This window comes from Pseudomonas sp. ADAK13 (genome assembly GCF_012935715.1).
In the GTDB taxonomy this organism is placed as follows: domain Bacteria; phylum Pseudomonadota; class Gammaproteobacteria; order Pseudomonadales; family Pseudomonadaceae; genus Aquipseudomonas.
In genome coordinates, this window is the sequence record NZ_CP052860.1 from 6,667,857 (window position 1) to 6,724,096 (window position 56,240).

At 59.8% G+C, this 56,240-nt stretch carries 53 protein-coding genes, 2 pseudogenes and 1 riboswitch (1 of these 56 only partly in view); of the genes and pseudogenes, 24 read left to right on the top strand and 31 right to left on the bottom strand.

The features are described from left to right. The 4 genes in view from HKK54_RS30800 to lexA are tightly spaced (at most 7 nt apart) and all read right to left on the bottom strand, a layout consistent with a single transcriptional unit that may run on beyond the window. Positions 1–55, bottom strand: partial view of an error-prone DNA polymerase gene (locus tag HKK54_RS30800; protein WP_169388933.1) — the start only. Its footprint begins 3,014 nt before the window's first position; only the first 55 of its 3,069 coding nucleotides appear in the window; it begins with the start codon at positions 53–55; its stop codon lies off the left edge, out of view. Then, a complete protein-coding gene (locus tag HKK54_RS30805; protein ID WP_169388934.1) occupies positions 52–1,467 on the bottom strand; it encodes a Y-family DNA polymerase in 1,416 nt (471 codons plus the stop codon). The genes HKK54_RS30800 and HKK54_RS30805 overlap by 4 nt, the downstream gene beginning before the upstream one ends. A 7-nt stretch (positions 1,468–1,474) precedes the next feature. Beyond that, positions 1,475–2,086 carry a translesion DNA synthesis-associated protein ImuA gene (imuA, locus tag HKK54_RS30810; RefSeq protein ID WP_017475309.1) on the bottom strand — a complete coding sequence of 204 codons (612 nt, stop codon included), beginning with the start codon at positions 2,084–2,086 and terminating at the stop codon, positions 1,475–1,477. Continuing rightward, a complete protein-coding gene (gene lexA, locus HKK54_RS30815; RefSeq protein ID WP_169388935.1) occupies positions 2,086–2,703 on the bottom strand; it encodes a transcriptional repressor LexA in 618 nt (205 codons plus the stop codon). The genes imuA and lexA overlap by 1 nt, the downstream gene beginning before the upstream one ends. Before the next feature lie 101 nt (positions 2,704–2,804). Further along, a riboswitch (cobalamin riboswitch) is annotated at positions 2,805–3,011 on the top strand. A 94-nt stretch (positions 3,012–3,105) separates the two neighbouring features. Here lexA and HKK54_RS30820 point away from each other — a divergent pair. From HKK54_RS30820 to dkgB, 4 genes are all read left to right on the top strand, one after another. Continuing rightward, complete coding sequence (locus tag HKK54_RS30820) at positions 3,106–5,040, top strand: TonB-dependent receptor plug domain-containing protein (RefSeq protein ID WP_169388936.1); 1,935 nt, start codon at positions 3,106–3,108, stop codon at positions 5,038–5,040. Continuing rightward, positions 5,040–5,384, top strand: coding sequence for a (2Fe-2S) ferredoxin domain-containing protein (locus HKK54_RS30825; RefSeq protein ID WP_032881958.1), 345 nt, complete (start codon positions 5,040–5,042; stop codon positions 5,382–5,384). The genes HKK54_RS30820 and HKK54_RS30825 overlap by 1 nt, the downstream gene beginning before the upstream one ends. Then, entirely contained in the window at positions 5,381–6,307 is a 927-nt protein-coding gene (locus tag HKK54_RS30830; protein WP_169388937.1) for an ABC transporter substrate-binding protein, read from the top strand. The genes HKK54_RS30825 and HKK54_RS30830 overlap by 4 nt, the downstream gene beginning before the upstream one ends. A 216-nt stretch (positions 6,308–6,523) precedes the next feature. Further along, a complete protein-coding gene (dkgB, locus tag HKK54_RS30835; protein WP_010172196.1) occupies positions 6,524–7,327 on the top strand; it encodes a 2,5-didehydrogluconate reductase DkgB in 804 nt (267 codons plus the stop codon). On the opposite strand, the gene HKK54_RS30840 is transcribed toward dkgB, so the two are convergent. The 5 genes and pseudogenes from HKK54_RS30840 to HKK54_RS30860 all read right to left on the bottom strand — a co-directional run. Next, complete coding sequence (locus HKK54_RS30840) at positions 7,324–10,956, bottom strand: transporter substrate-binding domain-containing protein (RefSeq protein ID WP_169388938.1); 3,633 nt, start codon at positions 10,954–10,956, stop codon at positions 7,324–7,326. The genes dkgB and HKK54_RS30840 overlap by 4 nt on opposite strands. Before the next feature lies 1 nt (position 10,957). After that, on the bottom strand, positions 10,958–11,584 hold the full coding sequence (locus HKK54_RS30845) for a response regulator transcription factor (RefSeq protein WP_010172201.1): 627 nt from the start codon (positions 11,582–11,584) through the stop codon (positions 10,958–10,960). A gap of 291 nt (positions 11,585–11,875) precedes the next feature. Beyond that, a complete protein-coding gene (locus tag HKK54_RS30850) occupies positions 11,876–12,592 on the bottom strand; it encodes an MgtC/SapB family protein (protein ID WP_010172203.1) in 717 nt (238 codons plus the stop codon). A 561-nt stretch (positions 12,593–13,153) separates the two neighbouring features. Further along, positions 13,154–13,756, bottom strand: a complete 603-nt coding sequence (locus HKK54_RS30855) for a GNAT family N-acetyltransferase (protein WP_169388939.1) — start codon at positions 13,754–13,756, stop codon at positions 13,154–13,156. A 12-nt stretch (positions 13,757–13,768) separates the two neighbouring features. Then, positions 13,769–13,936, bottom strand: a pseudogene (locus HKK54_RS30860) (FKBP-type peptidyl-prolyl cis-trans isomerase); the annotation flags it as partial. Positions 13,937–13,992: 56 nt separating this feature from the next. On the opposite strand from HKK54_RS30860, the gene HKK54_RS30865 reads away from it, so the two are divergent. Then, positions 13,993–15,597, top strand: a complete 1,605-nt coding sequence (locus tag HKK54_RS30865) for a recombinase family protein (RefSeq protein ID WP_169388940.1) — start codon at positions 13,993–13,995, stop codon at positions 15,595–15,597. A 49-nt stretch (positions 15,598–15,646) separates the two neighbouring features. Then, positions 15,647–16,069, top strand: coding sequence for a hypothetical protein (locus HKK54_RS30870; RefSeq protein ID WP_169388941.1), 423 nt, complete (start codon positions 15,647–15,649; stop codon positions 16,067–16,069). A gap of 84 nt (positions 16,070–16,153) precedes the next feature. On the opposite strand, the gene HKK54_RS30875 is transcribed toward HKK54_RS30870, so the two are convergent. Next, entirely contained in the window at positions 16,154–16,768 is a 615-nt protein-coding gene (locus HKK54_RS30875; protein ID WP_169388942.1) for a hypothetical protein, read from the bottom strand. A gap of 458 nt (positions 16,769–17,226) precedes the next feature. Beyond that, on the bottom strand, positions 17,227–17,838 hold the full coding sequence (locus HKK54_RS30880; RefSeq protein WP_169388943.1) for a recombinase family protein: 612 nt from the start codon (positions 17,836–17,838) through the stop codon (positions 17,227–17,229). 200 nt (positions 17,839–18,038) lie between these two features. Between HKK54_RS30880 and HKK54_RS30885 the strand changes: the two genes are divergently transcribed. After that, entirely contained in the window at positions 18,039–18,236 is a 198-nt protein-coding gene (locus HKK54_RS30885) for a hypothetical protein (RefSeq protein ID WP_169388944.1), read from the top strand. Between the two features lie 274 nt (positions 18,237–18,510). Here HKK54_RS30885 and HKK54_RS30890 read toward each other — a convergent pair whose 3' ends face one another. The 7 genes and pseudogenes from HKK54_RS30890 to HKK54_RS30920 all read right to left on the bottom strand — a co-directional run. Further along, on the bottom strand, positions 18,511–19,665 hold the full coding sequence (locus HKK54_RS30890) for a hypothetical protein (RefSeq protein ID WP_169388945.1): 1,155 nt from the start codon (positions 19,663–19,665) through the stop codon (positions 18,511–18,513). A gap of 94 nt (positions 19,666–19,759) precedes the next feature. Beyond that, positions 19,760–20,992: a hypothetical protein gene (locus HKK54_RS30895; protein ID WP_169388946.1), complete on the bottom strand. Its 1,233-nt coding sequence runs from the start codon at positions 20,990–20,992 to the stop codon at positions 19,760–19,762. Between the two features lie 666 nt (positions 20,993–21,658). After that, positions 21,659–23,917, bottom strand: a complete 2,259-nt coding sequence (locus HKK54_RS30900) for a hypothetical protein (protein WP_169388947.1) — start codon at positions 23,915–23,917, stop codon at positions 21,659–21,661. Next, positions 23,914–24,294 (bottom strand): hypothetical protein, encoded by a 381-nt coding sequence (locus HKK54_RS30905; RefSeq protein ID WP_169388948.1) that lies wholly within the window; start codon positions 24,292–24,294, stop codon positions 23,914–23,916. Before HKK54_RS30905 ends, HKK54_RS30900 begins: the two co-directional genes overlap by 4 nt. Beyond that, positions 24,294–24,623, bottom strand: a complete 330-nt coding sequence (locus HKK54_RS30910; RefSeq protein ID WP_169388949.1) for a hypothetical protein — start codon at positions 24,621–24,623, stop codon at positions 24,294–24,296. Before HKK54_RS30910 ends, HKK54_RS30905 begins: the two co-directional genes overlap by 1 nt. After that, positions 24,620–25,177, bottom strand: a complete 558-nt coding sequence (locus HKK54_RS30915; RefSeq protein WP_169388950.1) for a hypothetical protein — start codon at positions 25,175–25,177, stop codon at positions 24,620–24,622. The genes HKK54_RS30910 and HKK54_RS30915 overlap by 4 nt, the downstream gene beginning before the upstream one ends. A gap of 724 nt (positions 25,178–25,901) precedes the next feature. Beyond that, positions 25,902–26,090: pseudogene (locus HKK54_RS30920) on the bottom strand (FKBP-type peptidyl-prolyl cis-trans isomerase); the annotation flags it as partial. A 213-nt stretch (positions 26,091–26,303) separates the two neighbouring features. On the opposite strand from HKK54_RS30920, the gene HKK54_RS30925 reads away from it, so the two are divergent. Together HKK54_RS30925 and HKK54_RS30930 are read left to right on the top strand one after the other, a co-directional pair. Continuing rightward, positions 26,304–27,191 carry a nitrilase family protein gene (locus HKK54_RS30925; protein ID WP_169389402.1) on the top strand — a complete coding sequence of 296 codons (888 nt, stop codon included), beginning with the start codon at positions 26,304–26,306 and terminating at the stop codon, positions 27,189–27,191. 14 nt (positions 27,192–27,205) lie between these two features. Continuing rightward, positions 27,206–28,369 (top strand): hypothetical protein, encoded by a 1,164-nt coding sequence (locus tag HKK54_RS30930; RefSeq protein ID WP_010172213.1) that lies wholly within the window; start codon positions 27,206–27,208, stop codon positions 28,367–28,369. 39 nt (positions 28,370–28,408) lie between these two features. Here the strand turns inward: HKK54_RS30930 and HKK54_RS30935 are convergent, their stop codons facing one another. The 8 genes from HKK54_RS30935 to HKK54_RS30970 form a co-directional block, all read right to left on the bottom strand. Next, positions 28,409–29,029: a transglycosylase SLT domain-containing protein gene (locus HKK54_RS30935; RefSeq protein ID WP_169388951.1), complete on the bottom strand. Its 621-nt coding sequence runs from the start codon at positions 29,027–29,029 to the stop codon at positions 28,409–28,411. Between the two features lie 234 nt (positions 29,030–29,263). After that, a complete protein-coding gene (locus HKK54_RS30940) occupies positions 29,264–29,716 on the bottom strand; it encodes a RidA family protein (protein ID WP_169388952.1) in 453 nt (150 codons plus the stop codon). Then, positions 29,713–30,597 (bottom strand): PhzF family phenazine biosynthesis protein, encoded by an 885-nt coding sequence (locus tag HKK54_RS30945; protein ID WP_169388953.1) that lies wholly within the window; start codon positions 30,595–30,597, stop codon positions 29,713–29,715. Before HKK54_RS30945 ends, HKK54_RS30940 begins: the two co-directional genes overlap by 4 nt. Then, positions 30,594–31,634: an ABC transporter substrate-binding protein gene (locus tag HKK54_RS30950; RefSeq protein ID WP_169388954.1), complete on the bottom strand. Its 1,041-nt coding sequence runs from the start codon at positions 31,632–31,634 to the stop codon at positions 30,594–30,596. The genes HKK54_RS30945 and HKK54_RS30950 overlap by 4 nt, the downstream gene beginning before the upstream one ends. Before the next feature lie 25 nt (positions 31,635–31,659). Continuing rightward, positions 31,660–32,424: an ABC transporter permease gene (locus HKK54_RS30955; RefSeq protein ID WP_010172223.1), complete on the bottom strand. Its 765-nt coding sequence runs from the start codon at positions 32,422–32,424 to the stop codon at positions 31,660–31,662. After that, positions 32,421–33,239: an ABC transporter ATP-binding protein gene (locus tag HKK54_RS30960; protein WP_169388955.1), complete on the bottom strand. Its 819-nt coding sequence runs from the start codon at positions 33,237–33,239 to the stop codon at positions 32,421–32,423. Before HKK54_RS30960 ends, HKK54_RS30955 begins: the two co-directional genes overlap by 4 nt. Positions 33,240–33,372: 133 nt before the next feature. After that, the gene (locus HKK54_RS30965; protein ID WP_169389403.1) at positions 33,373–34,176 is read right to left on the bottom strand and encodes an AraC family transcriptional regulator; all 804 of its coding nucleotides are present in this window, start codon (positions 34,174–34,176) and stop codon (positions 33,373–33,375) included. Positions 34,177–34,289: 113 nt separating this feature from the next. Next, a complete protein-coding gene (locus tag HKK54_RS30970; protein WP_169388956.1) occupies positions 34,290–35,258 on the bottom strand; it encodes a hypothetical protein in 969 nt (322 codons plus the stop codon). Between the two features lie 304 nt (positions 35,259–35,562). Here HKK54_RS30970 and HKK54_RS30975 point away from each other — a divergent pair, with 304 nt between their 5' ends. The 3 genes from HKK54_RS30975 (at position 35,563) to HKK54_RS30985 (ending at position 37,724) form a co-directional block, all read left to right on the top strand. Further along, on the top strand, positions 35,563–37,059 hold the full coding sequence (locus HKK54_RS30975) for a PAS domain S-box protein (protein ID WP_169388957.1): 1,497 nt from the start codon (positions 35,563–35,565) through the stop codon (positions 37,057–37,059). Positions 37,060–37,191: 132 nt separating this feature from the next. Then, positions 37,192–37,443 (top strand): CsbD family protein, encoded by a 252-nt coding sequence (locus HKK54_RS30980; RefSeq protein WP_010172234.1) that lies wholly within the window; start codon positions 37,192–37,194, stop codon positions 37,441–37,443. A gap of 11 nt (positions 37,444–37,454) precedes the next feature. After that, on the top strand, positions 37,455–37,724 hold the full coding sequence (locus HKK54_RS30985) for a DUF1652 domain-containing protein (protein WP_010172236.1): 270 nt from the start codon (positions 37,455–37,457) through the stop codon (positions 37,722–37,724). Positions 37,725–37,742: 18 nt separating this feature from the next. Here the strand turns inward: HKK54_RS30985 and HKK54_RS30990 are convergent, their stop codons facing one another. Together HKK54_RS30990 and HKK54_RS30995 are read right to left on the bottom strand one after the other, a co-directional pair. Continuing rightward, positions 37,743–38,933, bottom strand: a complete 1,191-nt coding sequence (locus HKK54_RS30990; RefSeq protein ID WP_169388958.1) for an MFS transporter — start codon at positions 38,931–38,933, stop codon at positions 37,743–37,745. A gap of 155 nt (positions 38,934–39,088) precedes the next feature. Beyond that, positions 39,089–39,397: an RcnB family protein gene (locus HKK54_RS30995; RefSeq protein WP_010172240.1), complete on the bottom strand. Its 309-nt coding sequence runs from the start codon at positions 39,395–39,397 to the stop codon at positions 39,089–39,091. Between the two features lie 160 nt (positions 39,398–39,557). On the opposite strand from HKK54_RS30995, the gene HKK54_RS31000 reads away from it, so the two are divergent. Then, complete coding sequence (locus HKK54_RS31000; protein WP_010172241.1) at positions 39,558–39,908, top strand: LemA family protein; 351 nt, start codon at positions 39,558–39,560, stop codon at positions 39,906–39,908. A 12-nt stretch (positions 39,909–39,920) separates the two neighbouring features. Here HKK54_RS31000 and HKK54_RS31005 read toward each other — a convergent pair whose 3' ends face one another. Further along, positions 39,921–40,313 carry a nuclear transport factor 2 family protein gene (locus HKK54_RS31005; protein ID WP_237151031.1) on the bottom strand — a complete coding sequence of 131 codons (393 nt, stop codon included), beginning with the start codon at positions 40,311–40,313 and terminating at the stop codon, positions 39,921–39,923. Between the two features lie 57 nt (positions 40,314–40,370). On the opposite strand from HKK54_RS31005, the gene HKK54_RS31010 reads away from it, so the two are divergent. The 4 genes from HKK54_RS31010 to HKK54_RS31025 all read left to right on the top strand — a co-directional run bounded on the left by HKK54_RS31010 (position 40,371) and on the right by HKK54_RS31025 (position 45,444). After that, complete coding sequence (locus HKK54_RS31010; protein WP_010172245.1) at positions 40,371–40,928, top strand: helix-turn-helix domain-containing protein; 558 nt, start codon at positions 40,371–40,373, stop codon at positions 40,926–40,928. An 11-nt stretch (positions 40,929–40,939) separates the two neighbouring features. Next, complete coding sequence (locus HKK54_RS31015) at positions 40,940–42,286, top strand: glutamine synthetase family protein (protein ID WP_169388959.1); 1,347 nt, start codon at positions 40,940–40,942, stop codon at positions 42,284–42,286. Positions 42,287–42,336: 50 nt separating this feature from the next. Then, entirely contained in the window at positions 42,337–43,434 is a 1,098-nt protein-coding gene (locus HKK54_RS31020) for a DNA alkylation repair protein (RefSeq protein WP_169388960.1), read from the top strand. A gap of 150 nt (positions 43,435–43,584) precedes the next feature. Then, positions 43,585–45,444, top strand: coding sequence for a DUF3857 domain-containing transglutaminase family protein (locus tag HKK54_RS31025; RefSeq protein WP_169388961.1), 1,860 nt, complete (start codon positions 43,585–43,587; stop codon positions 45,442–45,444). Here HKK54_RS31025 and HKK54_RS31030 read toward each other — a convergent pair. Continuing rightward, on the bottom strand, positions 45,441–46,331 hold the full coding sequence (locus tag HKK54_RS31030; protein ID WP_010172253.1) for a LysR family transcriptional regulator: 891 nt from the start codon (positions 46,329–46,331) through the stop codon (positions 45,441–45,443). The two genes, HKK54_RS31025 and HKK54_RS31030, sit on opposite strands and share 4 nt — an antisense overlap. Positions 46,332–46,461: 130 nt before the next feature. Here HKK54_RS31030 and HKK54_RS31035 point away from each other — a divergent pair, with 130 nt between their 5' ends. The 6 genes from HKK54_RS31035 to HKK54_RS31060 all read left to right on the top strand — a co-directional run bounded on the left by HKK54_RS31035 (position 46,462) and on the right by HKK54_RS31060 (position 54,411). Next, a complete protein-coding gene (locus HKK54_RS31035; protein ID WP_169388962.1) occupies positions 46,462–48,102 on the top strand; it encodes a GMC family oxidoreductase in 1,641 nt (546 codons plus the stop codon). Between the two features lie 157 nt (positions 48,103–48,259). Then, positions 48,260–49,882 (top strand): MFS transporter, encoded by a 1,623-nt coding sequence (locus HKK54_RS31040; RefSeq protein WP_010172258.1) that lies wholly within the window; start codon positions 48,260–48,262, stop codon positions 49,880–49,882. A 132-nt stretch (positions 49,883–50,014) separates the two neighbouring features. Next, a complete protein-coding gene (locus tag HKK54_RS31045; protein WP_169388963.1) occupies positions 50,015–51,964 on the top strand; it encodes a DNA topoisomerase III in 1,950 nt (649 codons plus the stop codon). Between the two features lie 134 nt (positions 51,965–52,098). After that, on the top strand, positions 52,099–52,539 hold the full coding sequence (locus HKK54_RS31050; protein ID WP_010172262.1) for a CBS domain-containing protein: 441 nt from the start codon (positions 52,099–52,101) through the stop codon (positions 52,537–52,539). A 14-nt stretch (positions 52,540–52,553) separates the two neighbouring features. Further along, positions 52,554–53,402, top strand: coding sequence for an NAD-dependent protein deacetylase (locus tag HKK54_RS31055; RefSeq protein WP_169388964.1), 849 nt, complete (start codon positions 52,554–52,556; stop codon positions 53,400–53,402). Positions 53,403–54,081: 679 nt separating this feature from the next. Continuing rightward, complete coding sequence (locus tag HKK54_RS31060) at positions 54,082–54,411, top strand: hypothetical protein (protein ID WP_003211618.1); 330 nt, start codon at positions 54,082–54,084, stop codon at positions 54,409–54,411. Positions 54,412–54,474: 63 nt separating this feature from the next. Here HKK54_RS31060 and HKK54_RS31065 read toward each other — a convergent pair whose 3' ends face one another. Further along, the gene (locus HKK54_RS31065; protein ID WP_169388965.1) at positions 54,475–55,383 is read right to left on the bottom strand and encodes a LysR family transcriptional regulator; all 909 of its coding nucleotides are present in this window, start codon (positions 55,381–55,383) and stop codon (positions 54,475–54,477) included. A 133-nt stretch (positions 55,384–55,516) separates the two neighbouring features. Here HKK54_RS31065 and HKK54_RS31070 point away from each other — a divergent pair, with 133 nt between their 5' ends. Then, positions 55,517–56,215 (top strand): CoA transferase subunit A, encoded by a 699-nt coding sequence (locus HKK54_RS31070; RefSeq protein ID WP_008435892.1) that lies wholly within the window; start codon positions 55,517–55,519, stop codon positions 56,213–56,215. Positions 56,216–56,240: the final 25 nt, after the last annotated feature.

Below are 56,240 nucleotides of genomic sequence, written 5' to 3' on the forward strand. Positions count from 1 at the left end.
AGGCGCCACGCTGGAAGCTGAAGTTGGACAGGCAATGCAGCTCCGCGTACTTCATGCAAACCAGCCTTGCAGCCACAGCGCGCCGCTTTCGCCCACAGCGCGATAAGCCCAGCCCTGCTGGCCCGCGCGGGTGCGCACCAGGTAGTAATCGCGGCGCACATCGGCGCCATCCCACCAGCCGGACTCGATGCGCTCCGGGCCCATCAAAATTTGCAGGCCCTGTTCGGCCAGGGGCGTCGGTTCAGGCAACAACCAGCCGGGGCGCTGCACAGTGTTTGAGGGCACGCACGGGCGCAGGTCAGCACCGGGTTGCCAGGCGCATTCGGGGCGGTGGTCGGCGTGAAAGCGCAGGCCTTGCACCGCCTCGTCCCCCAGCCGCGCCCGCAGGCGTTCACGCAGTTGTTCCCACGGCAGGGTTTGTTGCGGGCGCTCGTCGAACAGGTCCTGGCGCTGGGGCACAAACACCGGCAGGTCCTGGGCCACCAGGCGAAAGCCACGCACCGGCGAGGTGACTTGCACCTGCTCCAGGCGACCACGGGCCAGTTCGAACAGCATCGCCGCGTCGCGCTCGGCGCTGAGCAGGCCAACCTTGATGAGGGTGTCGGGTTCAGCGGCGTGTTCCAGGTGCAGGTCAAAGCGCTGCACGCCACTGTCGCGGCCACACAAAAAAGCCGACAGGTCGCCGGTCAAACGGCGCAACGGAAACAGCAAGGCCTGGTGGGACGACACATCAAAATTCAGCTCGATGCGCACATCGAAGCGGTCCGGCGGCTGGTAGAACGCCAGGGCCAGGGGCCGTTGCCCGCTCAGTGCATCGAGGTGCTTGAGCAGCGCCGCGTCAAAGCGCCGGGCCAGGGTATGCCGGGGCAACGCCTGCACCTGGGCCAGGGTGCGCAAGCCCATGCGTGATAACGCGGTGGCGGCGTGCGGGTCGAGGCCGGCGCGGTCGATGGGGATGGGTGCCAGGGCGTGTTGCAGGCATGGGTCATCGGCCACGGCCAGGCCGTCGTAGGCATTCGCCAATATCCGCGCCGCCGCCGGGTTCGGTGCGGCGACGATGCGGTGACGAAACCCCAGTTCGGTCAGTTCCTTGCGCAAGCGCGCCTCAAGCTGCGGCCACGGACCGAACAGGCCCAGGCTCGATTCGATTTCGAACAGCAACGCCCGTGGGTAATACACGCTGACCTGGGAACTGAAACGGTAGGCCCAGGCGGCCAGAAACTGCTGCCAGTATTCGATCTGCGCCGGGTCGTATTCGGCGCAGGCAAACGCCTTGGTCAAGGCATGGGCTGCCGTCAGGGATTGGCCGGGGCGCAGGCCGAGTTTGCGTGCGGCGTCATTGACGGTTTGCAGCACCCGCCGCTGCGGCGTGCCGGCCAGCAGGGCCAACGGCTGATCCGGCTCGGGGCGCGAACGCAGCACCCCGTCCAGCGCCAATTGCGGGAAGACAATACACACCCAGCGCATGCCAACCTCAGTGCCCAAGCGCAATGGGCGCGGGATGGGCCAGGCCGCCCCGGCACTTGAGCACCCGCACCTGTGCCGGGCTGGCCTCCACCGCCAGGCGCAAGGCGGCCGGTGACGGGTTGATGGCCTCGTTCAAGGAGCGCCAGGCGAAGGCCAGGGTCTGGCCGGTTTCCGCCGCCACCTGCAAGCGGCGCAAGGCCCGGTCATCGGCCTTGCGCGGCCAGCACAGCACCGCGCCACAACTGCCGGAACGCAGGCATTGCTCCACCGCCCACAAGGCGTCGCGCTCATCGGCCTGGATCACCGAAAGCTGGCGCACATCCACCCCGGCGTTTTGCCAGGCGTGGGGGTACGGCGTGTAAGGCGGCGCCACCAGCACGATGCGCTCGCCAGCCGCTGACAAGCGCGCCAGGGTCGGCCACACCAGTTGCAACTCACCCACGCCCTCCTTCGCCATCAGGATTTCGCTCAACGCCGCTTCCGGCCAGCCGCCGCTGGGCAGCACCGCATCCAGGGCCGCAAGCCCGGTGGGATGCACGCTGGCAGGCGGCGCGGCGGGCCGGCCTTTCCAGACCCGGCCGCCATTGAACAGCGAGTCCAGTGCAACGACGGCGCCCATCAGCCTTGCCTCACCAAACCGCAAAACACCCCTTCGATGGCAAGGTCCTGATCAGGCCGCACCACGATGGGTTGATAGGCGGGGTTGCGCGGCAGCAGGCGCACGCGCTCGCCCACGTGTTCGAAACGCTTGATGGTGACTTCACCGTCCAGGCGCGCCACCACGATCTGCCCGTTCAAGGCCTCGGCACTGCGGCGCACGCCCACCAGGTCGCCATCGAGGATGCCGTCTTCGATCATCGAATCGCCCTGCACCCGCAGCAGGTAATCCGGGGTTTTCGCGAACAGGGCCGGGTCGAGCAGCAGGCGATTGTGAACCTCGGCATCGGCGCCGATGGGCAGGCCGGCGGCCACCCGGCCAAGCACCGGGATGTCCAGCAGCTCAGGCCGCGCCGGCTGATTGAGCAGGCGAATGCCACGGGCCTGGTTCGGGTTGACCTCGATAAAGCCGCCCTCGGTCAGCGCCACCACATGCTTGCGCGCCACACTGCGGGAGGCAAAGCCGAACGCCTCGGCGATCTCGGCGAGGCTGGGGGACTGGCCTTGCTGCGCGATGCGGTCGCGGATAAAGGTCAGGATGGCGGTACGGCGGGGCGTTAAGTTCGTCATGGAGTACATTTGTACTCCTGTGGGAAATTTCCTGCAATATCCGTCAGTCGCTTCCCACTCCGCCACTGGAAAAGCCCGCGCCAAGTTGACGAACGGTCTTCCGAATGTTCAGATGCCGGCCTGTTTCAGGTGCCTCATGCCGCCGTGCATGGGGTGAAACGGGAAACCGGTGCCGCTCTTTCCGAGCCAGTCCGGTGCTGCCCCCGCAACGGTAGACGCGTGATCCCTTCGACACACCACTGTGGCCCGCGCGCCATGGGAAGGTGAAGGTGTCCATACGCGTGAGCCCGGAGACCGGCCTGGAATTCTGTTTGGCAAAATCCTGCGGTGGGCGGGCATGGGCCGGTATTGGCGTGTGCTCGGTGCCTACTCGTGCGTGCTTTTCGCGAAAGATACTTTTCCGAGAAGACTATGATTCGACCTTTCAAGACTCCCGTGCCCAGCCTGTTGTTCGGCTGCCTGTTCAGCCCCCTGCTGCTGGCCGACGACAACCCCCTCGAACTCAAGCCACTCAACGTTTCCGCGCCGTCGGTGGAGTCCACCACCGTGGCCGACATGGCCCAGTACGGCAGCAAGGTCGAGATCGTCACCCGCGAACAGATTGAACGCGCCGGCCCCGCTGCCGATGTCTCGCGCGTGATGCAGATGTTCATTCCCGGCCTGTACGTGGCGCCCAAGAACGGCCCGTTCGACTACGGCACCTATTCCCTGCTGGGCGGGCGCAACGATGACACGTTGATCCTGCTGGACGGCGTGCGCCTGAACAACCGGCTGTACGGCGGCCTGTACCTGGACACCCTGCCCGCCAACGCCATCGAGCGCATCGAAGTGCTCAAGGGCGGCCAGAGCCTGCTGTTCGGCACTCAGGCGGTGTCGGGGGTGATCAATATCGTCACCCGCAGCCCGCAAACCCGCGAGGCGTCCGGCGAAGTGAACCTGGGCGCGGACACCTTCGGCGGCACCACCGGCGATGCCCGGGTCGAGAAGATTTTCAACAACGGGTTTGGCGACCTCGGCTTGCTGGCCTACGTCAGCCGCAACGTCTCCGAGGGCTACCAGCCGTTTCGCAACCGCGACCTGAAAAACGTCACCGACAAAAAGCGCTCCTACGAAGTCACCACCTTTGGCACCAAGGCGATCCAGTCGTTTGGCGATGACACGCGCCTGGAGCTGTTTTACCAGTACGCCGACGCCAACCTGGATTTCGCCCGTCCTGTGGACAACCGCAAGACCACCAACGACCGCGTGCAACAGATCGCCACGGCGACCTTCGAGCAAAGCCTCAACGAGCGCCTGAGCTACTTCGTCAAAGGCCATATCAACGACTGGGACACACGCTACACCCGCATCAACAATGTCGAAGGCGGCGGCACCGTGGTCAAGAATCACGACGACTACTGGGGCTTCACCGACTGGGGCGTGCAGGCCGAAGGCAAGGCCATATTGCCGGGCGAGCACGTGCTGGTATTCGGTTCCGACAACCAGTGGTTCAAGGGCCAGGACGATGTATTGATCATCGACGACAACAAGGCCCAGGCCCACGCGCTGTACACCCAACTGCGGCCGAACATCGAGGCCCTGCCGAACTGGCACCCGAGCATCGGCGTACGCCACGAAGCCATGAGCGGCGGCGACAGCGCCACCGTCGGCATGCTCACTTCGCTCTATGATCTCAACGACAACTGGGCCCTGCGCGGCCAATACGGCACCGCCTACAAGCTGCCGAACGCCGAGCAACTGTTCGTCAACGAAGACGATGAAAAAGGCAATCGCAACCTCAAGCCCGAGAAGAGCCGCAACGCCGAGCTGGGCGTCGACTACAAGGGCAGCCTGTTTGCCCGGGACTTCAGCGCCAGTGTCACGCTGTTCAAACGCAAGATCACCGACCTGATCACCCAGGACGATATCCAGTGGGTCAACGGCCAGGGCCAGATCCAGATGCGCGGTTTCGAGGCCGACGCCACGCTGCAACTCAACGCGCAATGGAGCGTGCAGGCCGACATGACCCGCAACCTCACCGAGTCCCGTGCCGGGGTCACCATCAACGACATCCCCGGGTTCTTCGCCCGCTCGCGGGTCGGCTATGAATCGGTGGATCGTATGTGGGGCGCCGGCACGGCCGTGCGCTACATCGGCGATATCGTCAGCTCGAAAAAGGTCGAGTACGGCAACTACACCGTGGTCGACGCCGACGCCTATCGCTACCTCGACAACGCCCACCAGCACCGCGTCAGCCTGCTGGTAGAGAACCTGCTGGACCGCGACTACGTCACCAGCCGCGCCAGCAACGTCGACAACCTCGGACGGCCGTTCACCTCCGAAGTCCGCTACACGTACCGCTTCTGATGAGTACGCCGGTGGAAACTCACCCGGACTGGTCCCACGTACCTGACCACGCCCGTCACGTGTTCCTGTGCACCGGCCCGCGCTGTACCCAGCGTGGTGCCCTGCAACTGTGGAAAACCCTGCGCCGCCACCTGCTGGCACACGACCGCATCGAAAAACCCGGCGGCGTATTGCTGACCCGCACCCACTGCCAGTTCCCGTGCAACCTGGGGCCGATTGTGACGGTGTACCCGGACACCTGCTGGTACGGCGTGCACACCCACGCCGATGTGCAGCGACTGGTGGAAGTGCACCTGGTGGGCGGCGAGGTCGTCGAGGATCTGCTGATCAAGGAGCGCCCATGAGAGCCCCCTGGCTGCTGTTGGGCGCCCTGCTCTGCGCCGCGCCGGTGTGGGCCGACAGTTATCGCAACTGCAACCAGACCTGGGCCGCCGAACACGCTGCACCCTCGCGCATCGTGGCTCTCAACCAGCATGCTGCCGACCTGTTGTTGGCGCTGGACGTTGGCCCGGCGTTGGTGGGCGTGGCGTATCTGGATGACAACGGTGCGGCCCACCCACGTGGTGAGTACTTCGATGTACCGGTGATCGCACCCAAGTACCCGTCCAGCGAAGTGCTCTATGCGCAAAAACCGGATTTGGTGGTCGGTGGTTTTGCCACGGCGTTCGGCACCGGCGTCACTTCCCGTACTGGCCTGGCCGGCAACGGGGTGGCGTCGTACTTGCTCGAGTCGGCGTGCGACGGGCACTCACTGGATTACTTCGGGCATATCCGCAACGACCTGTTCACCCTTGGCGCGCTGGTGCACAAACAGCAGCGGGCACGTGAGTTGAGCGATGCCATGGACGCTGACCTGGCCCGTGCCCAGGCGCTGATTGGCGAGGGTAAACCGCTGTCGGTGTTTTACCTGGACAGTGAAGTCAACGGCCTGGACAGCGAAGGCCGGCGCGGCTTCGTCACCACGCTGGTGGCGGCTGCCGGGGCGCGGAATGTGTTTGCCGGGATCAACCAATACCGCGTCACCGTGAGCCGTGAAACCCTGCTGATGAGCGACCCGGATGTGATTTTGCTGGCGGACGCGGTGTGGTCGCCGGCCAGCAGGAAGCGCCAGTTGTTGACCAGTGACCCGGTGTTGTCGCGCCTGCGGGCAGTGCGGGAGAACCGGATGATCGATATTCCGTTTACCCATTTGGTGCCCACCGTAAGCAGCGGCCGGGTGGTGTTGGAGCTGGCGAGGCAATTCAAAAAACTGGCTGAACTTCCGTAGGAGCTGGCTTGCCGGCGATGGCATCCCCTCGGTGTATCTGAAAGACCGGGTCGCCTGCATCGCCGGCAAGCCAGCGCCTACATCGGGCCGTGTTTGCTTTTGCTCCTCACCACTCATGACTTTTGGTAAAGAGTCCTTTTCGGATTCAGCGGTTTTTCTGAAGGAACGAGGAGCCGATACTCGACTCCATTGTTCACATCACTTCAGGAGTCACCCATGTCCATTCCCGCATTCGGCCTCGGCACGTTCCGCCTGCAAGGCCAGGTCGTCATCGACTCCGTCAGCACCGGCCTGGAGCTGGGCTACCGTGTCATCGACACCGCGCAAATCTACGAAAACGAAGCCGATGTCGGCCAGGCCATTGCCGACAGCGGCATCCCACGGGACGAGCTGTTTATCACCAGCAAAATCTGGATCGCCAACTTCGCCGAAGGCCAGTTGATTCCCAGCCTCAAGGAAAGCCTGCGCAAACTCCAGACCGATTACCTGGACCTGACCCTGATCCACTGGCCATCGCCGGAAGACCAGGTGCCGGTCGCCGAATTCATGGGCCAGTTGCTGGAAGCCAAGCGCCAGGGCCTGACCCGGCAGATCGGCATTTCCAACTTCACCGTCGACCTGATGAAGCAGGCGATTGCCGCCGTCGGTGCCGAGCATATCGCGACCAACCAGATCGAATTGCACCCGTACCTGCAAAACCGCACGGTGGTGGATTTTGCCAAGGCCCAGGGCATCCAGATCACCTCCTACATGACCCTGGCCTACGGCGAAGTGCTGAAAGACCCGGTGATCCAGCAGATCGCCGACCGTCATCACGCCACCCCGGCGCAAGTGACCCTGGCCTGGGCCATGCAACTGGGCTACGCGGTGATTCCATCGTCGACCAAACGCGCCAACCTTGCCAGCAACCTCAAGGCGCTGGACCTGACCTTGACTGACGCCGACATGGCGCAGATTGCAGGCCTGGAGCGCGGCCATCGCCTGACCAGCCCCAAAGGCATCGCGCCGAACTGGGACTAAACCCCGGGCGGGTTGCAATAGAGCGACAGCGTGTGATGCAACTGGCCCAGCGCGTGGTCCACAGCGGCGACAGCGCCGGCCAGTTCGTCATGGGCCTGTCGCTCGCAGGCCTTCTCCAGTTGCTCACAGCAGTCCATCAGGGCCTGGGCCTTGACCATCCTTGCGCCACCCTTGGTGCGATGAGCGAGGTCATGCAGGCGGGCAAAGTCTGCGGTCTTTTGTAATGTCGCCAGTTGCCCGTGGTCCGTCTCAAGGCTGTCGAGCAGCGGCACCAGCAGTTCTTTGACCGCGTCGATATCGCCCCCGGTCAATTTCTCCAGATGGCTCAAGTCCACACCCGATAACGCCTCACCCGGGGCCACCGAAGGCGTCGCCGTGCGCGACGCCAGGGCCGCGTGCAAATCCTCAAGCCCGGTGGGTTTGAACAGGCAGCCGTCCATGCCGGCCTGGCGGCAACGCTTGACCTCCTCCGGCTGAGCATTAGCGGTAAACCCCAGCAGCAGGCACGGCGCCAGACCGCGCTCGCGCTCCAGGGTGCGGATATCCCGTGCCAGTTCGTAGCCGTCCTTGAACGGCATGTTGCAGTCGGTAATCACCCCGTCAAACTGCCCCGACAACCAGCGCTCAAGCCCCTCGACGCCATCTTCGGCGGTGGTGATTCGATGCCCCAGAAAACTCAACTGCCGGGCCAGCAGTAAGCGGTTGGCGGGGTAGTCATCCACCACCAGAATGCTCAGCGCGTTGGCCGGAGGGGTTTCCAGGGCAATGGAGACGGCCGGCATCAACGCCGGGTCGGCGACCGCCAGTGCCAGGGTGACGTCCACCCGCGTGCCCTGCCCCAGCAGGCTGCTCAACTGCAACTGGCCACCCATCATCTCGCACAGGTTGCGGCTGATGACCAGGCCCAGGCCCGAGCCACTGCGCGCCGATTGCGCGGTGTTGCTGCCCTGGATAAACGGGTTGAACAGGCGTTTCTGGTCTTCGACACTGATGCCGATGCCGGTGTCTTCCACCCACAGCCTGAGGTTCAGGTACCCGTTGGCAATCGCCGAGGAGCCGGAAGCGCCCAGCTTCACCTGGCCCTGGGGGGTGAACTTGATGGCGTTGCTCAGCAGGTTCGACACCACCTGCTTGAAACGCATCGGGTCCACCAGCACATATCGATCAATCAGCGGGTCGAGTTCCACCTGCAATACCAACCCCTTGGCCCGCGCCAGGCCATCGAACACCCGCGCCACAGACGTCAGTAACTCATGCAGGTTCGACGACTCCATGGCCAGGGACAGGTGGCCCGACTCAATGCGTGCGATATCGAGGATATCGCCGATCAACTCCAGCATGCCCCGCGACGCATCGGCGGCCACCTCCAGCGCATCGTGGTCGGCCCGCCCCTGTTCGGCGGCCTTCAAGGCCAGTTCGAGCATGCCGATCACAGCGTTCATGGGCGTGCGTATCTCATGGCTCATGGTTGCTAGGAAGGTGGTCTTGGCACGGTTGGCAGCGTCGGCGTCCTCCTTGGCCTCCTGCAGCTGGCCCAGCAGGTGTTGCCTCTCGCTGACATCCACCCAGCCGGCGATCATGCCCACCACCTGCTCATCACCGTCGCGGTACGGCAGCATCCAGTGGTAAATCGTCAGGGCCGTGCCACCCGGCACCTTGAGCACGCGGTCGTGAATCTGCGGCTCGCCCCGCTCCATCAACCGCAGGTAGTCCTCATGAAACGACTGCGCCTGAGGGCGGTTGCCGGTGTCGGTCTCGACCACCGTTTTGCCCACCACGTCCTCCAGCTTGAAACCGAACACATCAAGATAAGCACTGTTGCATGCCATCAACCGTCCCAGGCGATCACGCACGTAAATCGGATGGGGCGTGCCATCGATCAACGCGCTCATAAACCGCATCTGGTCACTCAGCGCACGCTCGGCCTGGGCCCGCTTGCGTATCAGGCGGCGCAGATAAATTGCCCAGCCCAGGGTGATCAGCAGCAGCAACGCCGCCAGGCCGAAGCCCTGGATGATCGCATTGCGGTGGCGCGACCAATAGCTGTCTTCAATTACGACTTCGCTGCGCCAGTGGCCAGTCAAATCATCCATTTCCTGTGGCGTGATGCTCAGCAGCGCCTTGTCGAGGATCGAATACAGCTCCAATTGGCTGCGGTTGACACCAAATGCGATGCGGGCCGGTTCGGAGCCGATGGTGCTGGTCACCCGTAACCGGTCACGGTACTCGCGGGCGATGATGTAGCGCGCACCGATCAACGTAATGACGGCGGCATCGGCACTGCCGTTGGCCACCAGCGCCATGCTCTGTTCGGGGTTCTCGGCGGGCACAAACTTGATGGTGGGATAGTCCCGGGCGATGCTTTCCTGTTGGCTATTGCCACCCAGCAATGCCAGGCGCCTGCCGGCCATGTCTTCCAGGGTGAGCGGGTTGCCGGCGTCGGTACGACTGACCAGTACATACGGGTTGATCAGGTAAGGTCGGGTAATGCGCACCTTGTCGGCGTGCTCATTGCCGGGGGTCACGACTGCAATCATGTCCGCTGCGCCCGCGCTGACCTTGTCAAGCTGCTGGGGCAATGAGGTGCCGGCGACCACGTCGAATTTCAACCCGGTGCGCAAGCTGATGCGGGCCAATACCTCGGCGCTCAGGCCTTCAAACTCGGCCTGTTTGCCGAGAAATGAAATGGGCAGGAACTTGTCGAGCACCGCCACCTTTATCCGTGGGTGCCGCTCCAGCCAACGCTGCTCACTGGCACTCAAGCGCAGCCGGTCCGACCCCAGGACCCCTAGATTGCCGGCACTCCAGCGCCGCAGGATTTCCATCTGCTCACTGGCCGGAATGACGGCCAGTGCGCCATTGACGATACGCAGCAGGCGGGTGTTGTCCCGGGCAAATGCGAAGCCGAACGGGTTGACTTCCAGTGACGAGAAGTCAGCCATCCGAACGTTGTTCAAGTGGTTGCGGTTGATCAGGTAATTGGTGCTGATGGCGTCGCCCAGGTAGACATCTGCCTGGCCGAACGCCACGGCACCGATGGCCTCGAAACTCGATGGGAACAGCTCTATCCGGGCATGGGGGTAAAACGCCTGGACCGCATCCGGCTGCATATAGTGATAGAACATCGCCACACGCTTGCCGGCGAGGTCTGCACTCAGGGATTGGCTGTCGCCGGAACGGGTGACCAGGGTGGGTTGATCCATGGCGTAGGAGCGCGACAGCACAAGCTGCGGGTCAGCCGCTTCGTAACCGTTGGCCGACCCCACAAAGTCCACCTCGCCGCGCTTGAGCGCAGTGATGACCGCATCGCGATTGTCGTAGCGACGCACTTCGATCCTGACGTTCAACGCATCGCCGATCAGCGCCGTGTAATCCGCCGTGATCCCTTCAAGCTCATCGTTGCTGCTCAACTCAAACGGCGCGTAATCGGGCCCCGAGATCCCCATCAACAAGCGGCGGCGCTCGCGTAACCAGCGCCAGTCAGCTTCATCCAGCGCGGCTGCCGGGGTTTCGAGGAGAGAGTGCCCCAACAGCAACAGGGGCCGAGGCTCACCCAGGGCCGGGCTATGTATACAGAGCAAGCCCAGCCATACGCTTGCACTGAGCCACAGGACCCGGAGTGTGGTCATTTCAGATCAAGTGATTGCGCTGGGCGAACTTGGATAAATGCACCACCGACGACATTCTCAGCTTCTCCTTCAGGCGGGTTTTATAGGTGCTGATGGTCTTGTGGCTGAGCAGCATGTCTTCGGCGATTTCCTTGTTGCCCAGCCCCAGCGCGAGCTTCTGCAGCACGGTCAACTCGCGGTCGGAAAGCTCCGCCACCAGGTCCTGTTCAGTGGACTGTAAATCGTCACGGCGCACCGAGCTGGTGGGCAAGCTGGGAAAGCAGCTGTAGTTGGACATCACAGCCTTGATCGCTTTTTGCAGCTCATCCAGCTCGCCGGTCTTGGCGACAAACCCCATCGCACCGGCGCGCATGCAACGGGTGGAAAAAAACACCGCAAGGTAGGACGTCAGCACCAGGATTTTGCAGGGCAGGCCCAGCGCCTTGATCCGGCTGATCACCTCCAGGCCACCCAACTTCGGCATGGCCAGGTCGAGGATGATCAGTTCAGGGCGCTCCTCCCTGGCAATCTGCATCGCGTCGGCGCCGTTACCGGCCTCGTAGATCGTATCGAAACCTTCCTGTTTCAACAGAAACCGCACGGTGGCGCGGATAAATGGATGGTCATCCACGATTAAAGCTTTGCTCATAGGGCTCCCCTGGGAGGATTCAGTACCGTTACACATCACACGGGACCTATCTACCTGTGAGAAATACCAGTTCCGACGAACGGAGCTGAACATTCCTACAAACAATAGCGGGTCCCTTCACTTGAAAAACGCCTGGCCATGGGTAGCGGCACCTGCGTGCCTGGCTAGTCGCAAGCGCGCAACCTTACCAATGGAATGACGCAACAACTGAAGGGATAGTCCTAGGCTTATGTAGGACTTTTCCTCACTAGGAGCATAGTAAACAGCCGGCTCCCTGGGAGCAGAAGCGGCCTAGTCGGTGGTACTCGGGCTCCAGAACGCCTGTACCACCAGGGTCGAGGTGGAAATACGCGCCACCAGGGCGTCCAGTTCATCACCGTCCACCGAGGTCACGGCCAGCGTCGCCTCGATTTCCACCTCTTCAGGACCAAAGGGCCGCACGTCCACATCGCTGGCCGGGTAGTTGCAACGTGCAAGTTCGGCTTCAAGCAAGGCCAGTACCGCCTTTTGCTGGGTACGCCGGGCCACCACGTACAGAATGTTGGTCACCTCGGCCGACACCACGTCCAATGGCTGGCGGTTGATGTTATTGACGATCGGTCGCAGCAAGGTATTGGCCGCCAGCACAAACAGTGTGCCCAGCAGCGCTTCCAGGATCAGGTCGGCACCGGCACAGGCGCCCACCGCCGCCGAGGCCCAGAGCGTAGCAGCGGTATTGAGCCCGCGCACATTGCCTTCTTCCCGCATGATCACGCCGGCACCGAGAAAACCGATGCCCGAGACCACGTAGGCCACGACCCGCACCGCCCCTTCGGCGCCGCCCAGGCGGTTGGCCATGTCGACGAAAATCGCCGCCCCCACCGCCACCAGCACGTTGGTGCGCAAGCCCGCCGTGCGCTGGCGGTACTGGCGTTCGAAACCAATCAGCCCACCGAGAATGAAGGCCGCAGTGAGGCTGACCAGCGTGTCGACCAGCGAGTTGAGGTTGATGTTGTTGATTGCTTGCATAGGCGTCTTCCCTATTCTTTACGAGCCAAACTTGCGGATATAGAAACCTTCAGCGTCTGGGTCAGCAGACAGGCGCGTCCGTAGTACCGCGATGCAAGGCATCACGTACCGTCAAGTGTCGATGAGAGGGAATTCGGGATCGGGCCAGGACAGGCCGCCACCGGGATGCCGCTTCTCGCTGTTGGGCGAGACAACGGCATCGGAAAAATGCGCGTTATCTTGCCAAGTATGTGCCGGTTATCGAGACCGGCCGACGACTGTCACTCGAACAAGTACCCACTGAGGGTCTCCGCTATTGATGAAAACGCGCGAAGCTTACGCTGTGATTTCAGGAGAGTAAACCGTAGGAAAATTTACCCAATGGGTTTGGGGAGGTTCTTCAGGGAGGGTTCAGGTGGGTCTTCAAGCAAAGATATTGAACATGGCACCAATGAAATGTGGGAGCTGGCTTGCCTGCGATGGCGGAGTGTCAGCCAGCCAATTCATCACTGAACCACCGCCATCGCAGGCAAGCCAGCTCCCACACTGGAGGTGTACACCTGAAAATTCCGGGTGGACTGTCTATATCGCCCCGGGTCGATCACGGACGACCAGCGACAGGTACTCGTCGATCTGCCCTCCCTCCAGCAGCTTCACCTGAATGGAAACCCGATTCACCTGCCGCCCCATCTCTACCCCATCCCGGGTACGCACCTGAACATACCCAAGCCTGGGCCAAAAGCGCTCGGCCTTGGCATTCCCTACCACCACCGTCAGCCGCAACCAGCGCGCCCCAAGGCTCACCACCCAGTCCTGGAAATCCGCATGCAACTGGTGCGCAAACCCGCTGCCGTGCAACGGCGTGGCCACCAACAACAGCCCGATATGCCACACCCCGACCGCCAGCAGATCAGACGCCACATTCACCACCGCCACCAGTTGCCCTTCGGCATCGCGGTAGCCAATCCAGTACATCCGTGTGTAGCTCCAGGTGTCAGGCAACTGAAGCGTCAACTCATCCCGTGCCTCAGTGGGCGTGGCAGGTTCACCATTCACCGCACGGAAATACTCCGGCGCCGCCTCGAAAAAGCGCTGCAGCTCGGCCTCATCCTCAAGGGTCAGCTCCACCACCCGAATGCCCGCTATTGAACTGCGCGGCAACTCCACTGTTTCAACAACCTCCATGTTCATCGCTCCTCAATCATCCCGTGTGAGTACTTCCAGCAACTCGATCTCAAACCGCAGATTGCTGTTGGGCGTGATATGCGCGCCCATCGACCGCTCACCGTAAGCCAGGTGCGCCGGCACAAACAAAGTGCGAATACCGCCAACTTTCATGCCCATCAGGCCTTGGTCCCAGCCTTTTCACATGTAACCCTAGCATCTGCTACCTTATCAATCACCACGGCAGGGGCGCCCTAATGCAGAAGAAACAGGCAATTTCATACATTCGATTCTCCAGTGCCCGACAGAAAGGTGGATCAAGCGTAGAGCGCCAAGAGTCCATGATTGCCGAATGGTTGAGCAATCACCCGGAATACGTGCTAGGTGACTTGAGATTCAAAGATCTATCCAAGAGTGGATACCACGGCGAACATATCGAAGCCGGTGGTGGATTTGGAGAACTTCTCTATGCAATCGAAAAAGGGGCTATCCACGCTGGTGACGTAGTTCTTGTGGAAGCCATGGACCGCGCCGGGCGCCTCGCTCCGCTGGAAATGCTCACTCTGATCATTGCCCCAATCCTTCAAGCTGGCGTAGCCATCGTTACGCTAGACGACGGCACGGAGTACACGAAAGCGTCTGTGGGTGGCACCCAAATATTCCTGCTTGTAGCGAAGATCCAAGCGGCACACGGATACTCCGAAGCACTCGCCAGACGTATGACTGACTCGTATGCCATCCGCCGTACTGCGGCCAAAAATGGAACCACTCCAAAGCGTATGACACCTGCGTGGCTTAACAGTGACGGCACTGTTCGTGACGATGTTGCACATTGGGTCAAGATCGCTTTTGAACTGTACGTATCTGGGCTGGGCAAGGCGACGATAGCTAAAAGGATGCGTGAATCTGGGGTAGATCGTCTCGCCAAATGCAGCGGTCCTACCGTCGAAGGCTGGCTACGGAATAAAGCAGTTATCGGCAAATGGGAGACGCTTGCCGGTACGCCAGAACATCAGATTATTGACGACGTGTACCCGGTCATCATTGAGCCAAGCCTGTTCTACAGAGCACAGATTCACGCAGCGGCGGTACGAACAAACCGCCCAGTGAAAACGGCTAACAACTTCCTTGTGGGACTAGTGCAGTGCGGATCATGTGGCAAGAACTACATCATGCAGAACAAGGATGGCCTGCCCCACTCCCTGCGCTGCCGTACCAGACAGAATCTCAAGGGTTGTGAAAACTCCCACACCGTACCAAAGCCTGTGATGGACAGAATCTATTCCTATACGTCACCTAGGGCGGCTCAGCAGGCGATAGCACAGCAACAGCTCGGCGTTAACGAGAAGGAAATCCTAGGCCATGAAGCCGCGCTGACGGCTATCAGCAGGAAGGTGGAGAACCTTGCCCAGACGATAAGCCAAGTCGGAATAATGCCCGAATTGATCGAAGCTCTACGTCATGCACAGGCCGACCGTGATGCCGCCGAAAGAGCCGTGGTTCTCTTGCGTGCAACAGTGGTCGCACCGGCTGCACAAGGCTGGAAAACTCAGGGAGACATTTGGTCCTTGGAGAAAGAGGATCCACAGCGTCTTGCCGCCATGCTACGAACAGTTGGCTACTCGATCACTGTTCACGCTGACGGGCGAATCACATCCACCCACGCCGAAACAACATTTCGATATGCCGGGGTTGACCGTGGGAAAGATAAGTACAAGCTCCTGAACGGAGAGAAACTGATCTTGGTAGACAAGCCCACCCTCAATGAACATCCATACTGGGAACCATTCGACGTTGAGGACGTTGCCGAGTCAGTATGGCTGGAAGACGACTACGCAAACCTACAACGGCAGAATGAGTGACCCTTATCCGACGCCTAGAACGCACCCTACTAAACCAAGGAAGACACTGATGAAATCGCCCTCCGACCTTAAGATCCTCAGCACCATCTATAAGATGTACTACAAAGAATTCAAAAATTATGCATGTGAGTCAGATGTACAAAGCAGACGTAAATCCAAGATCTTCGTGCCAATCCATTGCAAGACGGTGGCCAAAAAACTGAATGTAGACCACGACATAGTATTTGGCAGGCTTTACTACCACCTACAACAAAAGTACGGTTACACCAGAGAGGACGGTAGTAAAGTTGCGTTCTACACTACGATAGCCGGGGAGGAAAATCGTTGCGTCAACTTTCCACTTCTTGCATCTGTGCTTGCGGGCCTGCAAGAGGAAAGCAGTAAATTCAAATGGGCGACTGCTCTGTCGGGCTTAGCTGTCATGATCTCCATCCTAGTGCCGCTGGTTACTGCACTGCTAGACAAACCATGAGTAAAGTTGGACGATGCACCTACTCCCACCCTAGAGTCTGCTTATCGTCAGCGCGGCTGACAGGTGATCACTACCGACCGAAGGTCACGACGCCCCCGAAGTTCTGCGACCTAAATAAAATGCACGCCCCTTAGGGGTGAACTCATAAGCGAGGCCGTCACCAGTAACAACTAATCCCAGCAACTTATTCTCCAGCAGAATATCAATACTACCTTGAGTCTCAACACTCCCGACATTCAATGTCGTACGTAGTGTGCGTAGAGTGGGTTTGATGTCAGCATCAGTAAATTCAGCGATAGTGTATAGCAGCCTAAAGGCTAAAGTAGGGAGAGCATCCTCAGACTGCTCTTCGGACTGAGGTTTTGCATGAACCTCTTGCGTCAGTTGGGCATTGGACTCTTGTAGATCGGCGTAAGCAGCCTCTAACTCCGCTTTGGACTTTTCTATCTCGCTACACTTAGATCTTAATTCACGATAAGCAGTCTCAAGCTCAACCGTGTAAGAGAAATTCTTACCCGCTTGCCGTTCATACAGGCATGTGATCCCGATCAAGCTCACGATGATACTGATCAAAACCGTAAATACTGCCCAAAACGGGATTGGGACTGCGAACGCACCAAACTCGATACACCACGCTACTATCTTAGACAACCATGCGGGAAGCTCGCCATGTTCGACAAAGTAGTTGGTCAATGCCACTGCTATCACACCAGTAGCGGCTAACAACCCGCCGACGATCTTTCGTCGCAATCCCTTCAATTTAAGCTCTTCCTAGCACGTCAAAATCTCATTCTATCAGAGGGTAATGTAACTGGCGCAAAAGCCTACTCCTAGGAAGTCATGCCCGTTTTTCTGGCGACATTGCAACTCGATGGCGATTGATTCTCATCCTGTCAGAAATAATCCTGACCTACCCTGCCCCGCTGAATTTTTTGGTGCCCATAAGAGACGGACTAGGCGTGGCTGGTGGAATTTAGGTCGCCGCTAGAGGTGCTTAACGAGCGGTCCTTACTCGCACTCAAAAGCCAAGTGAATAAAAAATAAATGCTGGACTGGGTGCCGCCGGGTTCAATTCTGGATGTCGTAGAGCGTTGCGCTGTGGGCAGGTGTTAGAGACGGCGAAGCCCGCTCGTGGCGGGCTCTAGAGGGCGTTACAGTCAGGCTTTGGCTACACGCTGGACCGTACTCAAAGCACATCCAACAGTAGTAGCTGTTTTGCGAAGAGACATGCCGCTGGCTAGGCAGTCTTTGATACGGGTATGCAGTTTCAAGTCGGCTGGACGCCCCTGATACACATCAGCAGCCTTAGCCTTCTCGATGCCTTGAGCCTGACGGCGGCGTCTGTCTTCGTAATCCTTTCGTGCAACAGCAGCCAACATATCTAACAACATGGTGTTGATCGCGGCCAGCATACGCCCTGTGAAGTCATCTCCCTTACGCACTGGCTGCATTGCTACATAGCTAGTTGGCAAGTCCAGCGCCACTACCAGCACCCCCTTGGTGTCGAGGATGGCACGGAGCTTTTTCCAATCTGCCTCATTGAGGCGCGACAAGCGGTCAACCTGCTCAACCAGCAAAATGTCACCGACTTCGCAATCATCCAGCAAACGGAACAGTTCAGGACGTTGAAGAGTTGAGCCGGATTCGTTCTCGATGTACCACGCCGCAACACGCTGACCATGCTCAGCAGCGAAAGCCTTCAATTCATCTCTTGCCCTTGTGGCGTCTTGGTCATCAGCCGATGCCCGCAAATATGCACGTACAAACATCCCAACCCCTCCCGTACCGTTTTGAATGTACCGATTATAGTCGTACTGGTTAGGGTTATTAAAGCGATATTATCGGTACACCAAAAGCATCAGATGAATAGTACTCGATAGGGTATACCCGTATCGGTATAGATGATTGATAGCGTTGCACCTGCGGGATAGGTAGTGGCAATCTGATTGCTCCAAAAAAGGAGCTACCCATGAAAGACGGAATCATTCGCTTAAACGACTTCCTATGCTACTTCGCCATTGCGATATTGGCGTTCGTTGGCTACCACGCATACGGGCTAATGGGCGGTGTTGGTGGCTTCGTCATTGGCGCTGTGTTTGCTGGGTTCTGGCTTGTTCTCAGCGCCATATACGATGAAGTTAAACGGATTGGCCTAACCAAGGGCTAAGGCACTCTCCCTCACCGAACCCGGCTCGCATCATGGGCCGGGCTGGATGTTGTCGTCCCGCTGAAAAACGGTGGTTCCGGTTCATTTTGAGCGTTCTGACGTCAAAACCTCGATTTGAGCGTAGTCACGGGAAAAAGCTTAGCCCTCGATCCCCACACTCCACGGAAACACTGGGCTCCAGAACTAGGCGCAGGGATAGCGCCTACAAGAGGCATTGGGTTTCATGGGGGTTTACAGGTAGTTTTCGTGCATTGAGGGTTCCGCACATCTGCCGTTACAGAGGCTGTATGAGGCACCCAGACCGACTCAAGATTAGGATTGTTTCGTCGATGGAACGCTCCTTTGCCGACTCCGGGCTAGCACTGCCCACGAAAAGATAAGCGCGATTGATCAAGCGGTCACAAGTTGCGCTGTCTTTTGTGTTCAGTTCTAAGCCCTGAACGACTGACATCTGCCGCTCCGTAGCTTTCTCATAACGTCGCTTCATGGCGGAGCGGAAAATTTTCGGATCATCCTTGGCGAGCTTCTCATCACGCATCATCTGGACATTGAAGCGCTGTGACTCTTCGGAGACACCCTTCATATCGTCATCTGAGTTTGCGAGCCAGACAGCCGACGAACGCATGCTACCCAAATCGGCACCAGTCATGTCCACCTTCAACATGTAGCCCCGGTTATCCATAAACACTAGGGTGCAGGTCATGCCTTTCCCTGCCTCTACGCATGTGCGAACTGACTTATCCGACGCCAGGTAGAGCGCCTTTGAAACAGGAACGGTCTGAAGCTGATGTTCAGGTGGGTTCACCGTAACAGTGCCCATTCCATGCTGCCGAGTAGCCATCATCAGCTCAACGATATTGAGATTCCGGTAATCAGGGATAGACTTACCCGTTAGCAAGTCCGGAGTAGACCCAATCTTCGGCGGGCTCTTCGGCATTATCTTGCTGAGTTCGCTCTTGATGCAAAGTTCGTCGCACTGGTCGGCAGAAATTCTCGCCTGCAAGGCATTCAGCGCAACAGTCGCCGGGGCTACCTTAGAAGCGTTGTTAACATCACGCAGCTCCAACCGGTATGGGGTTTTTTCCAGACGCTCAACGCGGTCGGCACCACCCCCCTCAGGAATGTAAACGCTGACACTGTAAATCTCGCCTGCACTGTTCTTGAATAGGTAATTGCAAAACCCTATGCCCCCGCAAGACTCCACCTCTGGTCGGCCTTGAATACGCTGCTGGCTAACACTGGGGTCCATGCCGTCAAGAGACTCAGTGGTGACGCGCTCTACTTCACCCTGAGTAAGCGGCGCTAGCCCCGATACGACCAGCGCCTGCTTCGCGTTTGCGTAAGTCTGATTAGTGATATTCGGCACACTAGCAGCGTAAGCGAAACATGTGAAGGTACAAAGAAGTGCAGAGCCAATCAGTGCTTTCATAAACGTCCTGTAGAGTAAATACGCAATTTCAAAAAGCCACTATAGCGCAATAAGCGTACAAAAAAGTATGCACCGGAGGGAGCTACTAAGGTGCCTACCGCTCCCACGGAAGCGGATCAACTACCACCGGTTGACGTACCAGAGGCATCACCGGAACCACGTCTAGCACTGGGTCATCAAGAGATTCAGCAAACCCCTTCAGTCTCGCCAACACCCTTGCGGGAGCCTGTACAACGGGAATGACTGATGTTGCTGTTTGCTTGGGCCTCACGCTGAACACAATGGGCTTGTATGCCGGGATACGTTCACCGTGATCCATGATGCTGGTGTGGCGGGCGATGTATTCGCTCAGTACGTCTTGGAGGGCTTCAACAGACTTGCCGTGTAACAGGTCAAAGACTGCATGCTGCTCATGGGTGTTGAGAGTGATCCGACTCAAGTGCTGTGATGTAAACGGGGCTACACGCTTCCGCAGGATGTTCATTACATGGGCTAGTTCTGGCCGGTACGTAGAGTGGCGCTCAAGCTCTAGCAGGAACACGTCAGAGGCCGTGTACGTGGTGGTCTTCACCACAAAAGCCGCACCCCCCTCCTTGCCTTCCAATGTCGCCTTGAGAGCCCTCAAGGCTTGAGTGGTCATGCCGTCGAGGCTGTCTAGGTAATCACGGTGCTCCGGTACAGCTGGGTCGAGGTGATCATGTAACCACGCTGTCAGGGCATGACGCTGGGTTGATTGGATCTTGGCGACCTTCACCAGCTCGGCTACCACATCAGGCCCAAGGAAAGCGATGATGCGTTCTACGGTTTGTTTGCGTGGCGATCCTTTGGCTACAGCATGTTTGGATACCAAGGCACTGCGGCTAATGCTGAGGCCATGGCCGTAGTATTTCGTACCGTGAGCGCGATTGAGGTGAGTCGGCGCCACTACAAGGTTTTCAGCGTGGTAGAGGCCAATGAAGGCGTGGCCTTGCACTGGGGCAATGTGGCTGATCTCAAAGTCTTTGGACTGGCCGTATTGGTTGGCCTTGAGCTTGAGTTTGTATACGTCGTGCAGGGCTAGCAATGATTCAACTGTATGGCCGGTGAGGATTTGCAGGGTGCCTGCACGTTCGCATTCGTAGGCCAAGTGGTACAAGAAGGCGGAGTTGGTTGCTTTGGCAAGGCGTGCAGTTCGTCTCTTGGTGGAGGCGGCGAGCTGTTTGCACTGACGTGTGCAGTAGATGGCTGTAGCGCTCTTTGTACGGAATCGTTGTTTACATTCAGGGCATGTCGGACGGCGGTAAACTGCCTTAGTGGTGGGCTTCTTGCTCGGTGCTGCTGTTGTCACTAGTGCTGACTCCTACTTGGGTCGTCGAGGTATTGGTTTGGTTATCTGATTGGTACGTGATACGGCATGCCCCGGAACAAAAGGGCATTGGCTTGGAAACGGTGAAAGCTCGCCCACAGGCGCGGCATGTGCATGTCTTCATGCTGAAAACTCCAGATAGGGAATGGCCGGATTACCATCCGGGTGAACTACCACCCAGCGGTGGAGCCCTTGGTGGTTAATCACTTCTTGAACAATGAACCGTTTGCGGGTTGTCCCGCACAGAGTCATGGCGGCTGTAAGCGCCGCCCCCGATGATGTGAATTCGTATGGCCTAGCCATATATTGGTTCTCCTGTGAGTGGGTAATGTTGTGTGCGAGGCACACGGAAGACGTCCACTGAAAAGAGGCTCCAGCCCTTATGTAACGCGGGTTGCGGCATATGCGAGAGGAAGCATTCGCCTACTAGAGGCATGATTGTTTGTTAGTCACGCTCTGGCGGTGGCAACCTGTGATCGCCCAGAATTGTTATCCAGCAAAGCCCTTCTGGCATACCCATCATCACGCAAGACCAAACGGTGTCAGCGACATCTGGATACTGGAGAGCAACTTGCTCTCCGTATGTTTCGATCACGTATTGGGTTGCAGCAGCGTGGTAGTCGGCACGCGCTGCAATGTCTTCGTATCTCACTGAACCTCCTTCGGGAGGTAGCTCTGGAAGGCTTTCTGCAACTCTTCACGGACTTGCCCGCTGACAGCGGCCCCAATATCAGATGCACTTGCATCGGTCTTGGCAGTGATATTCACTTCAACGTTTACTGGCGTATTGTTCGTAACGTTGTTCGTTACGGTCTCGCCCTTGGAAGGTCGCGCAACATCATCAGAAACCATGTACCCGCTACTTCCCGGCGTAGCACGTGAAGCTGTTGCAACTGCTTGGGCGGCAACTCTGGCAACTGCATTGTTTGGGTCAGACTGGCTCAACAGCTCTTCAAGATGTTTGCCGAAGTCAGGAAGCGCACGAGTATTGAGCCCTGACGTATCAAGTGCTGGCAGTCTCGGGTCCAGCGGAGCGTGGTCGCTGAAACCAACTTGCCCCCAGCGAGCGCGGTTATCCTCGGCAACCGATTGGAGGTCTCTACCGACACCCAGCAGACGCCAGAGCTTGGAAATTGGATCAAGTGCATCAGCATCTAGCTTTTGCTGGGTAGTGCGAGAACCGGCCCCTCCGCCATTAAGGGCGTAGGGATCAATACCGCTACCCTCGATCAAGAAGCCCGCCCCCACCTCATCGGCCCTTTGTTGCGAGGTTTTCTCGCTATTGTCGGCGTTCTTGCCTGCCAGCATGTTAAGCATGCTGGTTTGAAGCTTCACCAATACGGTATCGAAGTCTCTAAAAGCGTTTTGTAGGCCAGTGGCGCTTTCAATCAACTGACGCTCCGCTGTCAGGCGATCACCTAGAGCGGCAATCAGCTCGGGATTTTCGTTAACCCCTACGCTCCGCAAGTACTGATCGTTCTCAACACGTACAGCCTGTGCATCCAAGGAGCGCTTGTGACGTTCAAGTAGCTCCGGTGATTGGGCTACGATGTCACGTAGACCCTGTTGAACCATCGCACCGTTCACCTTGCCATCGTGTTGCGCTTCCAGCAGGAAACCGGCGAGCTTGTTCACGTCACCTTTGTAACCAAGCGCCTTACCAATTGCTTGGTATAGGATCGTTGTTAGACGTGTGCCAAGGGCGTCGGTCAGAGGGCGTAGATCCTGCCCCATGAATCGGTCTTTCGAGTAACCCTGATTGAGCTGGAGGGCGGCGGAGTATTGCTGCGTCTTGTCCAAGTTACCGATACGGAACACTGCGGCTTGATCCTTCTGCAACTGGATGGCCTCTTCCAGTGTTTTCCCCTGAGCCCGGAAGCCTTGAATCATGTTCGAGTAAGCGACGGCGGATTCGCGGTCGATCTTCATTCCGTACTCTTGGCTGTTGCCGATGTACGCTGCTTTGATTCGTGCCCGCTCCTTATCGGTGCTACCCGCCGCCAAAAGCGTATTGTCGAACTGCTGATTGTCGGCGGCTGTTTCTTGGCGCTGTTCGATACGCTTACCAAGATAACCGGCAGCCTCTGTAAGGGCGTACAAGGCTGCTCCAGCGGCGCCAAGGCCCACGGTTAACCCGCCTAGCCCGCCGCTCTCTGGACGATCCTGACGAGATTTCCAAGCCGCAAAACGGTCTTGAGCCATCGAGTATCTACCGGCGCCTTGTTCAGCCCGTACAGCGGCCCGACTTTCGCGGAGAGTTGCCGCAAGTTTGGATGCTTGATGGCGCTCAGCAAGCCTAACTCCACGCTCACGAGCCGCAAGTAATCCGGTCTCGGCGCGCTGGAGCTTAGTCTGATGTAGTGCAGCCTCCTGCTGTAATTTCACCGTTCGTTCTTGGCGACGTTGCAGAATGTCAGCTAGTCGCGCCTCTCGAACCTTTGACTGTTCAGCTGTGGCCTGTAGCTTCGCCCTACCAAGATCAACTTTTAGACTCTCTTGCTCGGCCTTGCGTTGTTTGGCTGACAGCACGGCGGCAGTGACTTGTTGTTTCAAGGATGCACTTTGCAGGAATGCAGCTTCGCGATTGCCCGCAGAAGTTAGCTTTTGCTCGGCAAGTTGAGCCCTGAACTGTGACTGTCGTAGTCGAGCCAGCTTTCCCTCAGCGGCAATCTGTTTGTCGAGACTCTTCTGAGCTGCTGCATTAGCAGATATTGATGCGTTACGCTTGGTTGAAATACTGAACTTCCTATCCAATCGCGTGTTAAGTTCGTCGGCTGTACGCATCACACCGACCATACTGGCCTGTACTCGTTTTAGCATTTGCTCAAACGCAAGCAGCGGGCCTGCCTTTACATCGAATACCAGCGTACCTGTTAGGCGTGCAATCTCTTCGTCATGGACACTCACTGACTACCCCCACTGGCGAAACCGTAGGGCAACTGGCGCTGCTCGAAGTGCCCGTTGAACACTCGGTTAAATGCCCGGTCATTTCGCCCAAAGCTAACAAAGCTCGTCTGGTCGAAGTAGTCACCTTGATTGATTGCCAGGTATTGTTCGAATACATCCTGTACAGCTCTTGAGCCAACCAGAGCAAAGTAGACCGTGCCATCAGGAAGCCTAACCCACTTGTAACTGAATTTGATGTCTGGGGCGATATAGCTGCGAAGGTATTGACCCAATGCACAGGCCAAGCCTGTAATGTTACGTGAGCCGGTAATACGAGTGATGCTGTGGTATTGCTGCTCTTTATTCAGAGTTCGTTTCGGTGTAGCGATTCTCACCATTAAATATCCTCGATATCCGTTATTACCCAGCTACCAGCAGCAATACCATTGATGGCTATAGGTAAGGTAAATGAGTGTGACATGTACTTTGGGTGTTCTCTATTAAAGTCAACAACTGCCTTCAAGATAGTGTCTTCGCTGTACTCGCGCGAATCCATAACCACCAACATGTCTGTAGCTGCCCCTGAGGGGCTTTTAGTTGCAGGGGCTTGCGATGGTAGCGCCTCACTCTTAGTTATTGCTGTAGGAGCTTGTAAGGGCTCTTGCTGTAGCCTTGGATCGCTGGGCAAATACTTGGTTAGCAGTTGCCGGGTTAGATTGTCGATCACGAACGTTTCCCTTTCGCAGGAGCTGGAGTTTGCACAGGTGCGGTTGTCTCTTGAGGTGGATGGAACGTTGCTCTAATTTCTACTTCCACCAAAGCACGCTTCTCGGCAACGGCTTTAGCCTGTTCACGTTCTTCTCGAGCAGTATCAACGCGTAGCTGGGCGTCCACTTGATCTTGAATAAACTTCTCGTTATGAGTTTCAATCTCTGCCCTGTAATCGGCCTCAACCTTATGCAGGATTGCTGCAAGCATTGGTTTGACCTGACCCTCTGGACGGTTAAAGTAGATTTCCCAAGTATTGGCGTTGATGGCGACAGTGCCAATTGTTGTAATTGTGTACCCTTTTGCTGTGTACTCGATGTATGTCGGAATCAAGTCTTCGGCATACTTCACGAGTACAGCTTCAATACCGCCGTCTTGGTATCCACCGACGGGGCGCCCTGTTGCTGGGTCAACGTTTGCAAAGTGATTAATCCCAGCCTTACGGCCACAGAATTGTTCTTCGGCTGCTGCTTTGCGGGTTTGCAGTTCTCTTGAATCAATGGATTTAAGCATGGGATTCTCCTAGCTGGATTGGTTTGTCTGAATGGATTAGTTCGATCAGTTCCGGCGTCAATTCCTGCCGAACTATCGCTTCAAGTTGGTCAAGGGTCAGCTCTGGATTACAGTCTTCAAAGGTCACAGATAACCGCCCGATAGTGACTGTCTTACTTCTATTGCGACGGTGATACTCGGTGTTGCACTGTTTGCAACAGTAGAGCGAACGGACTGTTCGACTCTCAAATGTCTTTTGACACGCCGGATTCTTGCAGGCGCGTGTTACTCGTTGGGCCATATGCGGCTTCCTCTTGAGGTTGTAGTGGTAATGCAGTGGAACTTAATCGCGGGTACAAAAAAAGGCAGTAGCTGTAGGCGCCTGCCTTGAGTGTGTGCTGCTGAATTAGTTGCCCATTCGAAGAGCCAAGGGCGGTGGCCGATACAAAGTCCGCACTCTGTATCTAACAGTTATCGACCGGCGAACTGCTGGCGCTTGGACGGATGGAAGCCGGGCCGGGTTTTGAAGCTCGTGAAAGCCTCAAGGAGAAAGGGGGGGGGGAGAAGCGAGAGAGAATATTTCTCTTACTTATCTGACTAAGTATACCACGCGAAACGTCATTTTGTCAACCGATATTTCACTTTTAGGCATGATAGCTGCATACAATGGCAGTATCGCCACACATAAATTCCAGTATTTATGGTATAAGCGCCAACCCGAAGAATAAACCTACATATGAAATACTTGCTCCCAGCCTTTGATAACGCGCCCGGTACCGATCACGCATTGAAACGGCTTGCCGCGCTCCCAGGAGGAATCGAACACCGTGCCGTCTTCGAGGGTGCCAGTGTATTGGGTGGTGATCAGGGCGCCCTTGACCACGGTCTTGCCGTCGCCGAGGCGGATGTCGGTGATTTGCAGTTCGTTGCTCATGGTGTTTTCTCGTTGTGCCGGAAACAGGCTCAGTTTACGTTTTCAGGACGGACAATGCATTTGGCGGCGATGTTGCACCTGATGGACCAACATCAGCTACCGGAACCGACCTACAACCCAAGCGGAAGCAGCCGACTTACCCTCCGCCATCACTTCCCCTCTTATAAAAAGACAACCACCCTTGGTTGCATAAAAATAAGAGGTCACCCCCCAATGAGCGATCCAACAAGCCCTGTTCGCATAGCTGTCCTCCAGTTCGATCCCCAGGTCGGGATGGAAAACCGGGAGCGCAACCTGCGTCTTAGCCTAGAGCTGGCAACGGAGGCGGTGAGCGGCGGCGCCAATCTGATCGTGCTGCCAGAGCTTTCGAACTGTGGTTATTTCTTCTCCAGCCGTCAGGACGCGTTTGATCACGCTGAGGCCATTCCGGGCGGGCCGAGTGTGCAAGCCTGGACGGATTTCGCCTGTAAACATCAGGTGTATCTGGTGGCAGGCCTCAGCGAAATCTGCGGCATGCAGCTGTTCAATACCGCCGTATTGCTTGGGCCGGACGGTTTTATCGGCAAGTACCGCAAGGCCCATCTGTGGAACATGGAAAAGCTCTGGTTCACTCCCGGCGATGTCGGGTTTCCCGTCTTTGAAACGCCCATAGGCCGTATAGGCCTGTTGATCTGCTGGGACATCTGGTTTCCTGAGGTGCCGCGCATTCTCAGTCAGCAAGGCGCCGATATTATTTGCAGCCTGAATAACTGGGTTTGGACCCCGCCTCCGCCGTTCGACGACGCGGGGAAGTGCATGGCGTCGTACCTCACGATGACCGCAGCCCACGTCAATAACGTGTTTATCGCCGCAGCCAGCCGTATCGGCGAGGAGCGCGATGCGCGGTATCTGGGGTGCTCGCTGATTGCCGGGACCAATGGCTGGCCCATCGGCGCGGTGGCTTCGGCGAATCGGCAGGAGATTCTGTTTGCCGACGTTGACCTCACCAGCGCCCGCAGTGCGCCTATCTGGAATAGCCTCAACGACTTGCAGCGGGACCGACGTGCGGATATTTACGACCAGATGCTCGGGTATACCCAGCATCGCGCCCTGCCACGCTGATCGGAGGGCGCCTCATGGAAACCCTTTTGGAAAAGCCGCGTGCAGACCGCTCCCGGGCCGATAACACCGTCATCGCGCTGGGGCTTGCCAGTGCTTTGTTGATCCTGTGGATAGCCCTTGCTTACCCCTGGCCCGGTTATGCCGATATGGTGACCAGCCTTCCCCACCCCAGCGCCTGGCTGCGCTGGGTGCTAGGGGATATCAGCGAAGTCGCGTTCTACAAACATGAACTGGCCTCACTCGGCCTGCTGGGCGGCGCGTATCTGGCGTGGTGGGCCAGCCGTACAGGCAAGTCCTGGCAAGGCTTTGCCATCTCGTACGGTACTGGGCTGTGGCCGTGGCTGGTAACCAGTTCATTACTCGGTTTACTGCTGAGTAATGCGTTGTGGGGCTGGACCGTCACCGCTGACACGTGGCAGCCGACGTTTGCGGCGTTTGTTTCGCTGCCAGCGGCCATGGTGCTGATGTTCGGGGGTGGCTGGAAGGTCACGCTCAACGGTGCCGTGCTGGGAGCCGTACTGGTCACACCGATGTGTTTACTGATCGTCAATTATCTCTGCCTGCCACTGGGCTTGCCGGCTGTGATCGGCAATGTACTGGGAATGGCGGTGGGCAGTGTGATTGCCTTTGTGTTGTGCCGTCGGGTGCCGGCACTGGTGCGCAGCGATTACGTCGCGCCGCAAAAGCCTGCTCCATTGAAACCGCCGACCTATGGCTTGGTGTGGAGTGCGCGGAGGGTGTTGGCTGACTTTTCCGAAGCGCCATTCTTCGGCAATGAACTGGCCAGCCTGGGCTTGTTGGCTGGCGTATTACTGGCTTACGCGTTGAACCCGGTGAGCCCGGCCTATGGATCTGGGCTGGTAGTGCATCTGATCGGCGCACAAGCGCTGACATCTGCACTGGGCGTGGTGATCTGGCGACATCAGTGGATCAAACGCGGCTGGTATCCCACGTATGTTCCGCTGGTTTCGGTGGTACCGGCAGCCGTGCTGACCCATGGCGGCAGTTGGGAAGTGATGGGATCAAGTGCATTGCTCGGCGCATTGATCGCGCCGCCACTGGCCTGCGCCATTGCAGGACGGTTGCCGCCCCACTTCCACCCCTACATCGGCAACGTAATCTCAATGGCGCTGAGCACCCTGATGGTGGTGCCATTGGTGGGATGGCTGGCCGTTTAATCTCTATCTCCTACGCCGGGCAACGGACTGCCCGGGCAGTCACAGCCAATGCCAGAACCGGCTCCAGAAACCCCGTCCCAAATCGTTCTTGCAGCCCGCATATTGCGCCGCATACATCTGTGAACGCGCCTGCACCTTGCCGGCCACCGGCATCAGCCAGGCTTTGCTCGCATAGGTGCGCTGACGATACCCGCCCCAGCCTTCGTGGTAGTTCAGGTATTGGCCGTAGGCATCGTATTTGTACACGCCGTTGATGGTGTAGGTCTTGTCCATGTACCAGCCGACAAAATCGATGGCGTCGTCAAAGTCCTGTCGGCTGGCGCCAGTACGACCGGTGCTTTTCTGGTAGTCGCTCCACACTTCATCCTTGGCCTGGGCATAGCCGGAGGCAGTAGACACGCGGCCCCAGGGGATGATCCACAACAGGTATTTACGCGGGGTCTTGGCGTCCTGTCGAAAGCCGGACTCCTGATACATGATGGCGAACGGTACCTGGATCGGCACGCCCCAGCGCGCCTGGGTCACCTTGGCGGCGTCGTACCAGTCGTCTTTTTCGCGAAAGATGCCGCAGATGTCGTTGGGGGTGCGGGGTGGCGAGGTGCCGCAGCCGGCCAATAAGGCAGCAAGTAGCAACAGCCCTGCGGTTTTTCCTGCGTTCAAAAGCTCACCGTCTCGTCGTGAGGATAAAAGGCGGGCAGTTTACTCGTTCGTCGGGGTTGCTGTAGAGGTCAAAGCGAGTCTATTTCTGTGGCGAGGGAGCTTGCTCCCGCTGGAGTGCGAAGCGCTCCCCATCCGGTGGGCGCGGTATGCCTGGGGCGTTGCGTTCACCGGTTTTGGGGCTGCTGCGCAGCCCAACGGGAGCAAGCTCCCTCGCCACATTGGGTCGGGTGGTTATCAGGTAACGACTGCCGTCAGTTCCAGTTCAAGCAGACCGTTGCCGGGCAGTCCCGCCACGCCCACCGCCGAGCGCGCGTGCCGGCCGCGTTCGCCAAACAGCTCGATCAACAGCTGCGACGCGCCGTCGACCACCCTGGAGAACCCCTGGAAACCTTCCCCGCCCAACACAAACCCGCGTACAAACAGGATGCGCTCAACGTTCTCCAGCCCTACCGCCTGGTCCAGCACGCTCAACGCCCGCAGCACGCACGTCTGCCCCGCTTCGTTAACCAACGAAGGCAGCGTCTGGTCCGTCACCGGCCCGGTGATCACGCGGTCACCCTGTCGACAAACCTGCCCGCTGACATACGCCACGCCGCCATGAATCGTCACCGGCACGTAGTCGCCCTTGGGGCTCGGTGCCTCAGGCAGCTCCAGGCCCAGCGCTTTCAGTTTTTCGTGCACGCTCATGCCGGTTCCTCGACAAATTCCACATGCCCACCCAGCCAGCAGCCCGCCACTTGCCCCGCCTCATCCCGGCGAAACCGCAGGGAGATTTGCGAAGGCCGGCCCATCGCCCGCCCCTGGCGAATATGCACCGGGCGTTCATCCGCCGTCACCAGGCCGTTGTGCAGCAAACCAAACGCCAACGCCGCGGCGGCGATGCCGGTGGCGGCGTCTTCCGGGTAGCCCGAGGACTTGGGAAATTGCCGCGCATCGAACTGTCGCCCTTCCAGGTCCGAGGGCGCGTACGGGTACAAACCGGTGGAACCAAGGCGCTCGCACAGTTGCTGCATTCGCCGGTAGTCCGGTTTCAGGCTGTCCAGTACCGCTACGCTTTTCAGCGCGATCAGGGTTTTCACCCGGCTGGTGCAGGCGTTCTGGATCGGCAGCGGTGCCAGTTCGTTGGAGGTGATGCCGAGCACCGACAGAATCTCGGCCTCGACTTCAGCGTCGTTCAACGCCTCGACCTGGCCCTTGGGCTGGCTGATTTCCACCTGGATATCCGGGGTACCCGCAGCGGTGATCCGCGCATCCACCCGACCGCTCAGTGTCGATAACGTCAGGCGATCCTTGTGCAGCATGCCCAATTGATCCAGCAGCCACACCGCTCCCACGGTGGCGTGCCCGCACATTTCCATCTCGTGGTTGGGCACCCAGAAGCGCAAGGCAAAATCAAATTCGCTGCCGGCCGGCGGGGCAAATACAAAGCCGCATTCATGGCCGTAGTCGCGGGCGACTTGCTGCATGTCGGCATCGCTCATGCCATCGGCCACGGCCACGGTTGGCGCGGGGTTGCCGCCACGGGCAGTGGCGGGAAAAACATTGACCAGGTGAACCTCGGGCGTCATTTCGCCTCTCCCTGAAGGGTGGAAACAGTCGGCGCCACGGCGTCGACGATGGAGTTGGTGTAGACCTGCTGCGGGTCGAGTTTTACCGGGTCGCTCTCCACCGCGTTCATGAAGCGGATGTTTTTCTCAACACCGTCTTTCTCGATCCGTGGCGTTGCCGGGTAGGACGGCAACGAGGCGGTCCAGGCGGCATTGAAGATGGCGGCGTCGGTGTTGGCGAAATACGGGCGTACCGATTCGCGAGCCTTGTCCGGGTCGCTGGCAATCAGGTGCTCGGCACGCCACAGGGCGCGGACCATTTTCTCGGCGGTGGCCTTGTTGTTGGCCAGCCAGTCTTCGCGGGCAATCATCGCGGTGAAGAGAAAGCCGTCCAGGGGTTTGTATTCGCCCTTGGCCAGGTCCATCAGCACAAAGCCGCCCTGTTTTTCAGCGGTGGTGATGGTGGGTGGCGACAACGAGAAGCCGTTGATGCTGCCTTGGGAAAACGCCGCGAGCATGTTCGGCGCGCCACCGATGGGCATGATGGTGAAGTCTTTGTCCGGGTTGAGGCCCGCGTCCTTGGCCAGGTAGCGCACCAGCATGTCGGTGGTGCTGCCGGGGCCGGTGACGCCGATCTTCAAGCCCTTGAGCGCCTGGGCACGGGCCGCCAGGGATGAAGTGGCCGACACACCGGCCTTTTGCGCCGAGGCCCCGTCGATCACCACGGTGCTGCCGAACTGGGTTTGCACGGCGGCGAACGCCTGGACGTCCTGGCCCTTGGTACGGGCACGCACCGCGACGGCGGGCAGGCCGACGTACGCATCGGCGTCACGCCCCAGCACGGCGGTGAGTGCTGCCGAGCCGCCTTTCTGGAACACGATGACGTCGACGTTCAGGCCTTCATCGGCGAAGTAGCCTTGCTTCTGCGCGACGTAGATCGGCACGTACAGGAAGCCTTCGCTGGGGAACGCCAGGGTGACTTTGGTCAGGTCCCGGGCCTGTGCGGTGGGCATGCATGACGCGAGTAAAACGCTGGCGATGAACAGTGGTTTCAACATGATCAGGCTCCACAAATTTTGGGGGTTAAACCGCGACTTCACGTTCCGCTTCGTTGGCTTTCCACGGCATCAATCTGCGTTCGGCCAGCTTCACCGCGGTGTTCAGGATCAGCGCCAGGGCGATGATCCCCACCAGCGCGGCAAACACACCGGCGGTGTCGAACTGCGAGGCGGCATCCGAGAGCAGGTAACCCAGGCCACGGTTGGCGGCGATGATCTCGCCCACCAGCGCGCCGATCAGCGCGTAGGGCACCGACAGGCGCAGGCCGGTGAACACCCAGGTGAAGGCCGACGGGATCACCACCATGGTCAACAGGTCGCGCTCCTTGGCGCCCATCAGGCGCAGGATGGTCAGTTGCTCGCGGGAGACGTTGCGCACACCGCTGTAGGTGTTGAGGAACACCAGGAAGAACACCACGGCGGCGGTGAGGATGACTTTCATCGGCAAACCGATGCCGAACCAGAGGATGAACAGCGGCGCCAGCGCGACTTTCGGCAAGCTGTAGAACGCGGTCAGAAACGGGTCGAGGATGTCGGCCAAGAGCTTGGCGCGGCCCAATACCAGACCGGCGATCAAGCCAGCGAGGGAGCCGAAGAAGAAGCCCAGCACCGCTTCCAGCGTGGTGATGCCGGCGTGGTAGAAAAACACCCCGTTCATGAGGATTTTCCACAAGCTTTGCGCCACCGCCGAAGGCCGGCTGATGAAGAATTCCACACCGAACCAGCGCGACACGCATTCCCAGAACACCAGCAGGAACACCAGGAACAGCAAGCGATAGACCTGGATCATACGACCTCCAACGAGTGGGCCAATGAGGAAGGATCCGCCGCACCGGCTACATCCGGCGCCAGGCGTTTCCAGAGGGCGGCGCAGAGTTCCACATAGCGTGGGTCGGAGCGCAATTGCACGAGGTTGCGTTCGCCGGCCAGGGGAATATCGAGCACATGGTCGATGGTGCCGGGGCGGCCGGCGAACACCACACAACGGTCGGCCAGCGCGATGGCTTCGTCGACGTCGTGGGTGACAAACAGCACGGTCTTGTTGAGCTTGCGGCACAGGCGCAAGAGTTCGGTTTGCAGGGTCAAACGCATCTGCGCATCAAGGGCGCCGAAGGGTTCGTCCATCAACAGGGTTTCCGGATCGCTGGCCATCAAGCGTGCCATGGCCGCGCGTTTGCGCATGCCGCCGGAAAGCTGGTTGGGGTAGCTTTCGCCGAAACCGGTGAGGCCTACCAGCGCCATCAGTTCCTCGACACGACTGTCGATCTGGGCCTTGGGCATGCGGCGGATTTGCAACGGCACGGCGATGTTGCCGGCCACGGTGCGCCATGGCAGCAGGTGGTCGGCCTGGGTCATGTAGCCGACCTGGGTGTTGACGCCTTTGACCTCGGCGCCGTCGTAATGCACCTGGCCTTCAGTGGGGCCAAAGAGCCCGGCGGTCATGTTGAGCAAGGTGGACTTGCCGCAGCCCGAAGGGCCCACCAGGGTGATGATTTCACCCCGTTGAACCTGGAGTGTCACATTGCGCACGGCCACAAACTGGCGGCCCTCGACTTTGAAGCTTTTCTGCACCCCAGTGAAGCTGATAAAGGGTTTTGCACTCACCGCCCCTCCTCGTCCGGTAGGCCGGACTTGTTTGTTGTTGACGGGGTGAGGATGAACGGATGACAAATTTGTGGCGCACGGGATCGGGCCGGATCATGCGCGGGATCGGGACATCAAAAAAGTTGAAGCGGTATCAGCCTCGGCGCCACTCATCCGGCGAAACACCCAGCACCCGGCGGAACACATGGGCCAGGTGGGAAGGTGATTCATAGCCGACGTTATTGGCGATCTCCAGCACCGACATGCGCGTGTGCCGCAACAGGGTCCGGGCCCGCTCCAGGCGCAGGCGCTGGACGTACGCCAGCACCGTCTCGCCGGTGTGCAGCGCGAACAGCCGGGTCAAGTGACGGCGGGACATGTGGAACGTTTCGGCGATCTCATCCAGCCCCGGCGCATGTTCGAGATTGCCCTCCACGTAGGCCTTCACGTCACGCACCAGCATGGCGCCGTGGCGCTCGGTGGAGGAGCGTTGCAGGCTCGGCTGGCTGAGGGAAATCGCCAGGCATTCGAGCAGCAGCAAGTGATCGGCCTGGGCAACTTGCCGGCGGCGGTCGACGTACAGGTCGGGTTGGCTGAAGGCTTTTTTCGCCAGGAGCAGATGGTGCAACGGTGCAGAGGTTTGCCAGATGCCCAGGGTGGGCACACGGAGCAGCCGATTGGCGTCACCGGAGAGGTCACGCAAGGCGTAGTGCATGTAGTCGGGGTCGACGTAGAACGCTACGTGGCCCTGGCGGGTGGTGAGTGACGAGGAGGAATGGCTGCATTGCGGCGGCACCAGGACGAACTGGCGGTCGATCACCGAGGTGGTGCGTCCGCTGTCCTCGTCCTTGAAGCGCAACAGGCCGTGCTCGGGCACCATCAGCATGAATTCGTCATGGGCGTGAGCCCCGGTTTCATAGGCGCCGTTGGAGTTGAAGACGCTGTAGATTTCGCGCATCGCCATGCACTGCCGGTGGGTGTTGGAGTGCTGACACTAGCATGTTTGGTGCCAGCCAAGCATTGGGGTGAGGGAGCTTGCTCCCTCACCCCATAAAGCACCTCAAGTCATGATCAAGCCAACGGCACACGACGGGTGGAAATCGCCAGGCGACCGACGCCGAAGCTCAATGCCGCACCCAGCAGCAACATCAACAAGGTGCCCCACGCCGCATGGGACAGTTGCTTGGCCGCCACTTCGCCGGCTTCACGGGCTTTCTGTTCAGCCTGTTGCTTCAGTTCTTCAACCTTCTGCATGGCCTGCTGATAAGCCTGGGCATAGTTGTCGACGATCTGGGTGGCTTCAGCCTGGCTCTTGCCGGTACGGGCGGCGACGATGTTGACCAGCGCCTGCTTGTCCGCTGCGTTCAACGCTGGCTCGCCGGACGCCTTGACCCGTTCGAACCATTGCTTCAGTTCATCACCGGCCTTGGTGGGGTTTGTCGCGGCATCGTTGGCCGATTGCTTGCCGTCGGCGCTTGCCTGGTCGGCTTTTTGCTCAACGTTGGCCGGATCCAGCTCAGGCTTGCCGCTCTGCTTGAGCAGCGTGTCGAGCTGGCCTTGCAGGCTGTTCCAGTCCAGCTTGATACCTTGCTCATCCAGCTGCTGCTTGACGCTGTCGCTGATCCCCGGCGCCACGGCGGCGATACCGCTACCGGCCGCCGACAGGCCTTTGCCCACGACATTCCCCGCAGCACCCACCACGCTGGTGGCCAGCGCTGCCAGCAGCCAGGTGGTCAACAAGGTGGTGATGGTCCAGCTCAGCACGCCGTGCAGGCCGCCGCGATCCGGCGCAGTACGCCCGGCTACAAATGCACCGGCGCCGATCGCCAGCAAGGTAGACACAAACAGCCAGATCCCGGCACCGGTACCAAAACCGCTCAGCGGGTTACCGGCTGCCATCGGGTTCACCGCACTCGCGCCAATCGCGGTGCCCAGCACGCTCAGCACCAGGTAGGTCACCAGGGCAATTGCACTACCGGCCAATACCGAGCCCCAGGAGACACGAAACAGCGAACGGTTGGTTTCATAGACAGTGGTCATGATCGATCCTTTGAACAGTGAGTAGGCGCTCAGTTTGGCGAGGCCCTCCCCTGCGGTCTCGGCACAATTGCACTAGGCGCACTGGTGCATTCGCACCCCGCGCCGGGTACTTTCTCTGCACTATCCTGAGCCTCAGGTGTCGTACTCCCTATGCGCCTGAAACCGCTCCCCTGTAGGAGCTGGCTTGCCAGCGATGGTCGTAAACGATGACGCGCACATCCTGGAGGTCCGCGTTGCTGTTGAGCTTTTCGCTGGCAAGCCAGCTCCTACAGGGGGCGCAGGTGCCCTCAATATTGGAGAAACCATGAGCCAGGCCGTCCTCGCCAAAGAAACCAACCGCCGCCAACTGCAGCAGATCATCTCCGGCTTGTCCGATGGAGTGATTCTTGCCGAGGTCGACCAAACCATCCTGTGGGCCAACGAAGCCGCGCTGCTGATGCACGGCGTGGAGAAAGTTGAAGAGCTGGGTGCCAATACCCAGGAATACGCCGCCCGCTTTGCTTTGCGTTATCGCAACAACCACCCGCTGGTGCTGGAGAACTACCCGCTGAGCCGGGTGGCGGACGGTGAAGAATTCAGCGACGTGGTGGTGGAAGTCACCCCCACCGGCGACGAGGAAAAAACCTGGGTGCACCGCCTGCGCAGCCTGGTACTCACCGACGCATCCGGCGAGCCGGAGTTGCTGGTGCTGATCCTGAGCGACGCCACCGAATGGGCCAGCGCCGAACAACGCTTCGAAAAAACCTTCAATGCCAACCCGGCCCCGGCAGTGATCTGCCGCTTGAGCGACCTGCGCTATATCAAGGTCAACCAGGGCTTTCTGGAGATGACCGGCTACAGCCGTGACCAGGTAATCGGCCGTTCGGTGTACGAACTGGACGTGTTGGAGCAGGCCGAAAACAAGGACCTTGCCGTCAAGCGCCTGGGCGAAGGTTCGACCATCCCGCAGATGCAAGCCGAACTGAAACTGCCCGAAGGCGGCAGCAAACTGGTGATCGTGGCCGGCCAGCCGCTGGACATGAACGAGGAAGACTGCATGCTGTTTTCCTTCACCGACCTTGAGCCCCGCCGCAAGGCCGAAACTGCCCTGCGCCAGAGTGAGGAACGCTTTGCCAAGTCATTCCGGCTGACGCCCGTGCCGACCCTGGTGTGCAACGCGGCCAACCGGCAGGTGGTGGACATCAACGAAGCCTTCATGAACATCACCGGCTATATCAGTGAAGAACTGATCGGTAAATCCATCGAAGACATCGACTTTATCGACAGCCCCCAGGCGAGTACGCAACTGTTCACCACCCTGGAGAAGGCCGGCAACCTCGACGGCCTCGACCTGAAGATCCGCAAGAAAGGCAGCGAGGTGATCGACTGCGTGCTGTCTGCCGACACGGTCAGCATTCAGGACGTACCCTGCTACCTGCTGGTGCTGATGAACATCACCGAGCGCAAACGCTCCGAGCTGGAACTGGTGGCGGCGATCGAGGAAGTGATGCAGGACGCCTCGTGGTTCAGCCAGACGCTGATTGAAAAACTGGCCAACGCCAAGAGCGTCAACAGCCCCAACGTGCCGAACATTTCCTTTACCGACCTCACCGCCCGGGAGCGCGATGTACTGGGCCTGATTTGCGAAGGCCTGGCCGACAAGGAGATCGCCTCGCGCCTGAAACTGGCGCCCAACACCGTGCGTAACCATGTGGCCACGGTGTACTCAAAACTGGGGGTGCACAGCCGTAGTGCAGCCATCGTCTGGGCCCGTGAGCGCGGGCTGTTTGCTGGCGAATTGCGGGTTAAAAAAACGAAATAGAGTGCAAATGCACTAGTGCGACCGGTGCAAATTCGCCTTATTGCACGGGGGTGCACTGCTTAACCTTGAAGGGTGGGCACAGGGCTTTGGGTCCTGTGCTGTTGAGATGTCATGCCCTTTAAGGAATCCATCATGAAAAGCGAACAAGTCAAAGGTGCCGTCGAGAAAGTGGCCGGCAAGGCTCAAGGTTTTTTGGGTGATCTGACCGGTGACGAACAGCTCCAGGCCGAAGGTGTGGCCCGTCAGGCCGCTGGCCAGTTGCAGCAAACCTACGGTGACGCGCTGGACACCGTCGGCGACTTTGCCAAGCAAAAACCCCTGGCGACGGTTGCGATTGTCGCCGGTGTCGGCCTGCTGCTGGGCCTGTTGCTGCGTCGTCGCTGAGGAGAGCCCAAATGTTTACGCTCTCCCAACTGCGCAACTGCATCGAAGAGGCGCTGTCGCCCCTGACCTGCGAGTTCACCCTGTGCCGTGACGCCTCGTTGACCCTCAAGGTCTTCGATGCCGAAAGTGGCCGGGTAGACCTGGTGGTCACCGGGATCAGCGTCAACAAGCTGCAGACCCCGCAGGAAGTGGAAAAAATGGTCGACGAGTTGCGCTACGAACTGCAGAGCAACACGGTCGGCAAAGTCACTCTGGATGATCTGCCACTGCGCCCACTGTAGGAGCGAGCTTGCTCGCTTCTACACTGAACGCGCCTTCAACGACGCCCCGATAAAATAGAACACCCCTCCCCCGACAATAAACGCTGCCAACATGTAGAACATGTAGTGGGCCGGCAGGCTGGCCAGCACCAGCCCGCACAACACCGGCCCCAGGGCAGCGCCGAGGTTGGAGAGGTTTTGTGCGCCGTAGTACATGCCGCGCAGGTGGTCCGGGGCGATGCGGTCGATAAACATGTATTCGGCGGGAAACACCACGATTTCGCCCACGGTGAAAATCGCCATCGCCAGGATCCACCACCACACGTTGCTCGCCAGGGCAAAGCCAATCACCCCCAGCATGAACATGCCCAGGCCGAAGATCAGCCACTGGCTCAGGTAGCGGTGGGAAATGCGTCGGCCAATCGCGTATTGCAGGGCGATCACCAACACGGCGTTGGTGGTCAGGACCGCGCTGATGATGGTGTAGGTGTACTCGGCGGTGGTGGTGGTCACCAGGTACTGCGAGAGGTACGCGGTGAACTGGCCGAACACCACGGCACTGAGCAAGCCGCCGATGGTGAAGCACACCAGCCGGTGATCCCGCAGCAATACGCGGCCCACGGCGAGGAACGACACCGGTTTTTGCGTGGTGTCGACGGTGGCCAGGGTGCGGTCGCCCCAGCGCCAATACAGCAGGAAAAACCCGAGGCCCAGAGCGGCCGATAGAATAAACGGCAAGCTGATATCGAGCTTGGCCACCATCGCGCCAAAAAACGGCCCTACGGCGTAACCGATATTGGTCAGGGTGTACTTGATGGAAAACGCTTCGCTGCGCTCCTCTTCCGGCAGCAGGCTGGCAAACCCGGACTTGATCGCGATGTCGATCACCGCATACGCCAGGTTGATCAGGATCAGGCAGCTGTAGAACGTCCAGATTTCCCGGGCCAGCACCGTGCCGACAAACCCCAGCGCAAACACCACGCTCAGACTGAGCAACAGCCGATAACTGTTGATGCGGTCTACCAGGAAGCCACCGTACACACTGAGCAGCGAACCGAGGATCAGCGAGCTGCCGATCACCAGGCCGACCTGGCTGATGTCCAGGGCAAAGTGGTTGGTGAGGTAGATGACCAGGTACGGAAACGTGATGGCCTTGGCCAGGGTGAGGATCAGCGTGGCCGACAACAGCAGGTTCACGGTACGCGGGTAATTTCTTATTGTGGCAAGCATCCTGCTCTCATTCTGATCAAGGTAAAGGGGCCATTGCAGCCCGCAAGCGGATCTACCTTAACGCAAAACAACCGGCAAAAAATGCTGATTTATGCATTTATGCAAAAATCAAATGCAGCGGGATGAGCACGGGATCGCTCATCCCGCTGCCGGGGTCATTTTTTAACGGGCGTGATGTCGAGAATCGTGCCATTGGTGGTTTTGAGCAACACGTACTTGTCGTTCACACGGGCCCACTGGCTGTCTTCTTCCGGCTGCTTCAGGCCATGTTTTTTCCAGTCGGCGATGGCGGATTCCTTGCGCATCAGGATGTCCGGCGCGCGGTCGCCGGTCTTGAGGTCGCGGGTATTGATGTTTGAAGGCTGCACGGTTTTTTGCGGGGTATCAGCGGCCTGGACGGTGAAGCTCGCGGCGCACAGGCTCGCGGCAACCAGCAGGCAGGCAACAAGGGACTTGGACTTCATGGGCACTTCCTTCAATGAATGACGCGTAAAGATTCCGACCGCAGCCGCGGGGAATCATTCAGCGCAGTGATGGAAGCGGCAGATGGATGGACAGCCAGCGACCGGGCCGACGATTAATCAGATAAGATTGGTTCTTTTTTCCAGCTGCCCAGGACGTCCAATGACTGGTACCCACGTCATCATCATTTTCGTGACCGTTGTCACCTTGCTCGCGCTGTACGTGTTCGGCACCTACCGGGAACTGGTGGCGCTGCTCGATCGTTGCAAAAAAGCCTTCGGCCAATTCAAGGACGCCGAGCAACAATTGGCGGCGGCTCAAAGCGCCCCGTCACCCGGCGCGGAAATCGCCGGCCTGGAAAGCCGTGTCGCGTTCACCCGCCAGCTGTTCCACGACTCGGTCAACAACTACAACACCTACAAGCACAAGTCGCCGACGTCGGTAGTGGCGGAACTGCTGGGGCATCGTGACGATGCGAGCCTGTCGGGGTTTGAGGTCAAGCGTACGGTCTGAACCTGCCGACGCCTACACAGGTGCACGCTGACGCGTCGGCGTGCCCTGATGAAACACCATCTGCCACTGCCCGCCGCTCTCGCGCCACACCGAACTGCGCAACGACTCCCCTGCCGCATTGGCCTCCGTCGCCGCCCGTTGGCAACGATAGGTCACCAGCGCCACGCCTTCGGCCAGTATCTTCAACGCAAAGTCACCGATGCTACGGGCTGAAAACACCTCATCCTGTAGCCCCTCGATCACCTCGGCCTTGCTGCCCCACACATTGCCGCTGGCACCAAATTCCACGAAATCATCCGCCAGCAACACCGACAACCGCGCGGCATCCGCACGGGTGGTGCATTGATGCAGCTCTTGTTCAAGGCTGCGTAAATGCTCCGACAACTCCATACCCATTGCCTCCATGAAATTAATCCTGTAATTTTTCATGAAATTTCTTGATAAGAATTTCACGAAACGCCCATGGACAAGCAAGAAGAACTCGACGCCCTGGCGATCCTGATCCACGACCTGCGCAAGCACAAGAAGCTTACCCTGGCGCAACTCGCGCAAAAGATCGAGCGCTCCGTAGGTTTCCTGTCCCAGGTTGAACGCGGCCTGTCGCGCCCCACCGTGGCCGACTTGACTGCCATCAGCCACGCCCTCGGTGTGCCTACCACCTATTTCTACAGCCTGTCCAAACCCAAGGCGGTGGACTGGGTCACGCGCCCCAATGAGCGGCGCACGGTGTATTACGCCAATGGCATCACCGACATCCTAGTGTCGCCCACCATGCACGGCGCGTTCTCGATCCTCGACAGCCTGCTGGCCCCCGGTGCCAACAGTGGCGAACAGACCATGAGTGACCGCGCCGAACAGGCCGGCTACGTGCTGGAGGGCGAGTTGACGCTGTGGGTCGAGGGCGAGGCTGACTCCGTCACCCTGGGCCCCGGCGACAGCTTCCACCTGGCCAGTTTTGCCCACTGCCGCTACGGCAACCTGACCGACCTGCCGGCCCGCGTGCTGTGGGTCTACAACTAGGAGCAACACCCGTGAAAAGCCAATCCTCCACGCTGCTGGCCGAAGTCCGGACCTTTCGCCAGAACCACCCCGATGTGCGCTATGTCGACCTGATTGCCCTGGACATTCCCGGGCACTTCTACGGCAAGCGCTACCCGGTGGACATGCTGGAAAAGGTCGCCGCCGGCAGCCCCTTGAAGCTGCCGCAAAACGCCGTGTTGCTGGGTGCCCAGGGCGGCCTGTTCAAGATCGGCGACTACTGCTTTCACGACGGTGACCCGGACGCCAACCGCCGCCTGGTGCCCGGCACCCTCAAGCCGGTGAGCTGGGAAGCGCAGCCCCTGGGGCAGATGCTGATCACCTCCGACGGCACCGAAGCGCCGATTGAATTCGAACCCCGTGAAGTGCTGGCCCAGGTGCTGGAACGCCTGCAGCGCAAAGGCATTCACCCGGTGGTGGCGTTTGAGCTGGAGTTCTACCTGTTCGACAAAAAGCTCAGCGACGGCCTGCCGCAATTTGCCCGCGACCCGCTGAGCGATGACGCCGACGACCAGCCCAACCTGCACATCGAGCGGCTGTCGCGCTTCGCGCCGGTGCTGGATGACATGGTCGAAACCGCCAAGGCCCAGGGCATCGACATCACGGTGATCACTGCCGAGCTGGGCCCCGGCCAGTTCGAAATCAATTTCGGTCACCTGGAAGACGGCCTGCGCGCCGCCGACTGGGCCGCCCTGTTCTGCCGCAGCACGCGTGGCGTGGCCCTAAAGCACGGTTACCGCGCCAGCTTCATGGCCAAGCCTTACCTGCAACACCCCGGCAGCGGCATGCACGTGCACGTCAGCCTGTACGACGCGGCGGGCAACAACCTGCTGGCGGCCCACCAGCAGCAACCGTTGCGTCACGCGGTGGCCGGCTGCCTGGAGCTGCTGCCCCATTGCATGCCGATTTTCTCGCCCAACCACAACGCCTTCCGCCGCCTGGGCGGCACGGTGAACGCGGCGACCCGCGCCTGCTGGGGCTTTGAGGATCGCGACGCGTGCGTGCGAATCCCGGAATCGGACCCGCGCAACCTGCGCATCGAACACCGCCTGGCGAGTGCCGATGCCAATCCGTATCTGGTGTTGGCCGCGATTCTGGTGGGGCTTGAGCATGGCCTTGAAGCGGCCAAAGAACCTATCGCACCGCTGAACGACGACCGCAACAGCGGCGCGGATTTCCCCCTGGAAATGCTCGAAGCCGTGCGCGCCATGCAGCATCAGCCAACGTTGCGAGAAGGCCTGGGCGCAGAGTTTGTCGACGTGTATTGCGAAAACAAACGCCAGGACCATTTGGCGTTCCAGCAGGAGATTCATGCGCGGGAATATCGCTGGTATCTGTAGACGCTGATGGTTAGCCTCATGGGCATCTCTGGCTACCCGCGGACTTGCCCATGACCGACCAAAGCGCCCCGGCCCTGAAGGAAATCTTCAACGCCGAACGCCTGCAACACATCGCCACCGAAATGACCGCGGTGTACCCGGCGTTCGACGCCAAGGGTTTCCTCAAGCACGCCAAGGCCGGGTTGGCGGACCTGTCGGTGATGCAGCGCATGGCTCGGGTCAGCGAAAGCCTGCACGCCGTGATCCCGCTGGATTACCCCCAGACGCTGAAGTTGCTGTATGCCCTGGCACCCCGGCTGAACAGCGCCTTTGTCAGCCTGTTCCTGCCCCACTACGTTGCCAGCTACGGCGGCGAAGACTTCAAGCGCTCCATGGCCGCGCTCAAGTACTTCACCACCTTCGGCTCTGCCGAGTTTGCCGTGCGGCATTTTCTGCAGCGGGATTTCAAGCGCACCCTGGCGGTGATGCAAGGGTGGTCGCTGGATGACAACGAGCACGTACGCCGCCTCGCCAGCGAAGGCTCACGGCCACGGTTGCCCTGGTCATTTCGCCTGGCCAGCGTGCAGGCCGACCCGAGCCTGTGCGCGTCGATCCTCGACAACCTCAAGGCCGACACCAGCCTGTACGTGCGCAAGTCGGTGGCCAACCACCTCAACGACATCACCAAGGACCACCCGGATTGGGTACTGAGCCTGATCGAAGGCTGGTCCCTGGAGAATCCCCACACCGCGTGGATCGCCCGTCACGCGCTGCGCAGCCTGATCAAGCAAGGCAATACCCGGGCGCTGACAATCATGGGGGCGGGAGCCAGGGCCGAGGTGAAGATCCATCAGCTCAAGGTCGAGCCTGCGGTGATTAGCCTCGGGGAGCGGATCAACCTGTCTTTCAGTCTGGAATCCACGGCCGACACGTCGCAGAAACTGGTGGTCGACTACGCCATCGACTACGTAAAAAGCGCCGGTCACAGCGCGTCGAAAGTGTTCAAACTCAAGGCGTTTACCCTCGGCGCGGGTGAACATCACTCGATTAGCCGTGGCCAACATATCCGTGAACTGACCACGCGCAAGCACTATCCCGGCAAGCACGCGGTGCACGTGTTGGTGAATGGGGAGCGGTTGGGCAGTGTCGAGTTTGAACTCGCCAAATAATCCTTAAAACGTTAACGAAGGCTCTATTTCGGGCCTTTCAGACGAATTAATTGTCGGACAATGCTGGAAATTCGTATTGCGATCAATTATCATCTGGCGCCTTCTCGGTACCCGTTGGGTACTTGTGTCAATGTTCCACCTGAGGCGCCCATGCACCGTTTTTCGTTTTACCGTCCCCTGATCTGCATCAGCTGGGGGCTTGCCAGCCACAGCGCGTTTGCCGCCCTGCAACCGATGGCCGAAGCGCCGTTGGCCAGCGACACCGAGCTGCATTGCCACTTCAATCGCGACGCCAGCGTCGACTGCACCACCCGCTTCCACTACACCATCCTCAAGCCCAGCGGCCGGGAAATGCTCTCGCGGATCGACTTCAGCTACCAGGAAGAGGACGGCTTCGAGCTGATCAAGGCCGAGTCCACCCAGCCTGGTGGCAAACCGGTGCCCCTGGACGCGACGCAGATCGACACCCGCACCGCCCCCAACCCTGACCAGGGTTTCTCCCGGGAAAAACAGACCTCGCTGGCGTTCCCCAACCTGCGGGTCGGCACGCAAATCCGCTACACAGTGCGCGAACACCACCCCGCCAAACCGCTGATGACCGAGTTCTACTACGCCTTGCAGTTCGGCCCCAACGCCGCACGGCGTGACCGCTTCAAGGCACGGTTCACCGCCGAGCGGCCCATCGAGTGGCGCAGCGATTTGATGGAAGGTTTCAGCATTACGCCATCCGCCAATCGCAAGACCCTGGACGTGGTGCAAAAGGCCCCGACCTACCTCAGCTACATCAACGAATCCGGCAACGCCTACATACGCCGCGCCCCGCGCATCGAAGTCGGCAGTTCCCTGGACCGCCAGCAGTACTTCGGCGGTTTCGCCGAACGCTACAACCAGATCCTCGGCGCCAGCCTGCCGCCCCAGGGCGCCGCAGCCGTGGCCGCCGTTCGCGGCCTGCCGCCCGCGCAACAAGTGGCCGGCCTGATGCAGCACATCAACGATCACTACCGCTACCTGGGCGACTGGCGCGCCTCGGATCGCGGCTATGTGCCCTTCAGCCTCGCGGAGATCGAGCAGCACGGCTATGGCGACTGCAAAGACCTTTCGACGCTGCTGGCGGCCATGCTCAAGGCCAGCGGAATCAAGGCCGAACCCGCGTGGGTCAGCCGGGGCGATGTGGCTTACCCGCTGCTGATTCCCGGCACCGGTGCACCGAACCACGCGATCGTTCGCGCCGAAGTCGATGGCCAGGTGTGGTGGCTGGACCCGACCAACCCGATCTTCGCCCCAGGACAGACCCTGCCCGACATCCAGGACCGCTGGGTGCTCGTGACCAACGCCCAGGGCCAGGTGCGTGAAGAACACATCCCGCTGCAACCCGCCGCCGCCACGCTAATCCTCGACAAGCAGGAACGCTTCGACGCCCATGGCACCGCCCGCGTCTCGGCCACCGTTGATTTTCGCGGCATGCCGCTGATGCAACTGAGCGTCGCCGACCGCCAGCAAGGTGCGACCGCCAGCGACCAGAACATCTGCGATAACTTCGGCAAACAGATCACCGACTGCCAGGTCGAGCGCCCTGCCACGGCCTTTTTGATCCCGGCCAGCTACAAGGTCAGCGCCACCCTGACCGACATGCGGCCCCTCGAGCCGCTGGGCAACGACCACGTCTACAACGATGCGGTGCTGCAAGAGAAATGGGACGGGCTGCTCAACTACCGCCGCAATGGGCAACTGGCCGACTTGTACATAGGCAACCCCGAGACGCTGGATTACACCATCACCCTGTCGGGTGGGCAGATCGAAAAGGACATCAAGGCCTGCCAGGTACGCTCGCCGTGGTACGACCTGGACCTGACGGGTGAACGCGTAAAGGGCGACTGGCGTTATCACTACGTCCTGACGCAGAAGATACGCTGGCTGACCCACGATGAAATTGTCAGTGCGCCGTTTGAAAAGATGATCAATGAGATCCGTGCCTGTGGGGAGCAGGTGCATCAGGTGGTGAAGCTCTAACCCTCACCCAACAAAACCCCCTGCTCCCGCGCGCACAGTTCCACCAGGTAATCCCACAACACCCGCAACCTTACCGACTTGTGCAACTCGCGCCGGGAGCTGATCCAGTAGCTGCGCTGGATGCTCTCCCCCGGCAGCAGCGGCACCAGGTCCGGGTCGCTGGCGGCCATGAAGCAGGGCAACACGGCAATCCCCAATCCCGAACGCGCTGCCTGGTGCTGCGCGATCACGCTGGTGCTGTGGAACACCACCTTGGGGTTGCGGCAAAAGCTGCTCAGAAATTTCAGTTCCTGGCTGAACAGCAAATCGTCGACGTAATCGATCCAGGCGTGCACCGCCAGGTCCTCGCGCTTTTCAATCGGCGGCGTGCGGTCCAGGTAGCTGCGGCTGGCGTAGAGCGCCAGGCGGTAGTCGGTGAGTTTGCGGGTCACCAGTTGGTCGACGCTGGGGCGTTCCAGGTGGATGCTGATTTCTGCTTCGCGGTTGAGGATGCTGACAAACCGTGGCACCGCCAGCAGCTCCACCTCCAGGCCCGGGTAGCGTTCGAACAGGCCACCCATGCGGCTGGCAAGGAACATCACGCCCAAACCCTCGGCCACACCCAGGCGAATCTTGCCCAGGGGCGCAGCCGAATGGGTCAGTTCTTCTTCGGCCAGCAGCGCCACGTTTTCCATGGCTTCGGCATGCTTGAGCAGCGCTTCGCCCGAGGGGGTGAGTTCGTAGCCCTGGGCGTGTTGCACGAACAGCGCGGTGCCCAGGCTTTTCTCGATGGCCTCGATGTGCCGGGCCACGGTGGCGTGGGTGGTTTTCAGGCGTTGCGCGGCCGTGAGCAAGCGTCCGCTACGCTGTAACTCAAGAAAGAACCGCAGGTCATTCCAGTCGAACATGTCGCCTCCGCTCTCCACCTTGAAAGCATCGCTGTCTAAAAACGCACAGCAGCTGGGTAAAAACTAACATTTTTAAGACGAAAACTAACAACTAGGATGGAGCCAATAAGAAAAACAAGCGAGACCTCAGATGCCCATTGCAGCTGCTGAATACGATTACGTGGTAGTAGGCGCCGGCCCCGCAGGCTGCCTGCTGGCCAATCGACTGTCCGCCAACCCTGCCCATCGCGTGCTGCTGCTTGAAGCCGGCGGTCGCGATAACTATCCCTGGATCCATATTCCCGTCGGCTACCTGTTCTGCATCGGCAACCCGCGCACCGACTGGTGCTTCAAGACCGAAGCCCAGGAAGGCCTGCAAGGCCGTGCCCTGAGCTACCCGCGTGGCAAGGTGCTGGGCGGTTGCTCATCGATCAACGGCATGATCTACATGCGCGGCCAGGCCCGGGACTACGACGGCTGGGCCGAAGACAATCCCGGCTGGGCCTGGAAGGACGTGCTGCCGCTGTTCAAGCAAAGCGAAAACCATTTTGCCGGCGCCTCGGAATTTCACAGTGACGGCGGTGAGTGGCGGGTTGAGCAGCAGCGCCTGCACTGGCCGATCCTCGATGCGTTTCGCGATGCGGCGCAGCAGAGCGGCATCGACAGCATCAGTGACTTCAACCAGGGCGATAACGAAGGCTGCGGCTATTTCCAGGTCAACCAGAAATCCGGAGTGCGCTGGAACGCGGCCAAGGCGTTTCTCAAGCCGGTCCGCCAGCGACCCAACCTGACGGTGATGACTGACGTTGAAGTCGACCGCGTGCTGCTGGAGAACGGCCGCGCCACGTCGGTGGTTGCTCGCCAGCACGGCCAACCCGTCACCTGGCGGGCACGCAAGGAAATCATCCTGTGCGCCGGCGCCGTGGGTTCACCCGGCATCCTGCAACGCTCCGGCATCGGCCCTTCCAGCGTGCTCAAACCGTTGGGCATCGATGTGCTGCACGAGTTGCCCGGCGTCGGCGGCAACCTGCAGGATCACCTGCAACTGCGCCTGATCTACAAGCTGGAAAACGCGCGCACCCTGAACCAGATCGCCGGTACGGTATGGGGCAAGATGGGCATGGGCCTGCGTTATCTGTACGACCGCAGCGGCCCGCTGTCCATGGCGCCCAGCCAGTTGGGCGCGTTTGCCCGCTCCGGGCCGGAGCAGACGTCGGCCAACCTCGAATACCACGTGCAACCGCTGTCCCTGGAGCGCTTTGGCGAGCCGCTGCACGGGTTCCCGGCCTTCACCGCCTCGGTGTGTGACCTGCGCCCGCAAAGCCGCGGCCGCATCGACATTCGCTCGGCCAACCCGGCAGACGCGCCGCTGATTCGCCCCAACTACCTCAGCCATCCGGAAGACCTGCGCGTCGCCGCCGACGCCATCCGCCTGACCCGGCGCATCGTCTCGGCCCCGGCCCTGAAGCAGTTCAACCCGGTGGAATACCTGCCCGGCGCCGAACTGCAAACCGACGAACAGCTGCAAGAGGCCGCTGCCCGCATTGGCACCACGATTTTCCATCCGGTGGGCACCTGCCGCATGGGCACCGACCAGGACGCCGTGGTCGACGCTCAACTGCGGGTGCACGGCGTTCCCGGCCTGCGCATCGCCGACGCGTCGGTCATGCCCCGCATCACTTCAGGCAACACCTGCTCGCCCACGCTGATGATCGCGGAAAAAGCCGCGCAGCTAATCCTTTCGCCGAACACAAGGAGCCTCCCGGAGAAAGAACTGACTTTACCGGCTTGACCTGTAGGAGCCCGGCTTGCCGGCGATGGCATTTTCAAGTGTTGTGCACAGCTTGAGAGCGCCATCGCCGGCAAGCCGGCTCCTACAGGGGAACAGCGGCGCCGATTCGGCGCCGACAGTGGAACAACAATAAATAATCACTGTGAGGGCTACCCAAATGTCAGAACACGCTCAACCCCTGGACCCGGCGCTCGGCGCACGCTCGAGCAACGACACACAGAAAGTCATCTTCGCCTCCTCCCTCGGGACGGTGTTCGAATGGTATGACTTCTTCCTCTACGGCGCCCTCGCGGCGGTGATCAGCAAGCAGTTCTTTGCCGGGGTCAACGACACCACGGCGTTTATCTTCGCCCTCATGGCCTTCGCCGCCGGTTTTGTGGTGCGCCCGTTCGGTGCGCTGGTGTTCGGTCGGCTGGGTGACATGATCGGACGCAAGTACACCTTCCTCGCCACCATCATCCTGATGGGCCTGGCCACGTTCTGCGTGGGCCTGCTGCCAACCTACTCAAGCATCGGCATCGCCGCCCCGATCATCCTCGTGGCGCTGCGCATGCTCCAGGGCCTGGCGCTGGGCGGTGAGTACGGCGGCGCAGCCACCTACGTGGCCGAGCACGCCCCGGCGGGCAAACGGGGCTTTCACACCAGCTGGATTCAATCCACCGCGACCCTCGGCCTGCTGCTGTCGTTGCTGGTGGTGCTGGCGTGCCGTTACTTCACCGGAGACCAATTCGAAGTGTGGGGCTGGCGCCTGCCGTTCCTGCTGTCGATCGTGCTGCTGGGCATCTCCACCTGGATCCGCCTGAGCCTGCACGAGTCGCCGGCGTTCCTGAAAATGAAAGAGGAAGGCAAGGCCAGCAAGGCGCCAATCCGCGAGTCCTTCGGCAAATGGGAAAACCTCAAGATCGTGCTGATTGCGCTGTTCAGCATCAACGCCGGGCAAGCCGTGACGTTCTATGCGGCGCAATTTTATGTGCTGTTCTTCCTCACGCAGTTTCTGAAGATGGACCCGGCCCTGGCCAACATGCTGCTGATCATCAGCGTGGTGATCGGTGCGCCGTTCTTTATCTTCTTCGGCTGGCTCTCGGACAAACTGGGGCGCAAGCCGGTGTTGATGGTCGGCCTGCTGCTGGCCACCGCGTTGTACTTCCCGATCTTCAAGGGCCTGGCGCACTACACCAACCCGGCGATGGACCACGCGAGCCGCCAGTCGCCGATCACCGTGCTGGCCGACCCGGCCACCTGCACCTTCCAGTTCGACCCGGTGGGCAAGGCGCGTTTTGACAGCCCGTGCGACAAGGTCAAGACCTTCCTGGTGAAACAGGGCCTGCCATACGAAAGCGCCGCCGCCCCGGCTGGCAGCGCGGTGCAGGTGAGCGTAGGTGATGTGCGTATCGACGGTTACGACGAAGCTGCCCTGAAAGGCGCCGTGACCCTGGCGGGCTATCCGCAGTCGGCTGACGTGGCGCAGGTCAACAAAACCATGGTGGTGGTGCTGATCGTGGCACTGATCCTGATCGCCGCCATGTGCTACGGCCCGCTGGCGGCGCTGATGGTTGAACTGTTCCCGACACGCATCCGCTACACCTCGTTGTCGCTGCCGTACCACATCGGGAATGGCTGGTTCGGTGGCTTCCTGCCAACCGTGTCATTTGCGCTGGTGGTGTACACCGGGGATATCTTCTATGGCCTGTGGTACCCGGTGGTGATCACCGGGGTGAGCCTGATCGTGGGGCTGATTTGCCTGAAAGAGACCAAGAACGTCGATATCGACAATAACTGAGTCTGCCGTCGCTGCCGGTCGCCCGACCGGCAGCGCAACCTTTTGCTGTACATCCATACAGATAAAGGTTGATCAATTCCCTTCTGTTGCGCATCCTGCTCCCCATTCAATTGCGTAGCGAATGTGGTGACCATGCGGCTGTTCCTCTGTGAAAAACCGTCCCAGGCCAAGGATATCGCCGCCGTGCTCGGCGCGACCCGGCGTGGCGACGGTTGCTGGCTGGGTGCAGGCGTTACCGTGACCTGGTGCATCGGCCACCTGCTGGAAACCGCCCCGCCCGACAGCTACGACGCCAAGTACAAGCGCTGGGTGCTGGCTGACCTGCCGATCATCCCCGAGAAGTGGAAAATGCTGGTCAAGCCCAAGACCGCCAGCCAGTTCAAGGCAGTCAAGCGCCTGCTGGGGGAAGCCCAGGAACTGGTGATCGCCACGGATGCCGACCGTGAAGGCGAGATGATCGCCCGGGAGCTGGTGGAGCATTGCCGTTATCGCGGTCCTATCCAGCGGCTGTGGCTCTCGGCACTCGATGACGCGTCGATCCGCAAGGCCCTGGCCTCGTTGAAGCCCGGCACCGAAACCTTCAGCCTCTACCATTCGGCCCTCGGCCGTTCCCGCGCAGACTGGTTGATCGGGATGAACATGAGCCGGCTGTTTACCCTGCTGGGTCGTCAATCCGGTTATCAGGGGGTGTTGCCGGTCGGCCGGGTGCAAACCCCGACCCTGCGCCTGGTGGTCGACCGCGACCGCAGCATTGCCGACTTCGTACCCATCGCGTATTGGGCCATCGATGTGGACCTGCTCCACGACAACATCACCTTTACCGCGCAGTGGCGCGCCACCGACGATGCCTGTGACGACCAGGGCCGTTGCCTGAATCCGCAACTCGCCCGGGACGCAGCCGACGCCATGGGCAATGCCGCCAGTGCGCGGCTGGTGAAGCTGCGCACCGAACGGATGCGCGACGTCGCGCCCCTGCCCTTCGACCTCGGCACCTTGCAGGAAATCTGTTCGAAAAAACTCGGCCTCGGCGCCCAGGAAACTCTGGATATTGCCCAGTCGCTGTACGAAACCCACAAGGTCATCACTTACCCGCGCAGCGATTGCGGCTACCTGCCACTGAGCCAGCACGGCGACGCGCCGAACATTCTCGCGGCGCTGGGTCGCGCCGACCCGGCAGTCAACGCGTTGATGCCGCACATGGACCCTACGCGTCGCTCCCGGGCCTGGAACGACGCCAAGGTCAGCGCTCACCACGGCATCATCCCCACCGGCGCGGGCAAGGACCTCGGGCAACTGACGGGGAAGCATCGCGCCGTGTACACCCTGATTCGTGCCCGCTACCTCGCGCAGTTCCTGCCCAACCACGAATACGACCGCACCCAGGCAGACTTCGACTGCGCCGGTGAAGCCTTGCGGGCTGTCGGTAAGGTCATCGTCGAGCCCGGTTGGAAACGCGCCTTGCCGGAAGCGCTGGCGCCGGCCAAGGGCCGCGAAGCGCCTGCGCCGCAGCCCTTGCCGAAACTGGTTCAAGGCCAGGACTACGCCGTGGCCAAGGTCAACCTCAAGGACCTGTGGACCCAGCCACCCAAGCCCTTCACTGAGGGTGACCTGATCAAGGCAATGAAAAACGTCGCCAAACTGGTGGAAGACCCGCTGCTCAAGCAAAAACTCAAGGACACCACCGGGATCGGCACCGAAGCCACCCGGGCCGGGATCATCCAGGGCCTGCTGGATCGCGGTTACCTGGTGAAAAACGGCAAGGCGCTGTCGGCAACCCCTGCCGCGTTCAGCCTGATCGATGCGGTACCACGGGCAATCGCCGATCCCGGCACCACGGCTATCTGGGAACAGGCGCTGGACATGGTGCAAAGCGGTGAGATGAGCCTGGAAGAGTTCGTCGCCAAACAGGCGGCGTGGATGAGCAAACAGGTCACCCGCTGCACCGGCATGCGCCTGACCATCAGTGGCCCCGCCAGCCCGGCAGGACGGGGCGCCACACCGTGGAAAAACAAGCGCAAGCCGGCCAAGCGTAAGACCGCCGCCAGCCCGAAACGCGCGGCAAAACCGGCAAACAAGGGGTGACACGCAGTAAAAGTCGCGACAATGACGTTTTTCGAGCAGATATACGCCGCTTTGGACCTTGCCCTGCCGTGAGCCGTCTAGGATTCTGTAGGGACTGCTAACCTCCCAACAATAACAACACCGGAGTGGCCTCCATGAAAACCGTTGCCCAAGTGTTAAAGTCCAAAGACCAGCAAAACCAGCAAGTCCATACCATCCCCCACGACCATACGGTGTTCGAGGCGCTTATCGTGATGGCGTCGAAAAACGTCGGGGCCCTGCCGGTGCTCCAGGACGGGAAGGTGGTGGGCATCATCAGCGAACGAGACTACGCCCGTAAGGTCATCCTCCATGGATTGTCCTCGGTGGCAACCAAAGCCCACGAGATCATGAATTCACCGGTGATCACCGTCGACACTCACCAAACTGTCGAGACCTGCATGACTATCATGACTGACCGACATCTGCGGCACCTGCCTGTGGTGGAGAACGGCGAGCTGCTTGGCTTGCTGTCCATCGGCGACCTGGTCAAGGAAGCCATTGCCGAACAGGCCGACCTGATCAAACAGCTGGAGCAGTACATTCGCGGCGAATAATCATTGGGGACCCCATGCTCGATACCCTGCAACATCCGGTCGATGACCACCTCGACAGCCTGCACCGGGCCATGGCCGAACGACGCTTCCTGGTGCTCACCGGTGCGGGTATCAGCACCTCGTCGGGCATTCCCGATTACCGCGACAGCGAAGGTGTGCGCCGGGGCAAGGCGCCGATGATGTACCAGGAGTTTCTGGCCACCCCGGAGGCACGCCGCCGCTACTGGGCCCGGGCGATGCTCGGCTGGCCGAGGGTGCGTATCGCGCAGCCGAACGCCGCGCACATCGCCCTGGCTACCTTGCAGCAGCGCCAGCGCATTACCGGGCTGATCACGCAGAACGTCGACACCCTGCACGACCAGGCTGGCAGCCATGATGTGATCGAACTCCACGGCAGCCTGCACCGGGTGCTGTGCCTGGATTGCCAGCAAACCAGCGAGCGGGATCTGATCCAGCATCAAATGGAGACCGAAAATCCCTACCTGGCGGGAGTGGACGCGGTCCAGGCGCCAGACGGCGATACCTTGCTGGACCCGGCCTTTGAAGGGCGCTTTCAGGTGCCCCGCTGCCCGCACTGCGGCGGGCAACGGCTGAAGCCGGACGTGGTGTTTTTCGGCGAGAACGTCGCCCAGGGCACCGCAGCCAAGGCGATGGCGGCCGTGAACGACGCTGAAGGACTGTTGGTGGTGGGATCGTCGTTGATGGCTTATTCAGCGTTTCGCCTGTGCAAGGCGATGGTTGAGCAGGGTAAGCCGGTGATTGCCATCAACCTGGGCAAGACCCGGGGCGATGAGTTGCTGCAGCTGAAGATCGAAGCCTCCTGCGAGCGTTTGTTGCCTCTGCTGGTAGAACGCCTGGGCTAACACGCCCCCCCTGGTGAGAGGAGTTGTCTGTGGTGAGGGAGCTTGTCTGTGGTAAGGGGGCTTGTCTGTGGTGAGGGGGCTTGCCTGTGGTGAGGGGGCTTGCCCCCCGTTGGAGTGCGCAGCGCTCCCGCTTTTCTTAGGGCCGCTGCCCAGCCCAACAGGTGACAAGCCCCCTCACCACAGCAAGCTCCCTCGCCACTAAGAACCACCAAACCCCTCGACCAACCCGCACAAAAAATGACGCCCAAGTCACGGTTTCCGGCTTCAGCCCCGCCCTGCAAGGATTTATGTAGTGCTCAAAAATAATCACTACATAATCGTTGACGTAACCATTTTGTAATTGCATGATTCAAGCGTCTCCCGGATCGGGAGCGTTGGTAACAAGCGTTTTGAACAAGCTCGTCTGACCGCCGAGCTGTTTTTCCCGGATGTGCACTGCCCACAAGGCAGATTGATGAAGCTGACCGGCCCGAAAGGATCGGTACAAGGAGCTCAAACGCTGCTTGTCTTCGTTATGAAACCATTGCGTAGCAGGTCATCAGCAAGACTACATGCATCAGGTTCAAGACCCTGCCCGTATTCGGCAGACAGTCGCTGACGCCCGGTTTTCTGAGCCGGAGACAACTTAGTAGTTTTAACGGATCAACTAAAGATCGCCAACTGGTCAAGGGGCTTACACATGAATCTGAACAACCAACCAACTATCGATGAATTGGCTGAGATGTTCGCAGCGCAGAAAGACACGCTCGACGACCATATCCTCTGGATTGGTAAATCGGGCCAGGTCCATATTGACTGCCTGGCGCCCCACACCGTGGAAGAAGAGTTCGACAGGAATAACCGTGAACTGGCAGCGCGCCTGAAGATGTACCGCCGCGGCCAGGGTTATGTCGGCAAGAAAGCCGCCGCCGATCGCAACTTTATCGAGCAGGTCTTTCATACACTTAATACCGAGTGGCAGAACCTCAAAGGCCATTCGCAAGTTAAAGTGATCGACAGATACTGCTGATAACTACGCACTTATCACTTAAGCCTGCTCGCTTAAACGAGCAGGCTTTTTTATTGTCGGTCGTTATTGCAACAACGCCGGAAAACGCCCCTTCCCCGCTTCATCCCGAAAAATATCAAACATGGCCTGGGCCGCCGCCGAAAGTTCGTGCCCCGGCTTGGTCAATACACCAATCGGTCGTTCAATCACCGGTTCGCTCAACGTGATGCAGTGGGCGCCCGCCTCCTGCATTTGCCGCGCGCACAACGCCGGCACCGCACTCACGCCCAACCCACTGGCGACCATCTTGCCCACCGTCGCCAATTGATGGCTCTCCAGCGCCACGGGCAGCTTCATCTCCCGTGCCTTGAGGTGTTCTTCCAGCATCACCCGCACCGTGGACGGTCGCTGCAACGTGATAAACGGTTGTTCGAGCAGGGTTTGCCAGTCGATATCAGACCTGCGCGCCAACGGCGAGTCACCGGGCACGACCGCCACAAAGCGGTCTACATACAGCGGCGTAAACGCCAGCGAAGCGCTTTCCGAAGGCTCAAACGCCACGCCCAACTCCACCTGGCGATCCCGGACCATCTCCAGGACCTGTTCGTTGATCACGTCATTCACCGTGACATTCACCTGGGGATAGCGCGCCCGGAAAATCTTCAGGATTGGCGGCAGCAAATTGCCCGCAAACGACGGCATTGCCGCCACCGTCACCCGCCCGCGCTGCAAGGTGAAACGCTGGCGCAACTCATCCTCGGCATTGTCCCAATCGGCGATCAGGCGCCGGGCCAGGGGCAACAGGGATTCGCCTTCGGGGGTCAGCGCAACATTGCGCGTATTGCGGCTGAACAAGCGCCCGCCGAGGCCCTCTTCCAGGCCTTTGATGGTCAGGCTCAAGGCCGACTGGGAAAGATGCAGGCGCTCACAGGCCGCCGCAAAACTGAGGGTCTGGGCCACGGCAAGAAAGGCACGCATCTGTTTAACTGTCATGAAGCTTCTCCCAACGGCTGGCGACTGTGCTGTTTTTTAAATCAATCAACCTTAAAAAACAACTTAACAAATCAATCCGTCGGCGCAACACTCGGCTCATATGGCTGGCCCACAAACAATAAAAGAGGTGCATATGGCAGGTTTCGATAAACGCGTAGCGTCCTATGAAGAGGCGCTGGCAGGCCTGGAAGACGGCATGACGGTTCTGGCCGGTGGCTTTGGCCTGTGTGGCATCCCGGAAAACCTCATTGCCGAAATCAAGCGCAAAGGCACCCGCAACCTGACCGTGGTTTCCAACAACTGCGGCGTTGACGGCTTCGGCCTGGGGCTGCTGCTGGAAGGCAAGCAGATCAGCAAGGTCTTCGCCTCCTACGTCGGTGAGAACGCGCTGTTCGAGAAGCAACTGCTCAGCGGCGAAATCGAAGTGGTCCTCACCCCCCAAGGCACCCTCGCCGAAAAACTGCGCGCAGGCGGTGCCGGCATTCCGGCCTTCTTCACCGCCACCGGCGTGGGCACGCCCGTCGCCGAAGGCAAGGAAACCCGTGAATTCAACGGCCGCCCGTACCTGATGGAAGAGTCCATCACCGGTGACTTCGCCATCGTCAAAGGCTGGAAAGCCGACCACTTCGGCAACGTGATCTACCGCCACACCGCCCAGAACTTCAACCCGCTGGCGGCCACCGCCGGCAGGATCACCGTGGTCGAAGTCGAAGAAATCGTCGAACCGGGCGAGCTGGACCCGGCGCATATCCACACCCCAGGGATCTACGTCGACCGGATCATTTGCGGCACCTTCGAGAAGCGCATCGAACAGCGCACCCTCCGCAAATAATCCACCAGCCCAAATAATAAGGAGA

What these genes read in the sequence shown, in the direction of transcription:
- HKK54_RS30975 (WP_169388957.1), top strand. Translation starts at nt 35,563, where the DNA reads ATGAGCCAGGCCGTCCTCGCCAAAGAAACCAACCGCCGCCAACTGCAG.
- HKK54_RS30865 (WP_169388940.1), top strand. Translation starts at nt 13,993, where the DNA reads ATGCAGAAGAAACAGGCAATTTCATACATTCGATTCTCCAGTGCCCGA.
- HKK54_RS30970 (WP_169388956.1), bottom strand. Translation starts at nt 35,258, where the DNA reads ATGACCACTGTCTATGAAACCAACCGTTCGCTGTTTCGTGTCTCCTGG.
- HKK54_RS31025 (WP_169388961.1), top strand. Translation starts at nt 43,585, where the DNA reads ATGCACCGTTTTTCGTTTTACCGTCCCCTGATCTGCATCAGCTGGGGG.
- HKK54_RS30840 (WP_169388938.1), bottom strand. Translation starts at nt 10,956, where the DNA reads ATGACCACACTCCGGGTCCTGTGGCTCAGTGCAAGCGTATGGCTGGGC.
- HKK54_RS30925 (WP_169389402.1), top strand. Translation starts at nt 26,304, where the DNA reads ATGAGCGATCCAACAAGCCCTGTTCGCATAGCTGTCCTCCAGTTCGAT.
- HKK54_RS30985 (WP_010172236.1), top strand. Translation starts at nt 37,455, where the DNA reads ATGTTTACGCTCTCCCAACTGCGCAACTGCATCGAAGAGGCGCTGTCG.
- HKK54_RS31055 (WP_169388964.1), top strand. Translation starts at nt 52,554, where the DNA reads ATGCTCGATACCCTGCAACATCCGGTCGATGACCACCTCGACAGCCTG.
- HKK54_RS30805 (WP_169388934.1), bottom strand. Translation starts at nt 1,467, where the DNA reads ATGCGCTGGGTGTGTATTGTCTTCCCGCAATTGGCGCTGGACGGGGTG.
- HKK54_RS30850 (WP_010172203.1), bottom strand. Translation starts at nt 12,592, where the DNA reads ATGCAAGCAATCAACAACATCAACCTCAACTCGCTGGTCGACACGCTG.
- HKK54_RS30930 (WP_010172213.1), top strand. Translation starts at nt 27,206, where the DNA reads ATGGAAACCCTTTTGGAAAAGCCGCGTGCAGACCGCTCCCGGGCCGAT.
- HKK54_RS30880 (WP_169388943.1), bottom strand. Translation starts at nt 17,838, where the DNA reads ATGTTTGTACGTGCATATTTGCGGGCATCGGCTGATGACCAAGACGCC.
- HKK54_RS30995 (WP_010172240.1), bottom strand. Translation starts at nt 39,397, where the DNA reads ATGAAGTCCAAGTCCCTTGTTGCCTGCCTGCTGGTTGCCGCGAGCCTG.
- HKK54_RS30980 (WP_010172234.1), top strand. Translation starts at nt 37,192, where the DNA reads ATGAAAAGCGAACAAGTCAAAGGTGCCGTCGAGAAAGTGGCCGGCAAG.
- HKK54_RS30945 (WP_169388953.1), bottom strand. Translation starts at nt 30,597, where the DNA reads ATGACGCCCGAGGTTCACCTGGTCAATGTTTTTCCCGCCACTGCCCGT.
- HKK54_RS31070 (WP_008435892.1), top strand. Translation starts at nt 55,517, where the DNA reads ATGGCAGGTTTCGATAAACGCGTAGCGTCCTATGAAGAGGCGCTGGCA.
- HKK54_RS31010 (WP_010172245.1), top strand. Translation starts at nt 40,371, where the DNA reads ATGGACAAGCAAGAAGAACTCGACGCCCTGGCGATCCTGATCCACGAC.
- HKK54_RS31040 (WP_010172258.1), top strand. Translation starts at nt 48,260, where the DNA reads ATGTCAGAACACGCTCAACCCCTGGACCCGGCGCTCGGCGCACGCTCG.
- HKK54_RS31005 (WP_237151031.1), bottom strand. Translation starts at nt 40,313, where the DNA reads ATGGAGGCAATGGGTATGGAGTTGTCGGAGCATTTACGCAGCCTTGAA.
- HKK54_RS30965 (WP_169389403.1), bottom strand. Translation starts at nt 34,176, where the DNA reads ATGCGCGAAATCTACAGCGTCTTCAACTCCAACGGCGCCTATGAAACC.
- HKK54_RS30990 (WP_169388958.1), bottom strand. Translation starts at nt 38,933, where the DNA reads ATGCTTGCCACAATAAGAAATTACCCGCGTACCGTGAACCTGCTGTTG.
- imuA (WP_017475309.1), bottom strand. Translation starts at nt 2,086, where the DNA reads ATGGGCGCCGTCGTTGCACTGGACTCGCTGTTCAATGGCGGCCGGGTC.
- HKK54_RS31045 (WP_169388963.1), top strand. Translation starts at nt 50,015, where the DNA reads ATGCGGCTGTTCCTCTGTGAAAAACCGTCCCAGGCCAAGGATATCGCC.
- HKK54_RS31020 (WP_169388960.1), top strand. Translation starts at nt 42,337, where the DNA reads ATGACCGACCAAAGCGCCCCGGCCCTGAAGGAAATCTTCAACGCCGAA.
- HKK54_RS30915 (WP_169388950.1), bottom strand. Translation starts at nt 25,177, where the DNA reads ATGCTTAAATCCATTGATTCAAGAGAACTGCAAACCCGCAAAGCAGCA.
- lexA (WP_169388935.1), bottom strand. Translation starts at nt 2,703, where the DNA reads ATGTACTCCATGACGAACTTAACGCCCCGCCGTACCGCCATCCTGACC.
- HKK54_RS31035 (WP_169388962.1), top strand. Translation starts at nt 46,462, where the DNA reads ATGCCCATTGCAGCTGCTGAATACGATTACGTGGTAGTAGGCGCCGGC.
- HKK54_RS30820 (WP_169388936.1), top strand. Translation starts at nt 3,106, where the DNA reads ATGATTCGACCTTTCAAGACTCCCGTGCCCAGCCTGTTGTTCGGCTGC.
- HKK54_RS30855 (WP_169388939.1), bottom strand. Translation starts at nt 13,756, where the DNA reads ATGGAGGTTGTTGAAACAGTGGAGTTGCCGCGCAGTTCAATAGCGGGC.
- HKK54_RS30905 (WP_169388948.1), bottom strand. Translation starts at nt 24,294, where the DNA reads ATGGTGAGAATCGCTACACCGAAACGAACTCTGAATAAAGAGCAGCAA.
- HKK54_RS30830 (WP_169388937.1), top strand. Translation starts at nt 5,381, where the DNA reads ATGAGAGCCCCCTGGCTGCTGTTGGGCGCCCTGCTCTGCGCCGCGCCG.
- HKK54_RS31065 (WP_169388965.1), bottom strand. Translation starts at nt 55,383, where the DNA reads ATGACAGTTAAACAGATGCGTGCCTTTCTTGCCGTGGCCCAGACCCTC.
- HKK54_RS30950 (WP_169388954.1), bottom strand. Translation starts at nt 31,634, where the DNA reads ATGTTGAAACCACTGTTCATCGCCAGCGTTTTACTCGCGTCATGCATG.
- HKK54_RS30940 (WP_169388952.1), bottom strand. Translation starts at nt 29,716, where the DNA reads ATGAGCGTGCACGAAAAACTGAAAGCGCTGGGCCTGGAGCTGCCTGAG.
- HKK54_RS31060 (WP_003211618.1), top strand. Translation starts at nt 54,082, where the DNA reads ATGAATCTGAACAACCAACCAACTATCGATGAATTGGCTGAGATGTTC.
- HKK54_RS30890 (WP_169388945.1), bottom strand. Translation starts at nt 19,665, where the DNA reads ATGAAAGCACTGATTGGCTCTGCACTTCTTTGTACCTTCACATGTTTC.
- HKK54_RS30870 (WP_169388941.1), top strand. Translation starts at nt 15,647, where the DNA reads ATGAAATCGCCCTCCGACCTTAAGATCCTCAGCACCATCTATAAGATG.
- HKK54_RS31030 (WP_010172253.1), bottom strand. Translation starts at nt 46,331, where the DNA reads ATGTTCGACTGGAATGACCTGCGGTTCTTTCTTGAGTTACAGCGTAGC.
- HKK54_RS30825 (WP_032881958.1), top strand. Translation starts at nt 5,040, where the DNA reads ATGAGTACGCCGGTGGAAACTCACCCGGACTGGTCCCACGTACCTGAC.
- HKK54_RS30885 (WP_169388944.1), top strand. Translation starts at nt 18,039, where the DNA reads ATGAAAGACGGAATCATTCGCTTAAACGACTTCCTATGCTACTTCGCC.
- HKK54_RS30845 (WP_010172201.1), bottom strand. Translation starts at nt 11,584, where the DNA reads ATGAGCAAAGCTTTAATCGTGGATGACCATCCATTTATCCGCGCCACC.
- dkgB (WP_010172196.1), top strand. Translation starts at nt 6,524, where the DNA reads ATGTCCATTCCCGCATTCGGCCTCGGCACGTTCCGCCTGCAAGGCCAG.
- HKK54_RS30955 (WP_010172223.1), bottom strand. Translation starts at nt 32,424, where the DNA reads ATGATCCAGGTCTATCGCTTGCTGTTCCTGGTGTTCCTGCTGGTGTTC.
- HKK54_RS31050 (WP_010172262.1), top strand. Translation starts at nt 52,099, where the DNA reads ATGAAAACCGTTGCCCAAGTGTTAAAGTCCAAAGACCAGCAAAACCAG.
- HKK54_RS31000 (WP_010172241.1), top strand. Translation starts at nt 39,558, where the DNA reads ATGACTGGTACCCACGTCATCATCATTTTCGTGACCGTTGTCACCTTG.